This window comes from Chromobacterium vaccinii (assembly GCF_000971335.1).
GTDB classification, from domain to species: Bacteria; Pseudomonadota; Gammaproteobacteria; order Burkholderiales; family Chromobacteriaceae; genus Chromobacterium; species Chromobacterium vaccinii.
On the sequence record NZ_JZJL01000005.1, the window covers coordinates 1 to 54,918 of the forward strand.

The 54,918-nt window shown below is 63.8% G+C and carries 54 protein-coding genes and 1 pseudogene (1 of these 55 only partly in view); 26 read left to right on the forward strand and 29 right to left on the reverse strand.

The annotated features are described in order from the left end of the window. Positions 1-545 precede the first annotated feature (545 nt). Together VL52_RS23705 and VL52_RS24370 are read left to right on the forward strand one after the other, a co-directional pair. Entirely contained in the window at positions 546-1,199 is a 654-nt protein-coding gene (locus tag VL52_RS23705) for a class I SAM-dependent methyltransferase (protein ID WP_082113602.1), read from the forward strand. A 43-nt stretch (positions 1,200-1,242) separates the two neighbouring features. Then, positions 1,243-2,344: pseudogene (locus VL52_RS24370) on the forward strand (IS3 family transposase). Positions 2,345-2,713: 369 nt separating this feature from the next. Here the strand turns inward: VL52_RS24370 and VL52_RS03605 are convergent. The 6 genes from VL52_RS03605 to glnE all read right to left on the reverse strand — a co-directional run bounded on the left by VL52_RS03605 (position 2,714) and on the right by glnE (position 9,208). Beyond that, positions 2,714-3,364 (reverse strand): hypothetical protein, encoded by a 651-nt coding sequence (locus VL52_RS03605; RefSeq protein WP_046155759.1) that lies wholly within the window; start codon positions 3,362-3,364, stop codon positions 2,714-2,716. Positions 3,365-3,436: 72 nt separating this feature from the next. Further along, positions 3,437-4,027, reverse strand: a complete 591-nt coding sequence (locus VL52_RS03610) for a TetR/AcrR family transcriptional regulator (protein ID WP_046155760.1) — start codon at positions 4,025-4,027, stop codon at positions 3,437-3,439. Between the two features lies 1 nt (position 4,028). Beyond that, positions 4,029-5,066: a lipopolysaccharide heptosyltransferase II gene (waaF, locus tag VL52_RS03615; RefSeq protein WP_046155761.1), complete on the reverse strand. Its 1,038-nt coding sequence runs from the start codon at positions 5,064-5,066 to the stop codon at positions 4,029-4,031. Between the two features lie 122 nt (positions 5,067-5,188). After that, complete coding sequence (locus VL52_RS03620; RefSeq protein WP_021475366.1) at positions 5,189-5,389, reverse strand: zinc-finger domain-containing protein; 201 nt, start codon at positions 5,387-5,389, stop codon at positions 5,189-5,191. Between the two features lie 99 nt (positions 5,390-5,488). Continuing rightward, positions 5,489-6,412: a branched-chain amino acid transaminase gene (locus VL52_RS03625; RefSeq protein WP_046155762.1), complete on the reverse strand. Its 924-nt coding sequence runs from the start codon at positions 6,410-6,412 to the stop codon at positions 5,489-5,491. 111 nt (positions 6,413-6,523) lie between these two features. Further along, positions 6,524-9,208 carry a bifunctional [glutamate--ammonia ligase]-adenylyl-L-tyrosine phosphorylase/[glutamate--ammonia-ligase] adenylyltransferase gene (glnE, locus tag VL52_RS03630; RefSeq protein WP_046155763.1) on the reverse strand — a complete coding sequence of 895 codons (2,685 nt, stop codon included), beginning with the start codon at positions 9,206-9,208 and terminating at the stop codon, positions 6,524-6,526. Positions 9,209-9,308: 100 nt separating this feature from the next. Between glnE and VL52_RS03635 the strand changes: the two genes are divergently transcribed. Genes VL52_RS03635 through tldD form a run of 3 tightly spaced genes read left to right on the forward strand, consistent with a single transcriptional unit; the run spans position 9,309 to position 15,409 of the window. Beyond that, a complete protein-coding gene (locus VL52_RS03635; protein ID WP_160298907.1) occupies positions 9,309-13,151 on the forward strand; it encodes a YhdP family protein in 3,843 nt (1,280 codons plus the stop codon). Beyond that, positions 13,148-13,957, forward strand: a complete 810-nt coding sequence (locus VL52_RS03640) for a carbon-nitrogen hydrolase family protein (protein WP_046155764.1) — start codon at positions 13,148-13,150, stop codon at positions 13,955-13,957. The genes VL52_RS03635 and VL52_RS03640 overlap by 4 nt, the downstream gene beginning before the upstream one ends. A gap of 9 nt (positions 13,958-13,966) precedes the next feature. Next, on the forward strand, positions 13,967-15,409 hold the full coding sequence (tldD, locus tag VL52_RS03645; protein WP_021475371.1) for a metalloprotease TldD: 1,443 nt from the start codon (positions 13,967-13,969) through the stop codon (positions 15,407-15,409). 45 nt (positions 15,410-15,454) lie between these two features. On the opposite strand, the gene VL52_RS03650 is transcribed toward tldD, so the two are convergent. After that, complete coding sequence (locus VL52_RS03650; protein WP_046155765.1) at positions 15,455-16,012, reverse strand: ATP phosphoribosyltransferase regulatory subunit; 558 nt, start codon at positions 16,010-16,012, stop codon at positions 15,455-15,457. Positions 16,013-16,477: 465 nt separating this feature from the next. Between VL52_RS03650 and VL52_RS03655 the strand changes: the two genes are divergently transcribed. Further along, complete coding sequence (locus tag VL52_RS03655) at positions 16,478-16,993, forward strand: PraA/PraB family alkane oxidation protein activator (protein ID WP_052729098.1); 516 nt, start codon at positions 16,478-16,480, stop codon at positions 16,991-16,993. Positions 16,994-17,039: 46 nt separating this feature from the next. Here the strand turns inward: VL52_RS03655 and VL52_RS03660 are convergent, their stop codons facing one another. Further along, the gene (locus VL52_RS03660) at positions 17,040-18,098 is read right to left on the reverse strand and encodes a GlxA family transcriptional regulator (protein ID WP_046155766.1); all 1,059 of its coding nucleotides are present in this window, start codon (positions 18,096-18,098) and stop codon (positions 17,040-17,042) included. A gap of 286 nt (positions 18,099-18,384) precedes the next feature. Here VL52_RS03660 and VL52_RS03665 point away from each other — a divergent pair, with 286 nt between their 5' ends. The 10 genes from VL52_RS03665 to VL52_RS03710 all read left to right on the forward strand — a co-directional run bounded on the left by VL52_RS03665 (position 18,385) and on the right by VL52_RS03710 (position 27,153). Further along, complete coding sequence (locus tag VL52_RS03665) at positions 18,385-19,563, forward strand: M20 aminoacylase family protein (protein WP_046155767.1); 1,179 nt, start codon at positions 18,385-18,387, stop codon at positions 19,561-19,563. Between the two features lie 61 nt (positions 19,564-19,624). Further along, a complete protein-coding gene (locus VL52_RS03670; RefSeq protein ID WP_082113606.1) occupies positions 19,625-21,442 on the forward strand; it encodes a DUF1302 domain-containing protein in 1,818 nt (605 codons plus the stop codon). 335 nt (positions 21,443-21,777) lie between these two features. After that, a complete protein-coding gene (gene cysC, locus VL52_RS03675; RefSeq protein ID WP_046155768.1) occupies positions 21,778-22,434 on the forward strand; it encodes an adenylyl-sulfate kinase in 657 nt (218 codons plus the stop codon). Then, a complete protein-coding gene (locus VL52_RS03680) occupies positions 22,418-23,494 on the forward strand; it encodes a sulfotransferase family protein (protein ID WP_046155769.1) in 1,077 nt (358 codons plus the stop codon). The genes cysC and VL52_RS03680 overlap by 17 nt, the downstream gene beginning before the upstream one ends. A gap of 88 nt (positions 23,495-23,582) precedes the next feature. Next, positions 23,583-24,125 (forward strand): GbsR/MarR family transcriptional regulator, encoded by a 543-nt coding sequence (locus VL52_RS03685; RefSeq protein ID WP_046155770.1) that lies wholly within the window; start codon positions 23,583-23,585, stop codon positions 24,123-24,125. Between the two features lie 137 nt (positions 24,126-24,262). Then, positions 24,263-24,514 (forward strand): hypothetical protein, encoded by a 252-nt coding sequence (locus VL52_RS03690; RefSeq protein WP_046155771.1) that lies wholly within the window; start codon positions 24,263-24,265, stop codon positions 24,512-24,514. Between the two features lie 106 nt (positions 24,515-24,620). After that, positions 24,621-25,454 (forward strand): NAD-dependent epimerase/dehydratase family protein, encoded by an 834-nt coding sequence (locus VL52_RS03695; protein ID WP_046155772.1) that lies wholly within the window; start codon positions 24,621-24,623, stop codon positions 25,452-25,454. Further along, positions 25,451-25,819 (forward strand): DoxX-like family protein, encoded by a 369-nt coding sequence (locus VL52_RS03700; protein WP_046155773.1) that lies wholly within the window; start codon positions 25,451-25,453, stop codon positions 25,817-25,819. Before VL52_RS03695 ends, VL52_RS03700 begins: the two co-directional genes overlap by 4 nt. After that, positions 25,816-26,289, forward strand: coding sequence for a DUF2269 family protein (locus tag VL52_RS03705; protein ID WP_046155774.1), 474 nt, complete (start codon positions 25,816-25,818; stop codon positions 26,287-26,289). The genes VL52_RS03700 and VL52_RS03705 overlap by 4 nt, the downstream gene beginning before the upstream one ends. Positions 26,290-26,502: 213 nt before the next feature. After that, a complete protein-coding gene (locus VL52_RS03710) occupies positions 26,503-27,153 on the forward strand; it encodes a hypothetical protein (protein ID WP_046155775.1) in 651 nt (216 codons plus the stop codon). A 78-nt stretch (positions 27,154-27,231) separates the two neighbouring features. On the opposite strand, the gene leuD is transcribed toward VL52_RS03710, so the two are convergent. Both leuD and leuC read right to left on the reverse strand, forming a co-directional pair. Beyond that, entirely contained in the window at positions 27,232-27,870 is a 639-nt protein-coding gene (gene leuD, locus VL52_RS03715; protein WP_046155776.1) for a 3-isopropylmalate dehydratase small subunit, read from the reverse strand. Continuing rightward, on the reverse strand, positions 27,867-29,297 hold the full coding sequence (gene leuC, locus VL52_RS03720) for a 3-isopropylmalate dehydratase large subunit (protein ID WP_046155777.1): 1,431 nt from the start codon (positions 29,295-29,297) through the stop codon (positions 27,867-27,869). The genes leuD and leuC overlap by 4 nt, the downstream gene beginning before the upstream one ends. A 115-nt stretch (positions 29,298-29,412) precedes the next feature. Between leuC and VL52_RS03725 the strand changes: the two genes are divergently transcribed. Continuing rightward, complete coding sequence (locus tag VL52_RS03725) at positions 29,413-30,333, forward strand: LysR family transcriptional regulator (RefSeq protein ID WP_046155778.1); 921 nt, start codon at positions 29,413-29,415, stop codon at positions 30,331-30,333. A gap of 69 nt (positions 30,334-30,402) precedes the next feature. Here the strand turns inward: VL52_RS03725 and prmB are convergent, their stop codons facing one another. The 6 genes from prmB to VL52_RS03755 form a co-directional block, all read right to left on the reverse strand. After that, positions 30,403-31,305, reverse strand: a complete 903-nt coding sequence (prmB, locus tag VL52_RS03730) for a 50S ribosomal protein L3 N(5)-glutamine methyltransferase (protein ID WP_046155779.1) — start codon at positions 31,303-31,305, stop codon at positions 30,403-30,405. A gap of 89 nt (positions 31,306-31,394) precedes the next feature. Continuing rightward, positions 31,395-32,771 carry a phosphomannomutase/phosphoglucomutase gene (locus tag VL52_RS03735; RefSeq protein WP_046155780.1) on the reverse strand — a complete coding sequence of 459 codons (1,377 nt, stop codon included), beginning with the start codon at positions 32,769-32,771 and terminating at the stop codon, positions 31,395-31,397. Positions 32,772-32,828: 57 nt separating this feature from the next. Then, a complete protein-coding gene (gene trpD, locus VL52_RS03740; RefSeq protein WP_046155781.1) occupies positions 32,829-33,857 on the reverse strand; it encodes an anthranilate phosphoribosyltransferase in 1,029 nt (342 codons plus the stop codon). 12 nt (positions 33,858-33,869) lie between these two features. Further along, entirely contained in the window at positions 33,870-34,256 is a 387-nt protein-coding gene (locus VL52_RS03745) for a lysozyme inhibitor LprI family protein (RefSeq protein ID WP_046155782.1), read from the reverse strand. Continuing rightward, on the reverse strand, positions 34,256-34,825 hold the full coding sequence (locus tag VL52_RS03750) for an aminodeoxychorismate/anthranilate synthase component II (RefSeq protein ID WP_046155783.1): 570 nt from the start codon (positions 34,823-34,825) through the stop codon (positions 34,256-34,258). Before VL52_RS03750 ends, VL52_RS03745 begins: the two co-directional genes overlap by 1 nt. A 196-nt stretch (positions 34,826-35,021) precedes the next feature. Beyond that, positions 35,022-35,381, reverse strand: coding sequence for a winged helix-turn-helix transcriptional regulator (locus tag VL52_RS03755; protein WP_046155784.1), 360 nt, complete (start codon positions 35,379-35,381; stop codon positions 35,022-35,024). A gap of 71 nt (positions 35,382-35,452) precedes the next feature. Here VL52_RS03755 and VL52_RS03760 point away from each other — a divergent pair, with 71 nt between their 5' ends. Next, positions 35,453-36,910: an MFS transporter gene (locus VL52_RS03760; RefSeq protein ID WP_235429192.1), complete on the forward strand. Its 1,458-nt coding sequence runs from the start codon at positions 35,453-35,455 to the stop codon at positions 36,908-36,910. A 39-nt stretch (positions 36,911-36,949) separates the two neighbouring features. On the opposite strand, the gene trpE is transcribed toward VL52_RS03760, so the two are convergent. The 4 genes from trpE to rpe all read right to left on the reverse strand — a co-directional run bounded on the left by trpE (position 36,950) and on the right by rpe (position 40,747). After that, positions 36,950-38,416 (reverse strand): anthranilate synthase component I, encoded by a 1,467-nt coding sequence (gene trpE / locus VL52_RS03765; RefSeq protein WP_046155785.1) that lies wholly within the window; start codon positions 38,414-38,416, stop codon positions 36,950-36,952. 129 nt (positions 38,417-38,545) lie between these two features. Beyond that, a complete protein-coding gene (locus VL52_RS03770) occupies positions 38,546-39,214 on the reverse strand; it encodes a phosphoglycolate phosphatase (protein WP_046155786.1) in 669 nt (222 codons plus the stop codon). Between the two features lie 57 nt (positions 39,215-39,271). Further along, positions 39,272-40,024, reverse strand: coding sequence for an SDR family oxidoreductase (locus tag VL52_RS03775; protein WP_046155787.1), 753 nt, complete (start codon positions 40,022-40,024; stop codon positions 39,272-39,274). 39 nt (positions 40,025-40,063) lie between these two features. Continuing rightward, positions 40,064-40,747 (reverse strand): ribulose-phosphate 3-epimerase, encoded by a 684-nt coding sequence (gene rpe, locus VL52_RS03780; protein ID WP_046155788.1) that lies wholly within the window; start codon positions 40,745-40,747, stop codon positions 40,064-40,066. Between the two features lie 106 nt (positions 40,748-40,853). Here rpe and apaG point away from each other — a divergent pair, with 106 nt between their 5' ends. The 3 genes from apaG (at position 40,854) to VL52_RS03795 (ending at position 44,344) form a co-directional block, all read left to right on the forward strand. Next, positions 40,854-41,234: a Co2+/Mg2+ efflux facilitator ApaG/CorD gene (gene apaG, locus VL52_RS03785; protein WP_021475402.1), complete on the forward strand. Its 381-nt coding sequence runs from the start codon at positions 40,854-40,856 to the stop codon at positions 41,232-41,234. 177 nt (positions 41,235-41,411) lie between these two features. Continuing rightward, positions 41,412-43,199 (forward strand): ABCB family ABC transporter ATP-binding protein/permease, encoded by a 1,788-nt coding sequence (locus VL52_RS03790; protein WP_046155789.1) that lies wholly within the window; start codon positions 41,412-41,414, stop codon positions 43,197-43,199. 389 nt (positions 43,200-43,588) lie between these two features. After that, positions 43,589-44,344, forward strand: a complete 756-nt coding sequence (locus tag VL52_RS03795) for a substrate-binding periplasmic protein (protein ID WP_160298908.1) — start codon at positions 43,589-43,591, stop codon at positions 44,342-44,344. Between the two features lie 53 nt (positions 44,345-44,397). Here VL52_RS03795 and VL52_RS03800 read toward each other — a convergent pair whose 3' ends face one another. The 8 genes from VL52_RS03800 to rluD all read right to left on the reverse strand — a co-directional run bounded on the left by VL52_RS03800 (position 44,398) and on the right by rluD (position 50,243). Next, positions 44,398-44,796: a VOC family protein gene (locus tag VL52_RS03800; RefSeq protein ID WP_046155791.1), complete on the reverse strand. Its 399-nt coding sequence runs from the start codon at positions 44,794-44,796 to the stop codon at positions 44,398-44,400. Between the two features lie 55 nt (positions 44,797-44,851). Further along, on the reverse strand, positions 44,852-45,256 hold the full coding sequence (locus VL52_RS03805) for a hypothetical protein (RefSeq protein WP_046155855.1): 405 nt from the start codon (positions 45,254-45,256) through the stop codon (positions 44,852-44,854). A 31-nt stretch (positions 45,257-45,287) separates the two neighbouring features. Beyond that, positions 45,288-46,037 carry a metallophosphoesterase gene (locus VL52_RS03810; RefSeq protein WP_052729104.1) on the reverse strand — a complete coding sequence of 250 codons (750 nt, stop codon included), beginning with the start codon at positions 46,035-46,037 and terminating at the stop codon, positions 45,288-45,290. A 24-nt stretch (positions 46,038-46,061) separates the two neighbouring features. Beyond that, a complete protein-coding gene (locus VL52_RS03815) occupies positions 46,062-46,715 on the reverse strand; it encodes an HD domain-containing protein (protein WP_046155792.1) in 654 nt (217 codons plus the stop codon). Between the two features lie 141 nt (positions 46,716-46,856). After that, positions 46,857-47,705, reverse strand: a complete 849-nt coding sequence (locus tag VL52_RS03820; RefSeq protein WP_046155793.1) for a GNAT family N-acetyltransferase — start codon at positions 47,703-47,705, stop codon at positions 46,857-46,859. Then, on the reverse strand, positions 47,702-48,313 hold the full coding sequence (locus VL52_RS03825; protein ID WP_046155794.1) for a type 1 glutamine amidotransferase family protein: 612 nt from the start codon (positions 48,311-48,313) through the stop codon (positions 47,702-47,704). The genes VL52_RS03820 and VL52_RS03825 overlap by 4 nt, the downstream gene beginning before the upstream one ends. Positions 48,314-48,418: 105 nt before the next feature. Beyond that, positions 48,419-49,156: a peptidoglycan editing factor PgeF gene (gene pgeF / locus VL52_RS03830; RefSeq protein WP_046155795.1), complete on the reverse strand. Its 738-nt coding sequence runs from the start codon at positions 49,154-49,156 to the stop codon at positions 48,419-48,421. Then, positions 49,146-50,243, reverse strand: coding sequence for a 23S rRNA pseudouridine(1911/1915/1917) synthase RluD (rluD, locus tag VL52_RS03835; RefSeq protein ID WP_046155796.1), 1,098 nt, complete (start codon positions 50,241-50,243; stop codon positions 49,146-49,148). The genes pgeF and rluD overlap by 11 nt, the downstream gene beginning before the upstream one ends. Here rluD and VL52_RS03840 point away from each other — a divergent pair. After that, entirely contained in the window at positions 50,242-51,036 is a 795-nt protein-coding gene (locus VL52_RS03840; protein ID WP_046155797.1) for an outer membrane protein assembly factor BamD, read from the forward strand. The two genes, rluD and VL52_RS03840, sit on opposite strands and share 2 nt — an antisense overlap. 66 nt (positions 51,037-51,102) lie before the next feature. On the opposite strand, the gene VL52_RS03845 is transcribed toward VL52_RS03840, so the two are convergent. Beyond that, positions 51,103-52,170, reverse strand: a complete 1,068-nt coding sequence (locus VL52_RS03845) for an NAD(P)H-dependent flavin oxidoreductase (protein WP_268753677.1) — start codon at positions 52,168-52,170, stop codon at positions 51,103-51,105. A 43-nt stretch (positions 52,171-52,213) separates the two neighbouring features. On the opposite strand from VL52_RS03845, the gene VL52_RS03850 reads away from it, so the two are divergent. The 4 genes from VL52_RS03850 to pyrH all read left to right on the forward strand — a co-directional run. Next, positions 52,214-52,405 carry a hypothetical protein gene (locus VL52_RS03850; protein ID WP_052717308.1) on the forward strand — a complete coding sequence of 64 codons (192 nt, stop codon included), beginning with the start codon at positions 52,214-52,216 and terminating at the stop codon, positions 52,403-52,405. Between the two features lie 161 nt (positions 52,406-52,566). Further along, on the forward strand, positions 52,567-53,295 hold the full coding sequence (gene rpsB / locus VL52_RS03855) for a 30S ribosomal protein S2 (protein WP_021477860.1): 729 nt from the start codon (positions 52,567-52,569) through the stop codon (positions 53,293-53,295). Positions 53,296-53,368: 73 nt separating this feature from the next. After that, entirely contained in the window at positions 53,369-54,235 is an 867-nt protein-coding gene (gene tsf, locus VL52_RS03860) for a translation elongation factor Ts (protein ID WP_046155799.1), read from the forward strand. A 90-nt stretch (positions 54,236-54,325) separates the two neighbouring features. Beyond that, positions 54,326-54,918: the 5' portion of a UMP kinase gene (gene pyrH / locus VL52_RS03865; RefSeq protein ID WP_046155800.1), read on the forward strand. It continues 127 nt past the right edge of the window; only the first 593 of its 720 coding nucleotides appear in the window; the start codon lies at positions 54,326-54,328; its stop codon lies off the right edge, out of view.

The window sequence follows — 54,918 nt, forward strand, 5'->3', positions numbered from 1 at the left end:
GCCCGCACAGTGCATTGAATTACCTGACCCCGGCCGAATACCGGGAGAAACACTTACCCCAACCACGCCTGATTGCTACCTAATCAGTGGTATACCAACTGGGGAAAGGTCACAGGGTGCCTTGGTTTGTTGACCGGGAAGGTACTTTTTTCTTAAATGCTAGACGGGAGATGTGGTGTGCCCACGATGGCACGTTATGCTAATATCATTAATGGCGAACTGTCTATCCGTGCTCGGCGAACTCGCTAGGTTAGTTAGATTTTGTAAGCTGTTGGAATGTTTCGGGAGAGAGGTCAAGCCATTATGCTGAATGAGGGTGAATTTTAAGGGACTTGTAGAATAGTATCGCCCAAAGCTGTCTGATCGATTATTTTGGCCACATTGTGGATGTTCTGCATCTGCCAGAATTCTCGGCAAATAAATGGTTTTCCAGCAGCTTGGTTGAGAAGTAGAATCCATGATCATTAAGGAGATGGTTTTTCGATTTGTAGGCTCGGCGATGAGTTTTTTTCAACTGACTAAAAAGCAGAAGGAATCTAATTTCAATGGAAATAAAAGCTAACGAAATTATTGCGGTTCGAAAAAAACTATCTGAAGACAGTCTTGTTGCTGATCAAGCATTGCAGCACCATAAATGGGTAGCTGAATGGATTAATTCCCTTGCAAAAGATTCCGATTCAATACTGGAGATTGGGTGTGGGAATTGTAAGCTGAGAAATTATTTAAAGGCTCGATACGTTGGTATTGATCCAATTAAACACAGTGACTTAAGTGATGAGGAGTACTTTAGAGTTGGTCACGGAGAGGCTGTGCCGTATCCTGCGGAAAGCTTTGATTTTATATTGGTTAAGGATGCGATTAACTATTTTTCGGATATAGCTCCTGTGCTTAGAGAGGCATCGCGGGTTTTAAATAGCAATGGCTCATTGTTGCTTACTGAAAGTGTTGGAAAGAAATTTCATCCTGCAACGCAAGTAATAAAGAATTTGCTAAAGAAGTACATCGGCGTGGGTAGGAATATTTGGGATTCAACGTACTTGAATTGGTATGGTGTTTACTTTCTAATCAGATCGGCAAAGAGGTTTGGATTTGATTCGGAATTCAAGTATGTGAAGGGGGAGTCTCGGTATTACTTGGTTCTAAAAAAGATTTCGAAACGCCATGACCTCCTCCCGCAAAAACGTAGCGGCGAAAAGTAGAGATTTCTGGCAGATTTAAGCCCTTCCGGGCAGGAGATTTGTCATGAAAAAATCGAAGTTCACCGAAGAGCAGATTGCCTTCGCGTTGCGCCAGGCGGAGTCCGGCACCACCGTCGCCGAGGTCTGCTGCAAGATGGACGTCTCCGAAGCCACCTTCTACAACTGGAAGAAGAAATACGGCGGCCTGGGCGTCAGCGAATTGCGCCGCCTGAAACAACTGGAAGAAGAGAACGCCCGCCTCAAGCGCATGGTCGCCGACCTGAGCCTGGACAAGCAGATGCTGCAGGAAGTCATCCAAAAAAAGGTGTGAGGCCGGCTCGCAAACGCGAGTTGGCCAATTTCCTGATCGACGCGTACCGCGTCAGCATCCGTCGCGCCACCACGGTCATTCAACTGCGGCAAGCTACCTATTTTTATCGCCCTCACCCTCGAGACGATCGTGCGGAGCGGCAGCGAATCCGCGAGATCGCCGCCACCCGCATTCGTTATGGCGCGCGCCGCATCCACGTCCTGCTGCGGCGTGAAGGCTGGCGGATCAATCACAAGAAGACCTACCGGATCTACTGCGAAGAAGGTCTGAACCTGCGGCGCAAACGGCCCAAGCGGCGAGTGGCGGCCGCGCACCGGCAAGCTCGGCCGGCGGTCTCCAGTTTGAATGCCTGCTGGAGCATGGATTTCGTCGCCGATCAGTTGTTCAACGGCCAGAAAATCCGGGCCTTAACTGTGGTGGATAATTTTAGTCGGGAGAGCTTGGCGATCACGGTGTGGATTTCGCGCTGAAAGCCGCAGACGTGGTTGCTATGATGCAGCATGTGCAAGCCTTGCGCGGGACGCCGCAACGAATTCAGGTCGACAACGGCAGCGAGTTTATTTCCCTGGCGCTGGACCAGTGGGCCTATGAGCAAGGCGTCGCGCTGGACTTCTCACGACCAGGGAAACCCACGGATAATGCCTTTATCGAGTCATTTAACGGCAGTCTGCGGGATGAGTGCCTGAATGTGCATTGGTTTTTATTGCTGGATGACGCACGTGAAAAGATCGAGCGTTGGCGGCAGGATTAAAATGAATTCAGGCCGCACAGTTCGCTGGGCGACCAGACCCCGAGCGAGTTCCGACTTGCTCACCTTGAAGCCGGAAATCTCTAGGCTAGACCGTTCGGTTAGCCGGGAGGAGGTCACGGTCGGAAATTTGATTGATTATGCAAAGTGGTGGAGTTTTAGAATGCGTGAGTGGCTTTTTATGGTGTGAATTCTACGTTTTTTTTCAGTTTAATTGATTAAATAAATCAATGTTGGCTAAAGTGCGTTGGGCTAGTTTTTTTGCGCTGAGTTCTTCTAAAAGAAAGCACATAAAAACTGAGATTTCGGGAGGAGTCCAGTTCATCACGGGCTGGTGGGAAGCGGCTGCGTTATGGTGAGTGCAGGCATGCCTAGACATGGTGGCTGTGTTATGTTGGAAAGTACAGGCCTCGCTGTTGCGAGGCCTTATTGTGTACGTTGCCGGTGCTCCGTTTATCAGGCCGTTGTGGAGATATTGGTGCTGGATACGCTGGGTTGCAGCAAGGATTGGTTGGTCTGGTATTGCGATACCGCCAACTGGCCGCTGCCGTTGCGCCGCTGAGCCTGCTCTACCGGGCGGGTGGCCTGGGCCGCGGGTTCGGTCGCGGTTTGGGCGGGCGTCGATGCCGGGGGTGTTGGTTGCTGCTTCGTGGCTGATGCCTGGGCCGTGTTTTGCGTTGCGGCCGGAGCCTGGGTTGTCACGTTGTTATTGGCGGCGGCGTTGTTGCCGGCGCCTGCCGCAGCGGCGGAAGGCGGATTGCCGTTTACGGCCGGAGCAGCCGCGGCCGCGGCCGCGGCCGCAGGTTGCGGCGCGGTGGCCAGCGTGGCCTTGCTCGCAGGCGCGGCGGCGGTTTGCGCGGTCGTTTGCTGAGCGGAAACCTGTTGAGCGGCCTGCTGCGCCCGGCTATTGGTCAGTTGCTGCTGCAGTTGTTGCTCAACCCGGGCGGAGTCTGGATTCTGCCGGACCGCGGTCTGGGTTTGAGGTTCGCTGGTGGCTTTCTGAACGGCGGCCTGGCCGTTTTCCACCGATGTCTGCGCCTGCCGGGTGTTTTGCCCGGCATAGAGCGTTTGCGCGGCGGGGTAGCCTACGCTCGCGATATTTGCCATGGCTAGGGTCCCAATGTTCCTATATCGCTGATATTAGAACATTTTTCTTATTTTGATAAGGTTTTTTCCTGTCTAGTCGAACAGTACCAGTTGCAACATCCGCTGGGCCAGGGCATCCACGTCGAGCTCGCCGTCGCGCCGATACCATTGAACGGTCCAGTGCAGGCTGCCGAGCAGCGTGCGGCGCAGCAGCCGGGTGTCTTGCTTGACCAGGCCGGCGCCGGCAGCTTCGTCCAGCACCTGTTGCCATAGCATTTCGTAGCGGTCGCGCAACACCACCAGGCCGGGCTTGGCCGACTCCGATACGCTGCGCCATTCGTACAGCATGACCTCCAGCGCCGCTTGGTTGTCGCCCAGCAGCGAATGGAGGTGCACGCGGAACAGCGCGGCCAACTTGTCGCGGGTGTCGGTCGCGGCGGCGAGAGCGGCGGCCAGTTGTTCGGTGGTGCTGGCGATGCCCAGCGCCATCACCGCCACCAGGATCTCCTCCTTGGTGCGGAAATGGTAGAACAGGCTGCCGGACTGCATGCCGACGGCGCTGCCCAGATCGCGCACTGTCGTGCGCTCGTAGCCCTGGTCGCGGAACAGGATGGCTGCGGCGCGGATCAGCTCCATGCGCCGGCTGTTTTCCTCGGGAGGGCGGGTGGATTCCACGGCGCTCATGTCAGTCCTGTGCGAGGGGGACGAGGGAAGGGAGCAGTCTCTGCGCAGCCTGCCACACCAGTTCCGGCTGCATTTTTTCCAGGCAGTCGGTATGGCCGTACGGGCAGCTGCGCTCGAAACAGGGGCTGCAGTCCAGATTCAGCGACACGATCTCCGCCCGCTGCGACAGCGGCGGGGTGAAGTCTGGGCTGGAGGAGCCGTACAGCGCCACCAGCGGCTTGTCCAGCGCGGCGGCCACATGCATCAGGCCGGAGTCGTTGCATACGGCCAGCTTGGCCAGTCCCATCAGGTCTATCGCTTCGTCCAGGCCGGTGGCGCCGCACAGGTTGACGGCGGCGTCGCCGGCCAGCCGCGCGATGTCGTCACCGATCTGTTTGTCTTTGGCGGAGCCGAACAGCCACACCGCGTAGCCTGCGGCCTGGAAGCGCTTGGCCAGCTCGGCGAAGTGGCGGGCGGGCCAGCGCTTGGCCGGGCCGTATTCCGCGCCGGGGCAGAAGGCGGCGATGGGACGCGAAATGTCCAGGCCCAGCTTGGCCGCGGCCTGGCGTTGGACGGATGGGGTGGCTATCAGCTGCGGATCGGGAATGGGGCGCGGCAGCGGCTGATTGCGATCTTCCGCCAGCGCGCAGAAGCGCTCCACCATCATCGGCAGTTCTTGCTCGTCCAGTTCGCGGGCGTCGTTGAGCAGGCCGTAGCGCGATTCGCCGAGAAAGCCGGTGCGCAGCGGGATGCCGGCGAACAGCGGAATCAACGCCGATTTCAGCGAATTGGGCAGCACGATGACCTGATCGAAGCGCTCGCGCGCCAGGTGGCGGGCAACCTTCCAGCGTTCGACCAGTCGCAGCGCGCCATGGCCGAAGGGGTTGAGGTGGGACTGGGCCACTTCCGGCATCCGCGCCAAGAGCGGCAAGGTCCAGGCCGGAGCGAACACGTGCAGCTCCAGCCCGGGATGGCGCTGATGCAGGCGGCGGTACAGCGGCTGGGCCATTACGCTGTCACCGACCCAGGAAGGGCCGATGACCAGGATTTTCTTCTTCATGCGGTATTTCCGGTTCCAAACCCAAGCCGGCTGTCCGGTTCAGCGCGGCTTGGGTTTGGCGGCGGCAAGCAAAAAAGGTGTGGCCCTGGCCACACCCTTTGCCATCGAGGCCGGCTGCGGGCTCAGTGATGGTGGCCGACGGGGCCGACCAGCTTGTACTTGGTGCCGCAGTACGGACAGAGGGCTTCGCCGGTCTTGTGCACCGGCAGGTAGACGCGCGGATGCGAGTTCCATGCCTTCATGTCCGGCATCGGGCAGTGCAGCGGCAGGTCGTGCTGGGTGACTTCGATATAGCGTTCGGTATTTTCTTTCTGTTCTGCCATGGTCATTCCTTGTTGCGGCAAGCGGGTGTCCGAAATGCATGTGCCAGCAGGCCGGCTGTGACCGGTCGCTGCTGGCGCGCAGTGCGGATATTACCCGTTTTATTTCACGTATGTGAGCCAGTGTTCGTGTTCGGCGTCCAGGCCCTTGACGATGTTGAAGTAGCGCTTCTGGATTTCGGCGGTGATCGGGCCGCGGCTGCCGGCGCCGATCGGGCGGCGGTCCAGTTCGCGGATCGGGGTCACTTCGGCCGCGGTGCCGGTGAAGAAGGCTTCGTCGGCGCTGTAGACTTCGTCGCGGGTGATGCGCTTCTCGATCAGCTCCAGGCCCATTTCCTTGGCGATCTGCACCACGGTGTCGCGGGTGATGCCTTCCAGCGCGCTGGTCAGGTCCGGAGTATAAAGCTTGCCCTTGCGGACGATGAAGATGTTTTCGCCGGAGCCTTCGGCGACGAAGCCGTCAACGTCCAGCAGCAGCGCCTCGTCGTAGCCGTCGGCGGTGGCTTCGTTGTTGGCCAGGATGGAGTTCATGTAGTTGCCGTTGGCCTTGGCCTTGCACATGGTGATGTTGACGTGGTGGCGGGTGAAGGAGCTGGTCTTCACGCGGATGCCTTTTTCCAGGCCTTCCTCGCCCAAGTAGGCGCCCCACGGCCAGGCGGCGACGATGACCTGCACGTCGTTCTTCATCGGCGCCACGCCCAGCTTGCCGGAGCCATAGAAGGCCATCGGACGGAAATAGCAGGACTTCAGGTCGTTGGCCTTGACCACGTCCAGATGGGCCTGGCTGATCTGTTCCGGGCTGAACGGCAGGGCCATGCCCAGGATCTTGGCGGAGCGGAACAGGCGTTCGGTATGGTCCTGCAGACGGAAGATCGCCGGGCCTTTCGGGGTTTCATAGGCGCGCACGCCTTCGAACACGCCCATGCCGTAGTGCAGGGTGTGGGTCAGCACGTGAGTGGTGGCGTCGCGCCAGTCCACCAGTTTGCCGTCATACCAGATATATCCGTCGCGATCAGCCATCGACATCTCAGTCTTCTCCTGTGTTGTGCTTGGTGTGGCGGCGGGTCGCGCCGGGGCGCCCGCAGCCGTGTTGATGGACCAGTGTATACCGCGGCCCGAGGACTTGTGAACCCGGGATCAGGAAAAATCGAGCGCTTGCTCGAAAACCTGTCTCCAGAGCTCCCGGCCCTGCGCATAAGCCACCCGCAGCGGTTCGTCGACATCCACCGCTTTCTTGTCGTTGAGGCGCGCGGCGTGCTGCAGCCGGCGATACAGCCGGTAGGCGGCGCGCGCGTCTTCGGCCAACTGCCGGTCTATCAGCCCGGCGTCGGCTGCCACCGCCAGCAGCGCGATGTTGCCGGTGTTGCCGGTGAGGGCGGGCAAGGTCTTGGCGTGGGCCAGGATCAGGTACTGGACGATGAACTCGATGTCGATGATGCCGCCGCGGGCGTTTTTCACGTCGCCGTCGTGGGCCGGGTGCGAATCCAGCATGCGCTGGCGCATTGCCAGCACCTCGCCGCGCAGCTTGGCCGGATCGCGCTCCAGGGTGAGGATGGCGTGGCGCTCGGCTTCGAACTGCGCGCCGATGCCGGCGTCGCCGGCGACGAAGCGAGCGCGGGTCAGCGCCTGGTGCTCCCACGCCCAGGCCTGGTTTTCCTGGTATTGGCGGAAGGCGGAGATCGAGCTGACCAGCAGGCCGCTGGCGCCGTTGGGGCGCAGCCGGAGATCAATGTCGTACAGCACGCCGGCGGCGGTGGCGCTGGTCAGCCAGGTGGACAGCTTGCGCGCCAGCCGGGAATACAGGTCGGGGGCGTCGGGGTGTTCGTCGTCGTAGAGGAAAATGATGTCGAGATCCGACGCGTAGCCCAGTTCCTTGCCGCCCAGTTTGCCGTAGCCTATCACCGCGAAGCGCGGCGCTTCGCAGTGGCGCGAGGGGATGTCGCGCCAGGCGTGGCGCAGGGCGGCGTCCAGCACCAGGTCGGCCAGCCGCGACAACTCGTCCGACAGCGCCTCCAGCGTCCACATGCCGGCCAGATCCTGCGCCACCAGCCGGAAGGTCTGCGCATGCTGGAAGTGGCGCAGCGCGTCCATCTTGGCTTCGACATCGCCGTCGGCATGGGCCAACTGCGCCTCCAGCTGGGCGGAGAGCTGCGGCCACTCCGGCGCGGCGTAGAGCACGCGCGCGTCCAGCAGCTCGTCCAGCAGGATGGGGTGGCGGCTGAGGTAGGCGGACACCCAGGCGCTGGACGAGTACAGCGAGGCCAGCCGCTGCAGCGTCTGCGGGTATTCGGTCAGCAGCGCCAAATAGGAGGCGCGGCGGCTGATCGCCTCCATCAGGCCGATGATGCGCGACAACGTGTCGTCGGCGTTGGAAAAGCGCGCGGCCACCTCGATCAGCGCCGGCATCAGCGCGTCCAGCTTCTTGCGGCCGGCCAGCGGCATCTGCAGGTAGCGCTGGCTCTGGGCCAGTCCGGTGAGCTGGCGGGCGGCGGATGCGGGATCGGCGTAGCCGAGGCCGGCCAGCCGGGCTTCGGGATTCTGTTCGGCCACGTCCAGCCACAGTTCGGACAGCGGATGATCTGCGCTGTCCTCGCTCGGCAGGATGAATACCTGCTCGAAGTGGCGGCTGACCTTGCGTCTGATCTCGTCCAGCGCGGCCATGAAGGCGGGCCAGTCGGCGTGGCCCATGCTGGCGGCGATCTTTTGGCGCGTTTCCGGCGCCTCCGGCAGGGTCTGGGTCTGCTGGTCGTCGAGGTACTGCAGCCGGTGCTCCAGATTGCGCAGGAAGGCATAGGCTTCCTGCAGCTCTTCCACCGCGGCCGGCTCCAGCAGCCGCAGCGCCGCCAGCCTGTCCAGCGTGGCGCGGGTGCCGCGCAGCTGGAGCGTGCGGTCGCGGCCGCCGCGTATCAGCTGGAACACCTGGGCGATGAACTCGGCTTCGCGGATGCCGCCGGGCCCCAGCTTGATGTTGTCCGCCATGTCGCGCCGCGCCACCTCGCGGCGGATCTGCGCGTGCAGTTCGCGCATCGCGCCGTAAGCGTTGTAGTCCAGATATTTTCGGTAGACGAAGGGACGGACCAGTTGCGCCAGTCCGTCGGCGTCGCCAGTGATGGCCTTGGCCTTGATCCAGGCGTAGCGCTCCCATTCCCGGCCCTGGGAGAGCAGGTAATTTTCCAGCGCGGCGAAACTCATCACCAGCGGACCGGAGTCGCCGTAGGGGCGCAGCCGCATGTCGACGCGGAATACCTGCCCGTCGGCGGTGGCGTCGTTGAGCAGCGCGATCAGCCGCTTGCCCACCTGGGTGAAGTACTCGTGGTTGCTGATCTTGCGGACGCCGTCGGTTTCGCCGCCTTCCGGATAGATGAAGATCAGGTCGATGTCTGAGCTGGCGTTGAGCTCGCCGCCGCCCAGCTTGCCCATGCCGACCACGATCAGCTGCTGCGGCTCGCCGCTGTCCTCGCCGATGGGCCGGCCGTATTGCGGCAGCGACGCGGCGGCGCAGGCCAGCGCCTGGCGGACGGCGAATTCGGCCAGCAGGCTGACGGTGGACACCACTTCGTCCAGCGTGGCCAGGCCTTCCAGGTCGCGGCAGATCAGCCGCGCCATCACCGCTTGCCGCAGACGGCGCAGGGCCGGCGCCAGCGCCTCGGGCGCATCCAGCGCTGGCCAGTCGGCGAATGCCTGCATATCCTCAATGGAAAAGGGATGGCGAAGGCATTGCTCCAGTCGGCTCCGCTCCTCCGGCCGCGCGGCCAGAAGACGGTGCAAATATTGGGAAAACTCGCAACTGCGGGCAATGGCAGCGCTCGTGTTTGCTGGCATAATAGCTCCGGACGGCTTGGCGCGGCTCACCGCGCCGGGGGCGGCTGCGGCCGGTTTCGCGCCGTGTTTTTCCTAACGCCATTGTAACGGTTTGCCATTGTTGAAAAAGCCCTCGTCGCCGTTGTCCCATATCCACGTCCTGCGCGTCGTCAAGCGCAGCCTGCTGGTGCTGGCCGTGTCGCTGTTCACGGCCTGCGCGCTGGTGTCCGCCGCGTTCGCGGCTTTCACGTACTGGCTGTTGCCCAATCTGGACCAATACCGGCCCCGGCTGGAGCAAACCCTGTCCGGCGCGCTTGGACACCATGTCAGCATCGGCCGCTTGAGCGGCCATTGGCAGGACGTGGCTCCCCAGTTCGAATTGTCCGGCGTGTCCATCGCCAATCCGGTATCCGGGCAGGCGCTGACGCTGAGCCGCGTGACGGTGCAGCCGTCCTGGACCTCGCTGTGGACCTGGGAGCCGAGGCTGGCGATGCGCGTGGACGGCCCGTCGGTGGAGTTGCGGCGAGGCGCCGACGGCGTCATCTATCTGAATGGCTTCGATCTCACCAGCGGCCCGTCCAGCGACAACGCGCTGGGCAACTGGCTGCTGCGCCAGCCATCGCTGGAAATCCAGAACGCCCGGCTGAGCTGGCAGGATGAAAGGCTGGGCCTCCCGCGGCTGGACCTGCAGCGCGGCCAACTGACGCTGGACCGGCATCTGCTGGGGCACCGGCTGCAATTGTCCGGCGTGCCGGCGGCCACGCTGGGCAAGGGCTTCCAGCTGAGCGCCAGCTGGCGCGGCGACGACATCAACGGCTGGGAGAGGTGGTCGGGTTCGGTCAAGGTGGCGCTCAACGGCGCCCGCGCCGATGTCTGGTCGCGCTATATGCGGGAGCTGGGCGTGCTGCACCGGGGCGAAGGCGACGGCACGCTGGAGATGTCGTTCTCCGATGGCAGCGTCAGCAGCCTGCTGGCCGACGTCAGCGTGCGCAATGCCGCCTACACGCCGCCCAGCGCGCGCGAGCTGGTGTTGCCTCAATTGCAGGGCAAGCTGCAGCTGGACCGGCAGTCCGGCGGCAGCTACAAGATCGTCGCCAGCGACCTGACCCTTGCCAGCGCCACCGGGCTCGCTTTCGACAAGTCCTCGATCAAGGGACAGTGGCAGCCTGGCGCGAAAGGCGGCGGCGAACTGACGCTGGACAATGTCGATGTCGGCCATCTGACGCCCCTCATCCACGCCTTGGGCGTGGACGCCAATCCGCTGTTCGCGCGCTTCTCGCCGCGCGGCGCGCTGCATGATGTGACGCTGGCCTGGCAAGGCGCGGCGGAGGCGCCTTCCAGCTTCAAGGTGAAGACCCGTTTCGAGGCGCTGGGCTGGCAACCGTTCGCCGATCTGCCGGGCGTGTCCGGCGTGTCCGGGCGCATCGAGTTCAGCGAAGCCGGCGGCCGGCTGGCGCTAGATACCGGCAAGGCCGAAGTCAATTATCCGGCGGTATTCGCCCAGGTTTTGCCTTTCGATCGTCTGTCTGCCGATGTGGAGTGGAAGCAGAAGCAAGGACGGCTGGACATCGATTTACATAAGGTGGCCTTCGCCAACGCGGATCTGAGCGGCGAGCTGAGCGGCAGCTACCGCCACGCGGGCGAAGGTTCGGGCAGCGTGGACCTGAGCGCCGGCATCGAGCAGGTCAAGGCGGTCCGGATCGCAGCCTATCTGCCCCATCACGTCGGAGAGCATACGACCCGCTGGCTGCGCCAAGGCTTGCAGGATGGCGTGGCGCGCAATCTGAAGATGAAGCTGTCTGGCGATCTGGACAAGTTTCCCTTCGCCGGCGGCAAGGGCGGAGAGTTCCTGGTCGAAGCGGATATCGAGAAGGCCAAGCTGCTGTACCAGCAAGGCTGGCCGGCGATCGACGATATCGACGCCAGGCTGCGTTTCCACAATGAAGGCATGCAGGTGCTGGCGCAGCGGGCGACCACGGTGGGCGTGCCTCTGCGCGAGGTGACGGCGGAGATAGGCCAGCTGGGCGCGGATGTGCCGTGGCTGAAGATAGACGGCAAGGTGGAGGATCGGCTGGACCGCATGCTGGCCTTCACCACCAAGAGCCCGGTGGACGGCTGGCTGGGCGGCTTTACCGGCCGCATCCGCGCCAGCGGTCAGGCGGCGCTGAGACTGAAACTGGACGTGCCCTTGGCCGGCAGCGACTCCACCCGCGTGCGCGGCGATCTGGATTTCCAGCGCAACTCTCTGAAGCTGGGCGGCTTGCCGCTGCCGGAGCTTGACGCGGCACAGGGGCGGCTGACTTTCACCGAGCGCGGCGTGGACAGCAAGGGATTGCAGCTGAAGGCTTTCGGCGGCCCGTTCCGGCTGGCGGCCCATACCGGCGCCGACAAGCGCATGCGTTTCGAGATTGCCGGCGACGCCGACAATCGAGCGGTGCTGCAGCAGTATCTGCCGTCTCTCGCGCCGCTGGCCGGCGGCCGCTCCCGTTTCGACGGGCAGTTCGTGGTCCGCGATGGATTGGAGAGCCTGCAATTGACGTCCAGCCTGCAGGGGTTGTCGCTGGACGCGCCCAAGCCGTTCGGCAAGACGGCGGCGGCGGCGCTGCCATTGCAGCTGCAACTGAAGCCTGCGCCGGCGCGCTTCGCCGGCGCCATGCGGCTGGAGTTCCAGCTGGCTGATTTGCTGGCCGGGCGCTTGCGCTTGGGCGGGGACGGCGAGTTGCAGGCCGGCGCGTTGGGCATAGGGCGCCAGCCCGGAGAGTTTCCCGCCAGTGGACTGGCGCTGAGGCTGCAACAGCCGCGCATCGATCTGGACGACTGGCTGCCGTGGGCCGCCAAGCTGGACGCGGGCGGCAAGGGCGGCGCGCAGTCCGGCGCGCCGTTGACGGTGGATGTGGACACGCCGGCGCTGTCCGCCGCCGGTTTCACCTTGCACCAGGTCAGCGCCCGGGTGTCCCATCGCGGACAGGGCGGGCAATGGAGCGCGCAATTGCGCTCGCGCGAAGCGGTGGGCGAGGTGGATTACCTGGCCGACGGCGGCGGCCAGCTGCATGCCGACCTGAGCAGGCTGGCGTTGAATTGGCCGCTGCGCGCCGAAAGCGGGGCCGCGCCGTCGTCGCTGAAGCAGCAGTTGCCGGCGATGAAGGTGCACATAGGGGAGCTGCTGCTGCAGAACCGCAGCATCGGCCAGTTGGACATGATGGCGCGCCGCGACGGCAGCGTGTGGCGGATGGACCCGTTGAAGCTGGTCGCGCCGGAGGGCACGCTGACCGGCAGCATGCAGGTGGACGAGCAGGGCGCGGGGCGCGTCGACAGCCGTTTTGCTCTGGATGTGGGCAATGCCGGCAAATTGCTGGCCCGCTTTGGCCAGGGCGATGTGTTCCGCAACGGCCAGGGCCGGCTGGCGGGGCAGCTGAGCTGGCCGGGCGGCTTGAGCGATCTGGACGCCGCCCACCTGTCCGGACAGATGGAGCTGGACTTCAAGAACGGCCGCTTCGCCAAGGTGGACCCCGGCGCGGCGCGGCTCTTGGGCGCGCTGAGCCTGCAATCGCTGCCGCGGCGGATACGGCTGGATTTCACCGACGTCTTCAGCGACGGCTTCGCCTTTGATACTCTGCAGGGGAAGGCCAGCGTGCGCGACGGCGTGTTCCGTTCAGACAAGGTGGAGATGAAGAGTCCGTCCGCCGAAGTCAATATCGCCGGCAGCGTGGACCTGGCCAGCGAAACGCAGTCGCTGAAGGTGAAGGTGGTGCCGCACGTGGCTGAGAGCGTGGCGCTGGCGGCCGGCGCTGCCCTGCTCAATCCAGTGGTAGGCATCGCCACCCTGGCTGCGCAGAAGGTTTTGCAGGACCCGGTGGGCAAGATACTGTCGCTTGAATACGAGGTGAGCGGTTCGTTGAAAGATCCCCAGGTGAAGCGGGTGAATGTCGGCGATCCGGTCCAGATCAAGGGGAAAAAACCATGAAACAAAAGTTTGTCGCCGCCGCCGTGCAGATGGTGTCCGGTTGCGGTCTGGAAGCCAATCTGGCCCGCGCTGATCAATTGCTGGCCGAGGCCGCCGCGCGCGGCGCCAGCCTGGCGGTGCTGCCGGAGTATTTTTGCCTGATGGGGGAAAGGGAGACCGACAAGGTGGCCCTGCGCGAACCATTCGGCAACGGCCCCATCCAGCAGGCGCTGTCGGAAATGGCGCGCCGCCACGGTTTGTGGCTGCTGGGCGGAACGGTGCCGCTGCTTTGCGAGGAGGAGGGCAAGGTGCTCAACAGCAGCCTGCTCTACAATCCGCAGGGAGAGGTAGCGGCGCGTTACGACAAGATCCACCTGTTCGGCTTCACCGGACAGGGCGAGAGCTACTGCGAGTCCAACACCATACGTCCGGGCGCGACGCCGACCAAGGCGGAGACGCCGCTGGCGGACATCGCCTTCGGCATCTGCTACGACCTGCGCTTCCCGGAGCTGTTCCGGATGCTGGCGCCGTTCGACCTGCTGATCCTGCCGGCGGCGTTCACCGCCACCACCGGCGAAGCGCACTGGGAGCCGCTGCTGCGGGCCCGGGCGATAGAAAACCAGTGTTACCTGATCGCCTCCGCCCAGGGCGGAACGCATGAAAACGGCCGCAAGACGCATGGCCACTCGATGATCATCGACCCGTGGGGACGCATCCTCGCCGAGCTGCCGGACGGCGAGGGCGTGGTCACCGCCGAGATCGATCCCGAATTGATACACTCGGTGCGGGGCCGCCTGCCGGCTCTGGCGCACCGGGCCATACGCTGAAAGAACGATATGCAAGACGCCTTCACCGCCGCAGACGAACTGCTGCTCAAACCCTACGGCCTGGACGAGGCCGCGCTCGAGCGCACGCTGGCGCACATGCGCCACCATGCCATCGACTACGCCGATCTTTACTTCCAGTACACCCGCAACGAGGGCTGGCACCTGGAGGAGGGCATCGTCAAGTCCGGCAGCTTCAGCATCGACCAGGGCGTCGGCGTGCGCGCCGTCGCCGGGGACAAGACCGCCTTCGCCTATTCCGACGCCATCAACCAGGACGCGCTCACCCGCGCGGCCGAGGCCGTGCGCGCGATCGGCAACGCCGGCGGCGACGGCAGCGCCGGCGCGGTGGAAAAGCGCAAGCCGAAGTCGTTGTATCCGTCCATCGATCCCTGTCACAGCCTGGAGGCCGCCGCCAAGGTGGCGTTGCTGGAAAAGGTGGAAAAGCTGGCCAAGGCGATCGATCCGCGCGTGATCCAGGTGATGGCCGGCCTGGCGATGGAGTACGACGTGGTCTACGTCGCGCGCCATGACGGCGTGAGGGCGGCCGACGTGCGCCCGCTGGTGCGGATGTCGGTGTCGGTGATCGCCGAACAGAACGGCCGGCGCGAGCAGGGCGCCGCTGGCGGCGGCGGCCGTTTCGACCTTGCCTATTTCGACGACGCCGTGGTGGAGCGCTACGTGCGCGAGGCGGTCAAGCAGGCGCTGGTGAACCTGGATTCCCGCCCGGCGCCGGCCGGCCAGATGACCGTGGTGTTGGGGCCGGGCTGGCCGGGCGTGCTGTTGCACGAGGCGATCGGCCACGGTTTGGAGGGCGATTTCAATCGCAAGGGCACTTCGGCGTTCTCCGGCAAGATGGGCGAACGCGTGGCCGCGCCGGGCGTGACGGTGGTGGACGACGGCGTGATGGGCGGCCGCCGCGGCGCGCTGGCCATCGACGACGAGGGCAATGCCACCCAGCGCACCGTGCTGATCGAGGACGGCATTCTCAAAGGCTATATGCAGGACGCGATGAACTCGCGGCTGATGCAGGTGGCGCCCACCGGCAATGGCCGCCGCGAGTCGTACGCCAGCATCCCGATGCCGCGGATGACCAACACCTATATGCTGGCCGGCGAGCGCGATCCGCAGGAAATCATCGCTTCGGTCAAGGATGGCCTGTACGCGGTGAATTTCGGCGGCGGCCAGGTGGACATCACCAGCGGCAAGTTCGTGTTCTCGGCATCGGAGGCCTGGCGCATCGAGAATGGCAAGCTGACCTACCCGGTCAAGGGCGCCACGCTGATCGGCAGCGGCCCCGAGGTGTTGAACTACGTGTCGATGATAGGCAACGACCTGGCGCTGGACCAGGGCGTGGGCGTGTGCGGCAAGGAGGGCCAGAGCGTGCCGGTAGGCGTTGGCCAGCCCACGCTGCGCATAGACGGCGGCCTGACCGTGGGCGGCACCGGCGGCTGATCGTCCTTGCCAAGGCCGGGCATGCGCCCGGCCTTTTTCACGCCGTCATGGCTGCATGCCTTGCGCTTCCAGCGCGAGCGCCAGCCTCTCCAGTCCAATGCCGAAACCGGCGCCCTCCCGATAGGCGCCGCCGCCTGCGAGCTGTTTCTGCGCGCCCAGCTCCGGCGCGCGCATCTCGAATCCTTCCCCGTTCAGATAGTAGCTCAGCCCGCGCTTGGCCATGCCGTCCAGCTCGTAGCGCAGACCCAGGCTGTCCAAAAAGCCGCGGCACAGCGTCAGGCTGCGCTCAAACGCGGCGGCGGGATCAGGCCCCAGATACTCATAGCCCAGCTGGGTGAATTCCCGATAGCGGCCAGCTTGCGGCCGCTCGTAGCGATAGCAGCGCGCGGCATAGAAAAATCCGGCCTCGCGTCTGCCGTTCAAAAACGCCCGGCTTCTTTCCTGAAACAGCGCGGTGGCTTCCGGTATCAGGCAGCAGGCACGGCCTTTGCGGTCCGGGAAAGCCCACATCTGCTCGAGTATTTCGCTGCCGCCGGCCTTGGCGACGAAAGTGTCTTGCCCCCATAAAGCGGGAAGAATGGCTTCTTCCGCGCCAGCGTCAATGAAGCCAGCTCCGGAAACGGTTTTCCAGTTGGCGAAGAATGGCGGCCTCGCGGCCGCTGACGATGCGGGTGCCTCGGATCATGGTCATGATGCTTTCCTTTCAGGATTCGCGCGGAGCGCGCGGGAAATAAAAAAGGCGCCTTGCGGCGCCGGTCTGTGCGGTGGCTGATGGGTTGAACGGATCAGCCCCCGTTTCCCTCCCAGCCTGCGCGCACCGACGCGGCGCCCTTGGACAGGGCGTGATGGTGGCGATGGCATTGGAAGGTTTTCATGTTTGCAGCATGACTATTGTCCAGCCCGGATGTCAAGCTATCCGCCGCTTCCATCCTTAGAACCAGGCCCGCGCGCGAAGGCGAGGCGCGGCTGATCTTGATCAAAAACGATGATGCTTTCGTCATTTTAAGCTGCGGCGACGGCTCGCAGAGGCGGGCCGCGTCATAAACCAAAACAAGATTGGATTACGCGATGAGCAAGATGCATAACAGGATTCTGGCGGCTGGCGCGTGCGCGCTGGCATTGGGCGCGTCTGTCACCGCCGGCGCGGCGACCATTACGCCGCCGGGGGCGGGAGGGGCGGCGATCCCGTTCTCCGCGGTGGGGCCGGCGGTGGTCAGCAAGTCGGGCGTGGATGTCGACTGCAGCGCGGTGTTCAGCGGCACGGTGGACGGCGCCGGCAACATCCTGATCACCAGCGCCGCCTTCAAGGGCATTCCAGTGTGCAGGATGATCAAGGCCAGCGCCACGGCGGCCGCGCCATGGGTGGGCAAGGTGGCCTCGTTCAACCAGCTGACGATCGACCAGGTGATGGTGAACGTCAACACGCCCATCCTGGGAGGGCAGTGCGGTCCGAGCCTGGTCGGCGGGCAGATAGGCGACAGCGGCAGCGAGACCACGATTTCGCTGTCGGCAGCGCCTTTGGCTGGCGGCTGCGCGATCTCTGCCACGCTGGCCACCACGCCCTATATGCACGTGACGCCTTGATCCTGGGCTGGCATGGGAAGCCCTAGGCGCAGGGCTTCCCGATGGATCAGACGCGGGCCTGGCCGGCCTGGCCGATCTCGGGCTGCGGCATCGCGTCGTCGGCGCGCCACCTGCGCCGCGAGGCCCGCAGCGCATAGGCGCGGCGATAGGCGGCGGGAGTCAGCCCGGTCTGGCGGCGGAACAGGCGGCGAAAAGCGCAGGGGTCGTCGTAGCCGCATTGCTCGACGATGCCGGGCAGATCCAGCATGGTGACTTCCAGCAGCAGCTTGGCGCGCTCCACCCGCAGTTGTTGCAGGTAGTCCAGCGGCGTCATGTCGGCCACCTCGCGGAAATGGCGCAACAAGGTGCGGCTGCTGACCGCGGCGGCGGCCGCCACCCTGCCCAGGCTGTAGGGTTCGGCCACGTGTTGCTCCAGCCAGCGCCGCGCCTTGAACACCACGCTGTCCCGAGTGGGCGTGCTCAACGCGGACAGCGTCTGCGCCGATTGCTCGAACCTCGCCGGCAGGTACAACAGTCCGTTGGTACAGCGCTGCGCCAGTTCGTCTCCGGCAAAATGGCGGACCAGCTCCAGCACCAGCTCGGTAGCCGCCGCCGGCGCGCCGCTGCAGAACACACTGCCGTCCTGCGTGACTGGCCTGTCCATCAGCAGCTTCACCCTTGGGTGGCTGCTGGAGAACCAGCCGGCGATCAGCCAGGTGATGGTGGCGTTGCGGCCGTCCAGGATGCCGGCGCGGGCCAGCAGCGCGGCGCCGTTGTAATTGGTGGCGATGACATCGCCGGCGGCATGGCGCAGGGCGATCAGCCGCAGCGCCTTGTCGGCCCGATCCAGCTGCTGCTTCAGTTGCGGCACGCTGTCCATGTCCAGTCCGGGCACCAGCAGCGCGCAGCGCGCGGCGGCCGGACGGGCGGGAGAGGCGGGCAGCCACGCGGGCAGCGGCTGTTCCGCGCCATCGCTGTCGAGCAGCCGCCAGCTGAACGGCGGCGTTTTCCGCCTGGGGTGGTGAAGATGCCACAGTTTATTGGCCGCATGCAGCACGTCGATGGCGGAAAACAGCGTCCCGCTGAGGCAATTCGGCAGGCAAAACAGGTCTATGCAGGCGTTCATATCGGTCAGCCTTGGCGATATCCGCTTTAACCTTGGCGAAACCGGCTCGTAAAATCAAGTTCAAATGCATGTCATGTTTGTCGTGTCTATGCTGTTTGCTTTCCTGGCGCCTTGATATTCGTCAAGGCGGCTCTTTTCAAGGGCTGGCGATATCCGCCTGTTTATTGGCCGTTCTAGCTCCTTATCCCTTGGCGCGTCCTTCATAGACTGAGGTCAAAGCGGCGCCCCGCCTGGATTGTCCTCGCTCGACGCCGTTTTCCCCACCTCACGGAAACGGAGTCGACACATGTCTAATCTGCCAGGGATCATCCCCGCGATCAAACAGCGCGAAGAGCAGTTCATCGCCGTCCGGCGCAGCATCCACGCGCATCCGGAATTGGGTTTCGAAGAGGTAGCCACCAGCAAGTTGGTTGCGGAGTCACTGCGCGCCTGGGGTTACAAGGTGACCGCGGGGCTCGGCGGCACCGGCGTGGTTGGCCAGCTGCGCTGCGGTGCGGGCGCGCGCCGGCTGGGCATACGCGCCGACATGGACGCGCTGCCGATACACGAGGACACCGGCCTGCCGTACGCCAGCAAGCTGCCCGGCAAGATGCACGCCTGCGGCCACGATGGCCATACCGCCATCCTGCTGGCGGCGGCGCGCCATCTGGCCGAGACCCGCCAGTTCGACGGCACGCTGAACCTCATTTTCCAGCCGGCGGAGGAGGGGCAGGGCGGTGCCGCGCGGATGATGGCCGAAGGGCTGTTCGAGCGCTTTCCCTGCGACGCGGTGTTCGCGCTGCACAACGGGCCCACGCTGCCGGTGGGCAGCTTCATCGTCCAACCTGGCGTGCTGGCGGCGTCGGCCGACATCGTCACCATCAAGCTGACCGGCAAGGGCGGCCACGGCGGCATGCCGCACACCTGCGTCGATCCCATCGTGGCGATGGCCTCCATCATCCTGTCGCTGCAGACCATCGTGTCCCGCAACCTGCCGCCGGACCAGCCCGCTGTGGTGTCCATCGGCTCGGCGCAGGCCGGCAGCGCCAGCAATGTGATTCCCGATTGCGCCCGGCTGGAGCTGACGGTGCGCACTTACAACCCGGCCATCCAGCAGCAGATAGAAAGCCGGCTGCGGGAGCTGGTCGGCCTGCAGGCGCAAAGCTTCGGCGTGGCGGCCGAGATCGAGTGGACACCGGTGACCCGAGTGCTGGTCAACACGCCGGAGGAAACGCGCATCGCGCGCGAAGTGGCGGAGGCGATGGTTGGTCCGCAGGCCATCGTGCCGCTGCCGGCCGGCGCGATGGGGGGCGACGACTTCTCCTGGATGCTGGAGAAAGTGCCCGGCTGCTATGTGGTGCTGGGCAACGGCGTCGGCAGCAAGGGCGGCTGCATGATCCACAACCCCGGCTATGACTTCAACGACGAGATTCTCAGCCTTGGCGCCAGCTACTGGGCGCGGCTTGCCGAAGCGTATCTGCGTTAGCGGGACCGCGCGGCGCCGGGGGGCGGCGCCGCGGCGACAATAAGCGCGAGGAGACAATAAGATGAAGCGGATGCATGGATGCGAGTCGCTGTTGTTGATGCTGCTGGCCGGCGCCGGCCATGCTGGCGAGATCACGGTCAGCACGCTGCCTTCCGGCCTGGGAGACGGATACCGTTTCGATCTGGGCGGCTGGACGCTGGAGACCAAGGGCGCGATGGCGATAGGAAGCGTCTACCGGACGGAGAATCCCAACGATGTCTTCACCAACCACGCCAACGCGATGGATACGTTGAACGACGGCGATCTCAATTACCGGCGCGGCGATCTGATATCCGAGTCATGGCAGGGGTACGCGCAAGGCGATCTGCGCAAGGACAATGGCGGAGCGTTCGTCAGCGCCAAAGCCTGGTACGACTACGGCCTGATCCACAACGGGGTGCCGCATGGGCACTCGCCCAACGGCTATGCGCCCGGCGCGGCGCTGAACGACGACAAGTTCACCCAGTTGGGCCGCTTCAGCGGCGCGGCGCTGGATGACGCCTACGTGTATGGCGATTACAACCTGGGCGACGCTTCCCTGCTGTTGAGGCTGGGGCAGCAGGTGATTCCGTGGATCACGCCCACCACCATTCTGGGCGGCATCCAGCAGGTGAATGCGATGGATTTCAACGCGCTGGGCCGCTCCGGCACCATCCCGGAAATGGTCAACATCCCCGCGCCGGCGTTTTACGCCAAGCTGAAGGCCACGTCCAAACTGACTGTGGACGGCTATTACCAGTTCAAGTTCGAGCCCAACGCTTATCCCGCTTGCGGCACTTTCTACTCCGGCAGCGATTACGCCCAGCCGGGCTGCAATGCGCTGACCTTGAACGGCACGCTGCTGAGCAGGCTGCTCCGGCGCAATGTCGTCACTACCGACCAGCAGTCGCTGGCCAACCCGCTGGACTATATCCAGCGGGCGCCGGACGACAAACCATACGGCGGGCAGTTCGGTTTCAGCCTTGGCTACCTGTTCGACAATATCGGCTTGCTGGGTCTGTTCTATTCCAACCAGGCCAGCATGATGAGCTTCAACCAGATGATACGCACCGGCCCCGGCGTCTTTCTGCCGGCGGCGGCGAATCAGGGGCGGGCGGTTCCCGCCGGGATCGCCGGCCAGTTCCTGCGCGCCTATCCGGACAATATCCACATGTACGGCGTCAATTTCCGCACCCGCTTGCCGGACGGCACCGGGGTGTACAGCGAGCTTACCTATCGCCCCAACCAGCCGGTGGCGTGGAACGGCTCCGATTTTCTGTATGGGGTGCTGGCAGGGAGCGGGCCGCTGGGCTATCTGGCGGCCACCCCGGCCGGCTACCTGGCGCGCGGTTACGATACCTTCGGCAGCAGCCAGCTCACGCTGGGCGCGTCCAAAGCGCTGGGACGATTGCTGGGCGGAGACGCCAAACTGTCGGCCGAAGCCGGCATCAAGCATCTATCCGGTTTGCCGGACGCCTACGTGATGCGTTACGGCCGCGTGGGCTTCGGCCAGGCGCCCAGCGCGGCCACGCCCTCCTGTAACGGCACGGGGCCCAGTTGCGCGCTGGATGGTTTCGTCACCGCCAATGCCTGGGGGTGGCGCGCCAAGCTGGAGGAGCGCTATTACGGTGCGTTGCCCGGCCTGGATCTGATGCCGTCGCTGGCGCTGGCCTATGACGTCAAAGGCTATTCGCACGATGGCCAGTTCATGGAAGGCAGGCGCAGCGCGCTGTGGCGGCTGCAGGCGGAATACCGGGAGCGTTATCAGTTCGAGTTGCTGTATCTGAAGACGGCGGGCGGCGACTACAACACGCTGCAGGACCGCAGCCTGGCGATGATCAGCGCGGGCATCAAATTCTAATCGTCGCTGAGGGGAGGCGATGAAAACAGCTTCAGAATGTTTGGGTGCCTCATGCGCATTCCGCTTCTGGAGCTGTTTCCAGTTTTTGCCTCGCCTTGGTGCGCGAGAGGACGAGCCGGCTATTGAGCAGAGTGGCTGCAGGAATCTGCAAGTTAATTAAATGGAATGTCTGGCGGATCTTAAATATGCATTGAATTGTCCGTGCAAATACTAGGCCAGTGCTTTGTACTGGATTCCCACCTCGGTTAGGCGCTATGACCACAATATCCGATATGTGGTTATCGTGGGATCGAGTCTTCTCGTGGAGCGCACGCGATCACCGAGGGAGGCGGCAGATGGGAGAGGTTTCCATTCAGGCGGGCGTGCCCGCCAATGTTTTTCGCACCGGGGGACGGATCCGCCTGGTGGACCGGCAGCGTTTGTTCGGCCATGCGTCGATGACTATCTGGCTGACCGGGCTGAGCGGCGCGGGCAAATCCACCATCGCCTACGATCTGGAGGCGAGGCTGGTGGGCGGCGGCTTTTCCGCAGTGGTGCTGGACGGGGACAATCTGCGCCATGGCATCAACCGCAACCTGGGTTTTACCGAGGAGGACCGCCGGGAAAACCTGCGCCGGGCGGCCGAGGTGGCGCGGCTGATGAACGACGCCGGCCTGATCGTGATCTGTTCCTGCATCTCTCCGTTGCGCAGCGACCGCGAAATGGCGCGGGACATCGTCGGCGAGCGCCGTTTCGCCGAGGTTTACATCAGCACGCCGCTGGCGGTGTGCGAGGAGCGCGATTGCAAGGGCCTGTATGCCAAGGCGCGCTCCGGGCAGATCGCGCATTTCACCGGCGTCTCCGCGCCTTATGAAGCGCCGGAGCAGGCAGCGCTGGCGTTGGACACCAGCGCGCTGAGCGTCGACGAGTGCGTGAGCCAGTTGTTCGGGATGGCGCTGCGCTGTTGTAGCCCGGCGGCGATGGAGGAGCTCGGCCATGAATATCATATCTGACGAGAACCGGCCGCTGCCGGTGCTGATGATCCCGTTGAGGCGTTGCGGCAGCCATGCGTTGCGGCTGCGGCTCAATTTCAACTCGGATTTCTATTCGCCCTATCCGCTGCACATCGTCGATTTCATGCCGCTGCTGCCCTTGTACGGCGATTTGTCCGACGACCGCAATTACTTCCAGCTGGTGGTGGACGTGGTGGGTCTGCAAGCGGTCAGCATGGTGAAGTGGCCGGACGTGGTGTTTGATCCGGTGGAGATCTTCGAAGTGCTGTCTGGACAGACGCGCAGCGTGCACAAGGTGGCCTGGGAGCTGCTGCTGCGGGTGGGAGAACGCCATCAAGCCCGCGTGGTGATGGACAAGTCGCTGGACAGCGTACATTACGCCGCCGAGTTGCTGGAACTGCTGCCGCAAATGCGTTTTCTCAACGTCGTGCGCGATCCGCGCGCCCAGGTGGCGTCGATCAACCGCGCCATCATCCATGACTTCGACACCATCCTCAATGTGCGGACCTGGCTCGCGGCCTACCAGGCGGCCGACAGGCTGCTGGCCGAACATCCGGACAAGGTATTGACCATACGCTACGAGGATTTCCTGACCGACCAGCAGATGGCGCTGCGCCAGGTGTGCGATTTCTTCGGCATCGCCTTCATGCCGCAGATGCTGGACATCCGCGGCTCGGCCGAAGCGGCGCAGATCGCGCAGCGCTCGGCGCTGTGGTCGTCCAATCACTTCCCGCCCATCATCGCCCACGCTGACAAATTCAAGCAGCAGCTGTCGATGCGCGAAATCGAGATCATCGAAACCGCCTGCCGTCCCTATATGGAGCGCTACGGCTACACATTGTTGACGGACGCCAACTTGCCGGTGGACGAGAACATGGCGCTTGAAGCGGAGGAGCGTTCGCGGCAAGGACGCCAGCAAGCCTGGGAGGATCTGAAGCAGAAAAACTACCGCGATTACATCTTGCGGCAATGCAGGGCGGACTACCTGGCCAACCTGAAACTGCGCTTGTTGAGAGAGCCGCTTGCCGCGCTGTCGAAACCAGCGGCGCTGGCCAGCTAGCGGACAGGGCATGGCGGTAGCCATGCCTTTTTATTTCCAATAAATTTCTCTATTGACAGAAATTTCAGAAATTAATATCTTATCAAGCATGGAACTGACACCTGTAAGCCAAAGATTCGTGCTCCACTGGGGCGAGATGGGCACCCGCTGGGGCGTCAATCGCACTGTCGCCCAGATTCACGCGCTGCTGTTCATCAGCGGCCGCGCGATGTGCGCGGAGGAACTGGCGGAGACGCTGAACGTCGCCCGCTCCAATGTCAGCAACAGCCTGAAGGAACTGCAAGGCTGGAAGCTGATCCGCAACGCCCATGTGTTGGGCGATAGGCGCGACCACTTCGAAACATCCGGCGACGTGTGGGAGTTGTTCCGCATCATCGTCGCAGAACGCCAGCGGCGCGAGATAGAGCCGACCCTGCAGGTGCTGCGCGAATGCATGGATAGCCCGGACTTCTCCCTGGAAAGCCCGCTGGCTCAGCAGAGAATCAAGAGTACCTGGCAGTTCATGGATACCTTGACCGCCTGGACGCGCGAGATGTTGAGGCTGTCCACTTCCACGCTGAGCAAGGTGCTCAAGATGGGGGCCGGCATCCAGAAGCTGCTGGGCCGGGGCAAACCGGAGGTAGACGAATGAGATGCCGGGCGGCGGCAGGCTGGCGAGGCGGCAAGCAATAAAGGTTTTTGCCGATGCTTGATAGGGGTAAAAGCGGGGAATTTTTTGACCATTAATTTCTGTTTTGACAGAAATTTCAGAAATAGTGGGAGATTTCCATGAGCGGATTCGTCATCGTCACGATTCTGGCGCCGGCGCTGTGCAGCTTGCGGTGCCGGTTTTTGCTGGCCGATCCTTTACGGCAGGTCACGCTGGCCCTGTGCGAGAGCGGCGAGGGCGCGTCGTTCTGGCGCCGGACTTTTCTGTTGCTGGTGTTGGCCGCGCCATTGTTGACGGTGTTGCTGCTGGCGCCTGAGCAGGCGTCGGCGTCTCTGTGGCTGGATATTCGCGAAATCTTGAAATGGCGCTGATAGGCGTGGTGGCGCAGCTATTGGTGCTGGCGCGGCTGGTGTGGCGCCAGGTGGCGCTCAGCCGGCCTGAAGAGGGAAAGCCTGCGCCGATCGCCGGAGTTCCGCAATGAGAATACTGCTGTTGGGCGCCAGAGGATTCATAGGCCGGAAACTGGCGGCAAGACTGACCGGGGCTGGTCATCAGTTGCTGACGCCATCCCATGCCGAATTGGACCTGGCGCGCCCGGATCGGGTTTGGGCTGCCTGGCTCGACGGGACAGAGGCGGTCGCCAATCTGGCCGGGGCATTTCGTCAAGGGCGGTCCGGCGGATTGGAGGCTGTTCACCATCACGGTCCGTTGCGTCTGGCCGGGTTGGCGAAAAAATACGGCGTCCGGCGTTGGGTGCAATTGTCGGCCTTGGGCGCCGCGCCGGATGCCGCCACGCTGTTCCTGGCCAGCAAGGGCAGGGGCGATGCGGCGCTGCTGGATGGCGGGCTGGATGCCGCTGTCGCGCGGCCTTCGCTGGTGTATGGCGCGGACGGCGCCAGCAGCCGCCTGCTCATGCGCTTGGCGCGGCTGCCGCGCTGGTTTTTGCCCGATGGCGGCCGGCAACCGATCCAACCGGTGGCGGCGGCTGACGTGGCCGAAGGCTTGCATCGGCTGATCGAAGGCAGGATGCGCGGCGCGGTGGATTTTGTCGGCGCGGAGGAGACGACGCTGGCCGATTATCTGCGACGGCTGCGCAGCTTGCAGGGCATGGGGCCGATAGCGCGGGTCCATGCCTTGCCCGTCTGGCTGGCGGATGGCCTGGCTTCTTGCAGCGGCCGCATGCCGGGCAGTCTGCTGGACCGAGATAGCCTGCGTATGCTGCGCCAAGGCTCGACCGCCGACGTGGCCGCCTTCGCCGCGCTGCTCGGCCGCTCGCCGTTGTCGTTCAGACAGTTCGGGGAGGCGATATGAAAGTCACGCGACGGATGGTGGAGCTGTCGTTGGCCGCTTTGTGGCTGTGGAGCGGCGTGCAGCCGCCGCTGACGGCCTGGGATGCGTCGATCGCCATGCTGGCGCGGCTGGGACTGCCGCAGGCTGGGCTGGGGCCGCTGTTTCTTGCGTCCTGCGCGCTGGATGTGTCGTTCGCGGCATGGATAGCCTGGCGGCCCCGCGCCTGGGCATGGAGGCTGCAGGCCTTGGTCGTGCTGTTTTACAGCGCGGTGGTGGCTGTGGCTTTGCCGGAAAATTGGCTGCACCCTTTCGCGCCGCTGGTGAAAAATCTGCCCATCCTGGCGATGCTGCTGTGGCTGGGCGCAAATCGGGAAGAAACGCAATGAATGCTTATCTGATCGTCAAGACCCTGCATATCCTGTCCGCCACGCTGATGGTGGGCGCCGGTTTCGGTTCGGCTTTCTACATGTTCTTCGCCAATCGCGGCGACAAGGTGGCGGCGCAGGCCGAAGTGGCGAGGCTGGTGGTGCGGGCCGATTGGTGGTTCACCACGCCGGCGGTGGTTTTCCAGCCATTGTCAGGGCTATGGCTGTCGCATCAGGCCGGCTGGCCGCTGTCCATGTCCTGGCTGGCGTGGGCGATCGGCTTGTTTCTGTTCGCCGGCGCGTGCTGGCTGCCGGTGGTGTGGCTGCAGATCCGGATGGCGGGCATGGCCCGCGACGCGGCGGAGGCCGGCCAGGCGTTGCCGGCGCGCTACTGGCGTTTCGCCCGGATCTGGGAGTGTCTGGGCTATCCGGCCTTCTGCGCGATGCTGGTGGTGTATTTCCTGATGGTGTTGAAGCCGGACTGGTCGTGAGTGCGGGGTGCGGCTGTTCCGCTGTCGACGTGTATGAGGCTGAAGGCAGAACCTTCAAGAAAAATCGATGAAGGTATGGATGACAGAAGTTAGGGCTATAGTTCAACGTCTCATCCGAGGGGCGCAAGGTTTGGGCCTGTTTGAAAGGTCATGTAGTCCGGTGTATTCAACCTCTGGCAGCCGCAGGTCCCAATTCGCGTAAGTGAAGCCGTGGTGCAATCTGAGAACGATTTTGACAAACAGCTATTTGAGCTACTTGCTTCGCGTGGGCAGGCAGCCGCTTGGCTGGTCGACTCGCCTCGAGCGGCCCTTGAGATAGAGTGCCGCCAGCTCATCTCTGATCTGACTTTTCAGTCCGACTTGGCCGACTATCTCTCCGCCACCCCTGTGATCAGTGAGTCCATCGAAACGGTTCTTGCGCAATTGGCCTTCTCAGCTGGCGTTCATTGTCGTCAAGCCGAAAAGGTACTTAAATCGTTGGCATATCGAGGCTGGCACCTGGCGCGCTGGCTTCCTACTTTCCTACTTGTGGATGGCCCGCTTGGTCGCCTGCTGAGGCAGAGTCCATCACCACTCGCGAAGAAGATGAAGTCCCATCACGCAAATTTTCCGCTTTTAGCTAGCGCGCGAGATGCTTTCAACAACGACCTGTTCCGCAAGGTGAGAAACGGCTTTGCGCACTGGTCATTTACTTGGAATGGTACGAGCAGTCCGGTTCAAATTGAGGTCTTTCATTTTGAATCTGGTTGCAAGGAGGCGGCGTTGTCTTTGCTGGAAGCCGAAGCACTTCACTACCTAGTCGTGTCTGTAATCCGCACGATCGATGAGGAACTGCTACGTAAGGCAAGCACAAGTGGCGCATAACTCCGATTACACAAAATTTGGATCGGTGCCTATGTATATGTTTTTCTGATCTTATTGGCGCCCTGACGGGCGCCCCGCTTACGCCAAACGGTTTTTTGTCATCGAGGCGATGTCTTTCAGCCAGGGCCGCTGTCGCCAATGTCCGGCGGCGAAGGCATGGATCTGGTCTTGCATGGCCAAAGTCGCGCCTATCATGTCCAGGCCTTCGAGGAACATCCGGCGATGGCGCTCGGACAGCGAGAAGGATGCCGTCAGGCTCTTGCTTCGCACGCTCATCGATGCGACATCGATCGCCAGCTGGCTGTTTTCCGGCCTGGAGACATCGGCCAGAATGGCTTCGACATCGGCCTCATCAAGCGCGGCCAGCATCAGGCCGTTGTTCATCGCGTTCGAATAGAAAATTTCGCCGAAGTTCGGCGCGATCACAGCCTGGATGCCGTACTGCCGCAAGCCCCAGACCGCGTGTTCGCGACTGGATCCGCAGCCGAAATTGGGGCCGGCGACCAGGATCCTGGCCGCCGCGTATTCCGGCCGGTTGAGAACGAACTCGGGCCGGGGTTTCCCATCCGGGCCGAAGCGCATGTCGTATAACAGGCCGTCGGCCAGGCCCGCCTTGTCGATGCGTCGCAAGAATTGCTTGGGCATGATTTGATCGGTATCCAGATTGGCAATCGGCAACGGCGCGGCCATGCCTTCGATGCGGCTTTGAATGGTCATGCTTGCGCTCCCAATTTGCGGACGTCGGTGATGCGTCCGGTCACGGCGGCCGCCGCGGCCATCGCAGGGCTCATCAGGTGGGTGATCGCGTCCCGGCCTTGGCGGCCTTCGAAATTGCGATTGGTGGTGGACGCGCAGCGCTCGCCCGGACTGAGGATGTCGTCGTTCATCGCCAGACACATGGAGCAGCCGGGCTGGCGCCATTCGAAGCCGGCTTCGATGAACAGCCGCGCCAGCCCTTCCTGTTCGGCCTGGCGGCGCACTTCGCCGGAGCCCGGCACGATCATGGCGCGCACCGAAGGGGCCACGCTTCGTCCACGCACTATCTCCGCGACGGCGCGCAAATCTTCGATGCGGGCGTTGGTGCAGGAGCCGATGAAGACGCGCTGGATGGGCAAGCCTTCCAGCCGGTCGCCTTCGGCCAGGCCAACATAGCGCAGCGCCCGCTGCATGGTGAGCCGGCCAGCGCCCTCCGGCGCGGACGCAATAATGGGGACGCGGCCGGTGATCGGAATGGATTGATCGGGGCTGGTGCCCCATGTCACATAGGGTTCAACCTCGCTGGCCTGGAATTCAAGCTCAAGGTCGAAGCGAGCGCCGACATCGCTGCGCAGGGCGCTCCAGTCCGCCTTTGCGGCCTCCAGCATCGCGCCGGCCAGATCCGGGCAATGGCTCGCGACGTATTCAAGCGTCAGCGCATCCGGCGCGATCAGCGCGCCGCGCGCGCCGGCCTCGACAGCCATATTGCACAGCGTCATCCGCGCTTCGACCGTCAGCGATTCAATGGCCTCGCCGCAGAACTCGACCACATAGCCGCGAGCGCCGTGCGCGCCTATCCGGTTGATGATCAGCAGGATCAGGTCTTTCGCGGTGTTGCCGGGCGGCAAGCGCCCGGCAACATCGATGCGCATGGTTTGCGCGAGGCGATACGCCAGGGTCTGGGTCGCCAGCACGTGTTCGACCTCGGAGGTGCCGATCCCGAAGCCCAAGGTTCCGAGAGCGCCATAGGTGGTGGTGTGGCTATCGCCGCAGAGGACGACCATGCCCGGGCGAATCATGCCCAGCTCCGGCGCGATCACATGTTCAATGCCTTGAAAGCGGTTGTTGGCATCGAATAGCGGGATGTCGTGGCGCTCGCAATTTTTTTTCAGATTCGAGGCCTGCAACGCAGAGTCCGGCTCTTCAATGACGCGAATCGCCACCGGGTGGGTGGGAATGATGTGGTCGACCACCGCCACGTTCTGGCTGGGCCGCAAGACGCCGCGGCCGGCCTCGGCCAAACCAGCGAACGCTTGCGGGCTGGTGTATTCGTTCATGATGTGCAGATCGGCGTAGAGCAGCACGTTCTGACTATCCAGACGCGCTACCGTATGGGTCTCGACCAATTTCCGGTAGAGCGTTTGGGGTGCTTCTTGCAATGCGGCCATGCTTGTCTCCCGGTGGGCCTGAAAGCGAGGAGGCTTCCTTGGAAGGCAAGTTAGTTGAGTGCAAATTTATGTACAATAATTGAAATATCAAACTGTTTTTAACTTGTACGCAAATATGAACTCCGTATCCGACGTCGCTTTTTTCTTGGAAGTAGTGAAGGCGGGCACCTTGTCCGGGGCGGCGCAAGAGCTTGGCGTGTCCACCGCCGCTGTCAGCCGGCGCTTGGCCAATCTTGAGGCGAGGCTTGGCATCCGGCTGCTGAACCGCACGACGAGACGGATGGCCGTCACGTATGAAGGCGAGTTGTATCTGGCGGAGGGGAAAAAGATTCTGGGGGATCTGGAGGAGTTGGAGCAAAGGCTTGCCAGCGCCCAATCCGTCCCGAAGGGGCTGCTGCGCGTCAATGCGACTTTCGGTTTCGGCCGGCAATTCATCGCCCCGGCCATCGCGGATTTCGCCGAGCTTTATCCCGATGTCGAAGTCCAGTTATCCCTGTCCGACCGTCCGGCCAATCTGATCGAAGAAGGGTTCGATGTCTGCATCCGCTTCGGCGATCTGCCCGACGCTCGCGCCACGTCCAGGAAAATTGCCAGCAATCGCCGTCTGCTATGCGCATCTCCCGCTTATCTGGAGCGTTTCGGCACCCCGGCTTCTCCGATGGATCTGCAGCGCCATCGCTGCATCGTGATCCGGGAAAGCGACGAGACCTATGGCGCCTGGCACCTTCATTCAGGGACAACGCAAACCAATGTGAAGGTTCGCGGGACGGTATCGACCAATGATGGAGAGGCTGCGGTCAGCTGGGCGTTGCGAGGGTTGGGGATATTGCTGCGTTCCGAATGGAATGTCGCGCCTTACCTGCGCTCGGGGCGATTGCGCGAGGTGCTTGGCGACTGGCGGTTTCCGGCAGCCGACATTCACGCGGTCTATCCGATGAAGAACAACCTGTCAGCGAAAGTGCGGGCCTTTGTCAGCCATCTGGATAAGCAGTTTGAGCAATATCGACCAAAAGCGGGAGGAAAGAGCGGTTGGTAGTGTGCGTATGGCCGGAGAGGAAATGATAAAAGCCGCCAAACCCTTGGTTTTGGCGGCTTTGCGAATGGATTAGATTCCGGCGTTGACGATGTCTTCACGCGTGAGCAGGAAGACGAATCCATCGCCGCTTTGGGTTTCCATCCACATGAAGGGCAGGGTAGGGAAGCATTCTTCCAGCATGTCGCGATTGTGGCCGATCTCCACCAGCAGCACGCCGCGCTCGTTCAGGAACTCGGGCGCGCGGCGCAGGATTTCGCGGGTGGCGTCCAGGCCGTCCTCGCCGGAGCCGAGCGCGATTTCCGGCTCGTGCAGATATTCTTCCGGCAGCTCCTCCACCGATTCGGCGTCGACGTAGGGCGGATTGGAGATGATCAGATCGTACTTTTCCTCGATCCCCTCGAACATGTCGGTGTGGATCAGGTTGACGCGGTCCTGCAGGCCATAGTGCTCGACGTTGACCGCCGCCACTTCCAGCGCGTCCAGCGAGATGTCGACGGCATCGATCTCGGCGTCCGGGTAGTGGCTGGCCAGCTGGATGGCCAGGCAGCCGGAGCCGGTGCACAGGTCCAGCGCGCGGTGGACCAGTTCCGGGTGTTCGATCCACGGCTCCAGCGGCGCGCCCAGCAGTTCGTAAATGAAGGAGCGCGGCACCAGTACGCGCTCGTCGACATAGAAGTTGAACTCGCCCTGCCAGGCTTCGTTGGTCAGGTAGGCGACCGGCACCTTGTCCTCGGCGCGGCGGCGGATCAGCTCCACCACGCGCTCCACTTCCTCGGGCAGCAGCCGGGCGTCCAGATAGGGCTCCAGCGTATCGATCGGCAGTTGCAGCGACGACAGGATCAGGTAGGCCGCTTCGTCGTGCGCGTTGTGGGTGCCGTGGCCGTAGGTGAGCTCGGCCTCGTTGAAGCGCGATACGGCGAAGCGCAGCAGGTCGCGCGCGGTGGTGAAGTGGCTGGCGGCCAGTTGGTACATGGATTTCCTTTCAATGCAACAGGGACATGGATGCACCATGTCCCCTGACAGCTATTTCCAGACGACCGCCAGGAGCGATCGCGGCAGGCTTAGAACGGCAGCTTGGCGTCGGTGGCGGTGGCCAGCACGCGGCGGAAGTCGCCCTTGATGCGCTCCAGCGCCTCCTCGGTGTCGGCTTCGAAGCGCAGCACGATCACCGGCGTGGTGTTGGATGCGCGGGCCAGGCCGAAGCCATCCTTGTATTCGACGCGCAGGCCGTCCAGCGTGTTCACCTCTTCGGCGCCGTCGAACTTGGCGGACTCTTGCAGCTTGGAGATCAGCGCGTGGTTCTCGCCTTCCTTGGCCATCTTCAGGTTCAACTCGGGCGTGGAGACGGCGTTGGGCAGCGAGTTCAAGAGTTCGCTCGGGTCTTCGACGCGGGACAGCACTTCCAACAGGCGGGCGCCGGTGTAGATGCCGTCGTCGAAGCCGTACCAGCGCTCCTTGAAGAACACGTGGCCGCTCATTTCGCCGGCCAGGAGCGCGCCGGTTTCCTTGATCTTGGCCTTGATGAAGCTGTGGCCGGTGCGGGCCATCACCGGCACGCCGCCGTTCTTCTTGATCCAGGGTTTGAGCAGGCGGGTGGACTTGACGTCGAAAATCACCTTGGCCTTGGGGTTGCGGTCCAGCACGTCGGCCGCGTACAGCATCAGCTGGCGGTCCGGCCAGATGATGTTGCCGTCCTTGGTGACCACGCCCAGGCGATCGCCGTCGCCGTCGAAGGCCAGGCCGATCTCTGCGTCGGTCTTCTGCAGCGCATCGATCAGGTCCTTCAGGTTTTCCGGCTTGGCCGGATCAGGGTGGTGGTTCGGGAAATTGCCGTCCACGTCGCAGAACAGCTCGCGCACCTTGCAGCCCAGGCGGCGGTAAAGCAGCGGGCCGAAAGCGCCGGCGACGCCGTTGCCGCTGTCCACCACGATGTTCAGCGGGCGTTCCAGCTTGATGTCGGAGGTGATGCGTTCCAGATAGGCTTCCGCGATGTCTTCGGTGCCATAGCCGCCTTCGCCTTCGGCGAGGTCGCCGTCGACGATGCGCTGATAGAGTTTCTGGATGTCCTCGCCGGCCAGGGTGTCGCCGGCCAGCATCATCTTGAAGCCGTTGTAGTCGGGAGGGTTGTGGCTGCCGGTCACCATCACGCCGGACAGGGTGCCCAGCTGATGGGCGGCGAAGTACAGCATGGGCGTGGCGACGCGGCCGACGTCGATCACGTCCACGCCGGCGGCGCGGATGCCGTCGGCCAGGGCCTCGCTCAGCTCGGGGCCGGACAGGCGGCCGTCGCGGCCGATCACGATGGCCTTGACCTTGCGGGCGATGGCTTCCGAGGCCACGGCCTGGCCGATTTGCCGCGCGACGGCGGCGGTCAGGGTTTTGCCGACGATGCCGCGGATGTCATACGCTTTGAAGATATCTTTGGATATTTTGTTCATGATGGCTTTGACGCGATATGAGGTTGGAGGGCGGAGGTGCGCCGCCCCGCTGGGGAGTCAGCCGCCGAGCTGCCGGCTCAAGGCGGCCAACTGCTGTAATTTCTGCTTGGCTTTGCCGCTGTCCAAGGCTTCGCGCGCCATGGTAACACCGTCGGCCAGGCTTGGGGCGATATCAGCGGTGTAAATCGCCGCGCCGGCGTTGAACAGCACGATGTCGCGGGCGGGTCCCGGCTGGCCGTCCAATACCGATAGCAGGCGGTCGCGGGATTGTTCGGCGGTATTGGCGCGCAGGTCTTTCAGCTCGCAGGCGGCGAGGCCGAATTCGCCTGGCTCCAGCTGGTATTCCAGTATCTCGCCATTCTTGAGTTCCGCCACCATGCTGGGGCCGGACAGTGTCAATTCGTCCAGGCCGTCGCTGCCGTGGACGACCATCACGTGCTTGCTGCCCAGTTGCTTGAGCACGCGGGACTGGATGCCCACCAGATCGGGGTGGAACACGCCCATCAACTGGTTGTCGGCGCCGGCCGGATTGGTCAGCGGCCCCAGGATGTTGAAGATGGTGCGCGCGCCAAGCTCCTTGCGGATCGGCGCCACGTGGTTCATCGCGCTGTTGTGGTTGGGCGCGAACATGAAGCCCAGGCCGATCTCGTCCAGGCACTGTCCCACTTGCTCAGCCGTCAGTTGCAGGTTGACGCCTAGCAGCTCCAGCACGTCGGCGCTGCCGGAGCTGGACGATACCGAACGGCCGCCATGCTTGGCCACGCGCGCGCCGGCGGCCGAGGCGACGAAGGCCGCGGTGGTGGAGATGTTGAAAGTGTGGGACTTGTCGCCGCCGGTGCCGCAGGTGTCCACCAGATGATTGCGGTTGGACACTGGCACGTGGGTGGAGAATTCGCGCATCACGGTGGCGGCCGCGGCGATTTCCGACACGGATTCCACCTTGACCCTGAGGCCGATCAGGATGGCGGAGGTTTGCGCCGGCGTCAGTTCGCCGCGCATGATCTGGCGCATCAGCGCCAGCATTTCTTCATAGAACAGTTCGTTGCCGTCGATCAGGCGGTTCAGCGCCGCTTGAGGAGTGATCATGTGGATTTCCTATCAGCTGTGGCGGGCGAGGTCGGCCAGCCTTTGCGTGTCGAGATCGATTTCGCAGGCCAGCCGGGCGCGGGCCGCGCCGTTGCCGCTGGCGTAGCTGGCTTCCACCCAGTCGCAGTGCTGGCGGCGGTAGTCGCGGTAGGACTGGCGGGCGCGGCGCAGTTCGCGCGCGGCGTGGAAGCGGCCGTCGGTGGCGGCGTCCAGCTTGCGCATCGCGTCCAGCGCCTTGTCTTCCTGGGCGGCCAGCCGGCGGCTCGTTTCGCCGTGCCGCTGCTGCAGGCAGGCGGCGACGGCGGGGCTGTCGGCCTTGCTTTGCTCGCAATCGTCCAGCGCGCCGGACCAGGCGGGGGAGGCCAGCAGGACGCCGAGCAGCAGCGGCGTCAATCGCATCAGGCGAATTCCTTCAGGAAGTTGTCCAGCATGCGGTGGCCATGCTCGGTGAGAATGGATTCCGGGTGGAACTGCACGCCCTCGATGGGCAGCGTCTTGTGGCGCACGCCCATGATTTCGCCGTCGTCGGTCCAGGCGGTGACTTCCAGGCAGTCCGGCAGCGTTTCGCGTTCTATCACCAGCGAGTGGTAGCGGGTGCAGGTGACCGGATTGGGCAGGCCGTGAAACATGCCCTTGTCCAGATGGCTGACCGGCGACACCTTGCCGTGCATCAGTTGCTTGGCGTGGACGACCTTGCCGCCGAAAGCCTGGCCTATGCCCTGGTGGCCCAGGCACACGCCCATGATGGGCAGCTTGCCGGCGAAGTGCAGGATGGCCGGCACCGACACGCCGGCTTCGTTGGGCGTGCAGGGGCCGGGAGAGACCACCAGGTATTTTGGCTCCAGCTCTTCGATCTGCTGCAGGGTGATTTCATCGTTGCGGAACACCTTCACGTCCTGGCCCAGCTCGCCGAAGTATTGCACCAGGTTGTAGGTGAAGGAATCGTAATTGTCGATCATCAATAGCATTGAATGATTAACCTTTTGAATTCATTGTTTAATTTTAAATTTTTGTTGCAGTGCCGGATATCTTGCCCGGTTTCGTACCCGGTTTTTCCGCGCTGGACAGACGGCATGCATGATTACGGGTTGCCAACACTATACCCCATAGTCGGCGGTCGCCGTCACCCCCGGAATTCGGCTTTGCCTGCCGTGTCGCGCCTGTTCATGAGGCGCTGCGGTTCAGCTGGTCGCCATAGCGCTCCATCCAGCCCGCCAGTTGCTGCAGAGGTTGCTGCAGCGTGCTGCCCAGCGCGGTGATCTGGTATTCGACGCGGGGCGGAACCTCGGCGTAAACCGTGCGCCGCAACAGGCCGCGCTGTTCGAAAGCGCGCAGTTGGCGGGTGAGTTCCTTCTGGGTGATGGTGCCGACCGCGCGCTGCAGTTCGCCGAAGCGTACAGGACGGTCCATCACGATCAGGCGATAGAGGATGGGAATCGCCCATTTGCCGGCGATCAGATCGATGAATTGCAGCATCGGACAGGTGCTGGCTGAGGCGGTTTCCTGCTGATTTTTCAAAGTCATGATGGATCATGGGTATCAATTCAATACCTACTATACATTGCATACTAATGGCCATAAAGAGGCTGTGTCGGTTGCGTCAATGGCTTGTCGCCGGGGCCGGCGCTGCAGGAGCAGATACGCAAGCTGGCGTCGCTGGCCTGGTGCGGCCGGAGGAGCTGGCCAAGGCGGTGGTGTTCCTGGCTTACGACGAGCCCAGCTACATGCTTGGCTGCGAGCTGCGGGTGGATGGCGGCGTCGGCAATCTGCAGGCGGCGCTCTTTCTGAGTATGACGTTTGTGTTTCGAGGCGCTAGAATGGTCTGCATCGAAATCGAAGCGTCATCTCGAATGAATGATCCCAAATCCGCCGTTCTGGGCGCCGCGGCGGCAAGCGAAGACATGCGTTCGCGCCGTCGCGCGCTGCTGGCCGCAAGCGGCGCCCACGCGGTCCACGACGGCCTAACCGACCTGGTCTACGTGCTATTGCCCATCTGGCAGGCGCAATTCGGCATCGGGTACGCGATGGTGGGCTTGCTGCGCGGCGCGTATTCCGGCGCGATGGCCGGCTTCCAGCTGATGGCCAGCCGGTTGGCCAGGCGCTGGGGGCGCAAGCGCATGCTGGTTGGCGGCACCGCGCTGGCGGGCATGGCCTATCTGTTGGCCGGCCAGGCGGGCGGCCTGGCGGTCCTGCTGCTGGCCTTGGCGCTGGGGGGCCTGGGCGCCAGCGTCCAGCATCCGCTGGCGTCTTCGCTGGTGGCGGACAGCCATGAGGCGGGCGGCGGCTCGCGGCAGGCGTTGGCGCAATACAATTTCGCCGGGGACATCGGCAAGACGCTGATTCCGGCGTTGACAGGCTTGCTGCTGACAGTGGCGAGCTGGGGGCTCAGCGTCAGCCTGATGGGTTTGCTGGGCTTGGCGGCGGCCGGGCTGCTGTGGCGGCTGGTTCCGGACCGTTTGCCAAGCGCCGCGGCAAAGTCGGCGGCGCGCGTGGCGGGCAAGGGCTCGAGGGGCGGCTTGCGCGCCTTGCTGGCCACCGGCGCGATAGACAGCGCGGCGCGGATGGGATTTTTGACTTTTCTGCCCTTTCTCTTGAAGAGCAAGGGAGCGGGTACGGCGGGCATCGGTTTGGCGCTGTCGCTGTTGTTCGTCGGCGGGGCGTTCGGCAAGCTGTTCTGCGGCTATCTGGGCGCGCGCGTCGGCATGGTCAAAACGGTATGGCTGACCGAGGGGATGACCGCATTGCTGATCGCGATGAGCCTGGCGTTGCCGCTGTTTGGAACCATGGCGATGCTGCCTTTGCTGGGACTGGCGCTGAACGGCACTTCGTCGGTGTTGTACGGCACGGTGCCGGAGCTGGCCGATGCCAGCGGGCGGGAGCATGCGTTCGCCTTGTTCTACACCGGCACGATAGGCGGCGGCGCATTGTCGCCGGTGCTGTTCGGCCGTTTGGGCGATCTCGCCGGCGTGCCGGCGGCGATGCTGGCGCTAGCGGCCTTCCTGCTGCTGACGCTGCCTCTGTCCTGGCGAGTGGGCAGGGATCTGGATGCATAAAAAAACGCCGGCATGAGCCGGCGTTTTGGATTGGAAAGGTCAGGCGTCCAGCCCGTCGCGCACCATCTGCGCGGCGCGCAGCACCGCGCGCGCCTTGTTCTGCGTTTCCTGCCATTCCGACTGCGGCACCGAGTCGGCGACGATGCCGGCGCCGGACTGCACGTAGAGCATGCCGTTCTTCAGCACCGCGGTGCGGATGGCGATGGCGAGGTCCATGTCGCCGTTGAAGCCCAGGTAGCCCACCGCGCCGCCGTAGACGCCGCGCTTGGTCGGCTCGAACTCGTCGATGATCTGCATCGCCCGCACCTTGGGCGCGCCGGACAGCGTGCCGGCCGGGAAGGTGGCCTTGATCACGTCGATATTACTGATCTTGCGGTCCACCTGGCCTTCCACATTGGACACGATGTGCATCACGTGGGAATAGCGCTCGATTGCCATATTGTCGGTGATCTTCACCGTGCCGATGTCGGCGACGCGGCCGACGTCGTTGCGGCCCAGGTCCATCAGCATCACGTGTTCGGCGATTTCCTTGGGATCGGCCAGCAGTTCCGCGGCCAGCGCTTCGTCATGCTCGCGGCTATGGCCGCGCGGGCGGGTGCCGGCGATCGGGCGCACGGTCACGGTTTCGCCTTCGCGCCGCACCAGGATTTCCGGCGACGCGCCCACCACGTGGAAGTCGTCGAAATGGTAGAAGAACATGTACGGCGACGGGTTGAGGTTGCGCAGCGCGCGGTACAGCGCGATGGGCGAGCCGTGGTAGGGCTGCTGCATGCGCTGGGCCAGCACCACCTGCATGATGTCGCCGTCGTGGATGTAGCGCTGACAGGACGCCACGGCTTCCTTGAACGCATCCTCGCCGTATTCCGACACCGCTTCGCCTTCATGGGGCTGCGGCAGCGACAGCGGGATGGTCAGCGGCTCGCGCAGCTTGGCGCGCAGCTGGGCCAGCCGCGCCTTGGCCTTCTGCAGCGCGTTCGGCACTTCGGGATCGGCGTAGACCACCAGGTAGAGCTTGCCGGACAGATTGTCCACCACGGCGATCTCTTCCGACAGCATCAGAAGGATGTCCGGGGTGCCCACCGGGTCCGGTTTCTGGACGTCGGCTAGGCGGCGTTCGACATAGCGTATGGTGTCGTAGCCGAAGTAGCCGACGAGGCCGCCGGAATAGCGGGGCAGGCCGGGCAGCTCCGGGATGCGGAAGCGGTGCTGGAAGGCTTCGATGAAGGCCAGCGGGTCGCCGTCGTGGCGCTCTATCACCTTGTCGCCGCATTCCACCTGCACCCGCTGGCCATTGACGCGCAAGCGAGTGTCGGCCGGCAGGCCGATGATGGAATAGCGGCCGTGGCGCTCGCCGCCCACCACCGATTCCAGCAGGTAGCTGTACGGCTGGTTGGCGAGCTTCAGGTAGATGGACAGCGGGCTGTCCAGATCGGCCAGCAGTTCCTGGGTGACGGGGATGCGGTTGTAGCCGGCGGCGGCCAGCTGGTCAAACTCTTGCGCTTGCATGCGGTTCTTCCTGTGTCTTGTCAGTTTGGGCGGGGTCGTGCGGGGCGTGGGCCGGGCGACGCCATCGCCAGCTGGCGGGGCAGAGAAGAAAGGCCATGGGCGTTTGAGTTCCTTCAGGGTTGACGGGATTCAGTCATTCTTCATCAAATCGTAGAGCTCGGCAACACTGTTTACCGTCAGGTCCGCTCCCAGCGTGGACGCGTCGGCGTAGCCGTAGCCGACGGCGATGGCCGCGCTGCCGGCTGCTCGGGCGGCGGCCACGTCGTTGGCGGAGTCGCCCACCATCGCCAGTTCCTGCGGCTGAATCCCCAGCACTTGGCAGCAATGCAAGAGCGGCAGCGCCGATGGTTTCTTCTCGGGCAGCGTGTCGCCGCCGAGGATCATGCTGAACAGGTCGCGCAGGCCCAGTTGCTCGGTCAGCGGCACGGCCAGGCGTTCGGATTTGTTGGTGATCATGACCAGCGGCAGCTTGAGGGCGCGCAGCAGGGCGAGGCCGTCGAGCACGCCGGGATAGACCGTGGTGCGGACCGCCAGGCGCTCGCTGTAGCGCTGGACGAAGAAGCGGTAGCCGCGCTCCCACAGCGGGCCGTCGGCCTCGGCGTGGCGCTCGTCGGTGATGGCGCGGTGCACCAGGCTGGCGATGCCGTCGCCGACGTGGCTCTTGATCCGCTCAGGGTCGAGCGGAGGCAGGCCCAGGTGCCCGCGCATCGCGTTGGCGGCGTCGGCCAGATCGGGAATGGAGTCGACCAGTGTGCCGTCCAGATCGAAGGCGACGGCTTTGATGTGCTTGAGATTCATGTGTCTGCTTTGCTGCCGCGGCCGGCGGGCCGCGGCGGAATGGGTGATGCGGAGTGTCTAGAGCTCGCGGATGTCGACGACCTGATGCTGGCCGAAAGCCGGCGACACCAGGTAGTCGACGATCTTGCGCGCGGCGTCGCCCGGGCTGCTCAGCGCGCCGTCGGCCTTCAGCGCGTCGAAGCGGGCCTTCTGCGGAAATTGGCCTTCGTCGCTGGCGCGGATATTGCCCTGCATGTCGGTGTCCACCACGCCCGGATACAGCGCGACGATGCGCGCCGGATTGGCCTTGCCTTCCTGCTCCACGGCCACGCTGCGGCTGAAGTGGTCCAGGCTGGCCTTGGTGGCGCAGTACACGCTCCAGCCCGGATAAGCTTTGGCAGCGGCGCCGGACGAGATGTTCAGGATGCGGCGGCGCGCCAGCAGGCGATCGGTGGCGGACAGTAGAGCGTCTGTCGCCAGCAGCGGCGCGGTGATGTTGACGGCGACAGCCTTCACCACCTCGTCGGCAGGATAATGGCCAGCCTGGGCGATGGGCGTCACCACGCCGGCGTTGTTGATCAGCGTGATAGTCGCGCATTCCGGCAGCGGCAGCTGCTGTAAAGCGGTGTGGACCGAGGCGGCAGCCTGCGCGGCGTCGGCCAGGTCGGCGTTGACGGCCAGCAGCCGATCCGGATGGCGGGCGGCCAGCCCTTCCAGCGCCGGGCCGGCGTTGCGGGCGATGCCGACGACGAAATAACCGTCGCTCAGCAGCGTTTCGCAGATGGCGTAACCCAGGCCGCGCGAGGCGCCGGTGACGATGAATGCATGCATTGCTTTACCCCTTGATGGTGGAGGAGGCCAGCCGCGCTCTTATGCCTGGACGCGGGCCAGCTCGGCGCGCATCGCGTCGATGACGGCCTTGTAGTCTTTCTGGCCGTAGATGGCGGAGCCGGCCACGAAGGTGTCGGCGCCGGCGGCGGCCACCTGGGCGATATTGTCCACTTTGACGCCGCCGTCCACTTCCAGCCAGATTTCGCCGCCGCGCTTGGCGGTGTATTCGTCGATGCGCTGGCGGACCTGCCGGATCTTTTCCAGCGCGTGCGGAATGAACGATTGTCCGCCGAAGCCCGGGTTCACCGACATGATCAGTATCATGTCCAGCTTGTCCATCACGTGGTCCAGGTAGGAGAGCGGCGTGGCCGGGTTGAACACCAGGCCGGCCTTGCAGCCGGCGTCCTTGATCAGGCCCAGGGTGCGGTCGATGTGTTCCGAGCCTTCCGGATGGAAGGTGATGATGTCGGCGCCGGCCTTGGCGAAGGCGGCGGCCAGCGCGTCGACCGGCTTGACCATCAGGTGGACGTCGATCGGGGCGCTGCTGTGGGGGCGGATGGCCTCGCAGAACATCGGGCCCATGGTTAGATTGGGGACGTAGTGGTTGTCCATCACATCGAAGTGGATGATGTCGGCGCCGGCGGCGATGACATCGCAGACTTCCTGGCCCAGGCGGGCGAAATCGGCGGACAGAATGCTGGGGGCGATACGGAAAGTGCGCATGGCGATTGCTCTGACATCGATAAACGAGGAATGCCCGGCATTCTACCGCGCCAAAAGCGGTTTGGCCGGATAAAATGAAAACCAAGATCAATCAGGAGAAGCCGAAATGGCCGACAAACTTTACCAGATGGAGGTGCGGGCGGAGCCGCAATACGTGGCGGACCAGTCCAGCGTCGCCAATGATGTCTACGTGTTCGCCTACCGCGTCCGCATCACCAATACCGGCAGCGAGCCGGCGCAACTGATCAGCCGCCACTGGATCATCACCGACGCCAACCAGCAGGTGCAGGAGGTGCGCGGCATGGGCGTGGTGGGCGAGCAGCCGCATCTCGATCCCGGCCAGGTATTCGAGTATTCCAGCGCCGCGCATATCACCACGCCGTACGGCAGCATGAAGGGCGTCTACCAGATGATGGCCGACGACGGCCAGCGTTTCGAGGCATCCATTCCCGAAATGACGCTGGTGGCGCCGCGGGTGCTGCACTAATCGCTTTTACAGGAAGGGTCCTTGTCGTCGCGCGGCCAGGTCCACCAGACGATGAAAGTGGCGAGCCCGCCGGCTCCCAGCGCTTCCAGCAACAGAATCCACATGATGTCCGCCCCTTTATGAAGTGAAGTGCTATTTCACTTTGGGATAGGTCTTAGTCACAGGCAAACCTTATTTATGCGTATCACCCATAGCGGCCCGGCGCCGTCCGGCCGCAACGATTGGCAAACCATCCAGACCCTGCTGCCCTATCTGTGGGCGTTCAAGTGGCGAGTTTCCCTGGCCTTGGCCTGCATGGTGCTGGCCAAGGTGGCGGCGGTGACGGTGCCCTTGTACTTGAAGGACATCGTCGACCAGCTGTCGATGCCGGCCACGCTGCTGGCCATCCCGGTGCTGGCGTTGACCGGCTATGGCGTGGCGCGGCTGCTGTCCGGCGTGCTGGGCGAGCTGCGCGACGCCGTGTTCGCCCGCGTGATCCAGGGGGCGGTGCGCAGCGTGGCGCGCAATGTGTTCGGCCATCTGTTCAAGCTGTCGCTGCGCTTCCACCTGGAGCGACACACCGGCGGCATGAGCCGCGACATCGAGCGCGGCACCAAGGGCATAGGTTTCCTGCTGAATTTCACCGTGTTCAACATTCTGCCCACGCTGCTGGAAATCGGCATGGTGTCTGCCATTCTGTTGCACCGCTACTCGTGGGAGTTCGCGGTGGTGACGCTGGGCACCATCGGCCTTTACATCGCATTCACGCTGCTGGTGACCGAGTGGCGCACCGTTTACCGCCGCACGATGAACGACCTGGACTCCAAGGCCAATTCCAAGGCGATAGACGCGCTGCTGAATTACGAAACGGTCAAATACTTCAATAACGAGGAATACGAGTCCAGGCGTTATGACCGCAACCTGGAGGCCTGGGAGGCGTCGGCGATCAAGAACCAGGTATCGCTGTCGCTGCTGAACGCAGGCCAGGCCGCCATCATCGCCATCGGCGTCACGTTGGTGATGGTGCTGGCGGCGCGCGACGTGGTGGCGCACCGGATGACGGTGGGCGACGTGGTGCTGGTGGCCACCTTCATCACACAGCTTTACGCGCCGCTGAACTTCCTGGGTTTCGTCTATCGCGAGATCAAGCATTCGCTGGCCGACATCGAGCGCATGTTCAAGCTGCTGGGCGTCAATCTGGAAGTGGCGGACGCGCCGGACGCCAAGACGCTGGAAGCCCGCAACGCGACGATACGCTTCGAGCGCGTCGGCTTCGCCTACGAATCCAAGCGGCAGATCCTGCATGATGTGGACTTCGCCATCCCCGCCGGCCAGACGCTGGCGGTGGTCGGCGCCAGCGGCGCCGGCAAGTCCACGCTGTCGCGGCTGATGTTCCGCTTCTACGACGCCACTTCCGGCGCGGTGAGGATCAACGGCGAGGACATCCGCGCGCTGACGCAGGATTCGCTGCGCGCCCATATCGGCATCGTGCCGCAGGATACGGTGCTGTTCAACGACACCGTCTATTACAACATCGCCTATGGCAAGCCCGGCGCGACGCGTGATGAGGTGATCGAGGCGGCGCGTTCCGCCCACATCCACGATTTCGTCAGCAGTTTGCCGGACGGCTACGACACCATGGTCGGCGAACGCGGGCTGAAATTGTCCGGTGGCGAGAAGCAGCGCGTCGCCATCGCGCGCACCATTCTGAAGAATCCGCCGATCCTGATCTTCGACGAGGCCACCAGCGCGTTGGATTCGCGCACAGAGAAGGCGATCCAGCGCGAGCTGACCGCCATCTCCGCCGACCGCACCACGCTGATCATCGCCCACCGGCTGTCCACCATCGTCGACGCCGACCGCATCCTGGTGCTCGACGCCGGCCGGGTGGTGGAGCAGGGCAGCCATCGCGAGCTGCTGGAGCTGGGCGGCCGCTACGCCGAAATGTGGCGGTTGCAGCAGGAGAGCGAGGCGGTGGCGGAGTAGGGGCTCGCGGCGAGCCTGCGCCTGGCGTATCGCTGCGGCATCGGTTCGGGCATGGCCCGATCCCGCTGGGGGTCAGCAAGGCGGAGCCGAATGGAATGGCCAATGCGCGTCTGCAGCAAGACTATGCTGAATAGGCCGCGGCCGAGCGGTATCCGGTGGGTATCTATCTCGCCTCGGGCGATGGCGCGAATGCCATTGTTTTCAAAGCAGCGGCGGCTAGGTAGAGAATATGGCCAGGCAGGGCACGCCGGCGATCAGGCCGTATTGCCCATGGCCGACGAGAAGTGGCGGCGGGCGGCTGTTTTCGCTCCAGCCCGGGCTAGTGATGGATGCGCGTCCATCTTGTTTGCAAAGGGCTGCAGCAGGTTAGTGGAATCGGCGGGAGGTGTATGGCGTACAGATGCGTACTGCTATCGGTTTTTATGCTGATTGCCGGGTTTTCGCACGCGGAAAGCCGCAAGCTGACGCTGTGCTACGACAAATATCCGCCGTATGCGATAGGCGAGTTCGGCGAGGCGGCCAGCGGCGGCATCAAGGTGAAATTGCTGCAGGATATCGGCAAGCAGCTCGATATTCTGGTCGCGGTCAAGATACTGCCTTGGAAACGTTGTCTGAGCGCGGCCAAGGATGGCCTGGTGGATGGCATTCTTCCTCTATACAAGACGCCTGAACGGGAGCAGTTCATGGCGTTTTCCCTGCCCGTCATGCGGCAGTACAACTGTTTTCTTTATAAAAAAAGCGCATTCCGCGGCCGCGTGGATTGGACCGATTATCAGGCCCTGAAAGATCATCACCTGGGAATGGAAATCGGCTCGGTCGTCGACAAGGAAATGGAAGCGATATTCGAATCCGCTCATCCAATTGAACGGGCGGCGGATTCCATAACCTTGATGAAGATGATGGATTCAGGCCGCATCGATCTCGCCACCATAGACTCCAACGTCGGGAAGTATCTGGTCAATCAGCAGGGCGTCGCTGACACGATAGGCGTTTCCGATGTGCCGATAGGCAAGCTGTCTTACGCCGCGTTTGGATTTTCCAAGGCGTCGGGAGCGGACAAGTGGGTCGCCGAATTCAACAAGGTCATTGAGAAAATGCGCAAGGCGGGGCTATTGGAGAAGATAGAGGCCCAGACGTCGAAGTAGGACGCGGAGAGGGCCTCGTTTTCGCGGGCCGGTCGGCGGCGCTTGGCCGCCTCCTAGACGGGGCTGGCGGTATTTTGCAGCACGGTGCGGTAGCCGTCGTGATCGACGAATGTGGCGCCGTGGACGTTCCAGTAAGGATTGGCCGAGGGCTGCTGGGCAAAGCCGGCTGCGCGCATGCAGGCGCAGGCGGCCTCCCATTCGGCGTGGTCGGGGAGGTAGAGCACCAGCAGGTCTTCAACTGTAGGGCTGGGGTGCGCCGGGTGGCGATGGCTGACGACGAATTCCAGATGGTAGCCGGCGCCGGGCAGACCCAGCATCACGCCGTCGAAACCCGCGTGATCCTTGAAGCTGCCCAGTTGCTGCAGATTCAAGCCTTCGCAATACATCGCTTTGCTGAGGTTGAGATTGCCGACCGGGCGGGCGATGCGCAACTGGGGCGTGTGCTTGTACATGGCGATGGAGGCTAGTGGTTTGGAGATGCCTTCATCATGGCATGAGGGCGGACGCTCAGCCAGCTTTCCCCGCTTTGATGCGCTTCATTTCTTCGATCACCAGCGCGCCCTGGCGCAGCGCTTCGCGCAGCGCGTCGGCTTGTGGCAGGCCTGCAAACTCCAGCGACGGGTCCAGCGCGGCCAGCGCGCGGCGGACGCTGGCGCAGACGTCGGCGGCGGTGGCGAAGTCGGCGGGCCCCATCACCTTGCCGTTGCGGATGCGGCGGTAGTAGGCGCGGGTGGAGTTCAGATACTGGGCGGCGGTTTCCTGGCCATCCAGCCGGCCTTCTTCCGCCATGCTCTCCAGCAGTCCGACCAGTTGGCGGCAGGCGGCCTCGGCCTGGGCGTTGCGCTGCTCTTGCGCGCGGCGTTGTTGTTGGCCCGGTTTGGGGGCGGCGGTTTTCTTGTTGCGCTCGGCCATTGTCGTGTCCTTGGTCTGCTGAGCGCGCATTCTAGCGGCGGGGGAGGCTGGCGTCTAATTCATGCAGTTCGAAGCGGGCCAGATGGTCGAAGCCGGAGGGCAGCGATACCTCGACGAAATCCTGAAGGCAGAACAGGGTGAGTTTGCCGCCGTAGACGGCGCCGGTGTCCAGATGCATCACGTTGTCGTAGAGAACGGCGTCAGGCTGGGGAGTATGGCCCGCCAGGACCAGATCGATGCCGGCCACCGCGCCAGCGCCGCCGTTCTGCACGCGTTCCCGCGACCATAGCAGCACGTCGTAGTCCTGCTCGCTGGGATTTTCCGCCTCCAGGCGGGCGGCCAGCGCGGTCCAGTCGTTGCCGGGGCAGTCGGCGTGGATTACGCCTATCTTGCCGGCCTCGACGTCCACCTCCAGCGCCAAGGGCAGCCGGGATAGGGCGGCGGCGCAGGCGCTGCGCTCCGCTGACGTCAGCTCGGTCAGCCAGCGGCCGCCATTGCACAGATGGCGCTCCTGGTCCTCCTGCGGGTTGCGCACCGCGTCCAGCGCCATCTGTTCATGGTTGCCGCGCACCGCGTGAAACCAGGGCTGGGCCAGCCATTCCGTCACCATCGGGCTGTCCGGCCCTCTATCCACCAGGTCGCCCACCGACAGCAGCCGGTCGCGAGCGGGATCGAACGCGACGATCTTGAGCAAGCGGGACAGCTGGGCGAAGCAGCCGTGCACGTCGCCGACTGCCCAGTCCCGGCCTTGAGTGTTGCGAGGCAGCTTTTCGATCAGCATGGCGGAGCGCTCCGGGCGGTTTTCTCAGCGGGCCATCCAGTCCCGGCAGAACTCGTCGCGGAAGTGGATCAGCCACTCCAGCTTCCGCTCGGCCATGTTGCGTCCGGCCTCGGTCTGCATCATGCCGGGCAGTCTGGCCAGCTTGACGTCGATATGGTCGATCGCCCAAGCCTGGTCGTCCAGGCCGCGCTGCTCGGCCATTGGGTCGATGGGGTGGGCCAGCGCGCGCCCCATGCGGCCGGATACGTAGAACATGCGGGCCAGGCCAACCGGTCCCAGCGCGTCCATGCGGTCGGCGTCCTGCACGATCTTGGCCTCCAGCGTGCGCGGCGGGATGGCGGCCGAGTAGCTGTGGGCCTCGATGGCGTGGGCCAGGTTGTCCAGCTGGGCGCCGGACAGGCCGCTGTCGGCCAGCAACTGCCGCGCGCGCTCGGCCGACCAGTGCGAGGCGAGCTGGCGTTGCGGATGGTTTTTGGGCAGGTTGACCAAGTCGTGCAGGTAGCTGCCGGCCATGACGATGATGGGGTCGGCCTCGGGATAGTGGGCCAGCAGCTTGCGCGCGACGGCCCAGACGCGGTGGAGGTGGCTGAGGTCATGGGCGCCGTCGTCATCCGGCGGCTGGCTTTCCAGCAAGGCGATCAGGCGTTGCTGCCATTCGGTCTGTTGCTGCGGAATCATGCGGCAGGTCCTGATGTTTGCGCGCGCCGGCGGTGCGCCGGCGTGGCGGGGTTGCGCGTGCCGTCCGCTGGGGAGCGGCGAAAATGATGGATTGAAAACAATCCGTATTGTCATTTTAACACCCGCAGGCGGAATCGCCGGCTAGCGCGCAGCGGAAAGCGTCATTTCCCATTGGGACAGGCGGTAGGCGGCCTGGTGGCGCAGCAACAGGGAAACCAGAGGCAGGTCGCGGCTGTCGACGTTGTTGAAACCCAGGCGGCCGAAGGCGCTCAAGCCCTGCGCGGCCAGCAGCAACTGGCTGGCGACGCCCTGGCGGCGGAAGGCCGGGCTCACCTGCAGCTCGGCGACCTCGCCGTCTGGCGACATCAGCAGTGAGCCCAGGCGTTGTCCGTCGCGGTCAACGGTCAGCCAGCGCAGCGGCGGGTCGGCCCGCTGCAACGATTCGCGCCGATTGGGCACCGCCTGGGGATAGGAGAGGGTGTCGGGAGCCGGCCATCGCGCTGCATCATGAGTGGTATGAATGGTCACTGGCCATGCGCGGCGGGTCTGAACCTGCGCCGTCAGCTGGTAACAGTCCAGCTTGCGCAGCGGCGCGAAGCCCAGCGAGGCGTAGGCGTCGCGCGCCCGCTGGTTGCTGTCTATCACTTCCAGGCGCTGGCGGCGGATGCCGTGGGCGGCCAGCAGCCGGCTGACCAGCCCCGCCATATCGGTCAGTGCATGGCGCCGCCTCGCGGCGGGCGCGACCCCGGCGGCGATGCAATAGCCTTCTGGTTCCCCGTCTATCTCCGGCGTCGCGCATAGCCAGAAGCCGGCCAGGCGGCCATCCAGCCAGGCGCCGGCGCTCAGCTCGGGCGCCCAGCCTCGTCGGCGCAGCATGGCGGTCAGTTGCGGCAGGCTGGGCTGGGCTGGCACCAGGTAGTCGCTGAAAGCGTCGAGAAAGCAGGGGTGAAGGTCTTCAGGCGCCAGCCCCGCCAGCGATGCGATCTTCATCGGAGGACGGGTTCGGGCGCGGCGGAGACAATGGACAGCGCGCGCTGAACGAAGGCGTCTTCTTCTCCGACCGGCGCGATGTAGGACAGGATCTCGCGGGTTTTCGCCTCGCCGGCCAGGCGCAGCAGCACCCAGGCCGCTAGGTATTGCGAGGACAGGCAGCCGCCGGCGGTGGCGATATTGCCGGCAACCCGGAAGGCCGCGGACGGCACGCGGATGCCAAGCTGTTCCAGCATGGGCCGGGTCATGCCATCGGTACAGGCGACGCCGTCGGCGAGCAGGCCCAGCCGGTGCAGCACCAGCGCGCCTGAGCACTGGGAGCCGATCAGCTGGCGGGACGGGTCCAGCTTCAACTGGCTCATGATCGCGTCGTCGGCCACCCAGTCGCGGGTGCGCCAGCCGCTGCCTATCAGCACCGCGTCGGCGCGATGGGCATAGGACAGGTCTTCCTGGCGCTCCACGCGCGTGCCGCTGCGGGACTGGATGACGGGCACGGGCGAGCAGATGCGTACATTCCAGCCTTGCGGGCTCATCCGGCCCAAGATGCCGGCGGCGATCATGGAGTCCAGCTCGTTGAAACAGTCCAGCGTGATGATGGCGATATCCATGGGGCGGTTCCGTGGGATCAAGGCATCGGACTATGTTGTTCGCATCGGCCGGCCGGGTCAACCGGAGAGGGAGGAAAGCCCCGCCGGGCGGCGGGACGGGCAGGGTCAGTCTTCCAGCCAGATCAGCGAGGCCATGCGGCCGGTTTCGCGGTCGCGGCGGTAGGAGAAAAAGCGGTCGCGGTCGATCACGGTGCAGAAATCGCCGCCATGGATGCGGGATACTCCCAGCTTTTCCAGCCGCTGCCGCGCCAGCGCGTAGATGTCGGCCAGGTATTTGCCGTCGCCGATGTCGACGAAGGCATGGTCCGCCTCGGTGTCTTTCTCGATAAAGGCCTGGCGCACTTCTGCGCCCACTTCGAAGGCGTCGGGGCCGATGGCCGGGCCGAGCCAGGCCATCAATTCCGATGGAGGCAGCGCCATCGCGGCCACGGTCGCCTCGATCACGCCGTCGCACAGTCCGCGCCAGCCGGCGTGGGCCGCGGCCACCGCCCGGCCTTGCTCGTCGCATAGCAGCACCGGCAGGCAGTCGGCGGTCATGACCGCGCAGGCGACGCCCGGCGCGCGGGCGAAGCTGGCGTCGGCGTCAGGGGCGGCGTCGCCGACCGTGCTCGCGTCAGCCACGGCGATGCCGTGCACCTGGTTGAGCCATGCCGGGGCCACGGGCAGTTCGTCGCGCAGCCGCGCGCGGTTGGTCGCTACGGCTGCCGGGTCGTCGCCGACGTGCGCGCCCAGGTTCAGACTGGCGTAAGGCGGCTGGCTGACGCCGCCGTTGCGCGTGGTCGCCAGCGTGCGGACCCGGGCGGGGGCGGGCCAGTCGGCCTCGATCCAGTCTTTATCGGGCATAGATCACCTCGACGTCGCCGTCATCATCGTCGTCATCGTCCCAGTCTTCATCGTCCTCACCATCGCCGTGGGCGAAGGTTTCGTCGTCCGCCACCGCGCCGTCGCCGCGCAACAGGTCCAGCAATGCGCGGAAGTCATCGGGCAACGGCGCTTTCCAGCTGCGCTCTTCGCCGGTGGCCGGATGGATCAGCGCCAGCGCGAAAGCGTGCAGCGCCTGGCGGCCCAGCGCTTTTACCGCGGCGGCGGCGTCCTCGTCCATCTTGTGGCGCGGATTGCCGTACACCGGGTCGCCGGCCAGCGGGTGGCCCGCTTCGCGCATGTGGACGCGGATCTGGTGGGTGCGGCCGGTTTCCAGCTTGCATTCCACATAGGAGTGGCTGGAGAAGCGCTCCAGCACCCGCAGGTGGGTGATGGCCGGTTTGCCGCCGAATTTCAGCACCGCCATTTTCAGCCGGTTGTGCGGGTCGCGGCCGATGTTGGCGTCTATGGTGCCGTCGAAGGGCACCACGCCGTCGGCGATGGCGCGGTAGACGCGTTTGACGGTGCGGGCCTGCATCTGGCGAACCAGCTCGGTTTGGGCCGGCACGGTCTTGGCCACCACCATCAGGCCGGAGGTGTCCTTGTCCAGGCGGTGGACGATGCCGGCGCGCGGCACGTTGGCCAGCGCCGGGCAGTGGTGCAGCAGGCCGTTGAGCAGGGTGCCGCTCCAGTTGCCGGAGGCGGGATGCACGACCAGGCCGGCGGGTTTGTTGATCACCAGGATGTGGTCGTCCTCGAACACGATGGGCAGATCCATCGGCTCCGGCTGGAAGGCCATTTCTTCATTGGTGAGCTGCAGCGTCACTTCCAGCTTCTCGCCGCCCAGCATCTTGGTCTTGGGCGCGACGACCTGGCCGTCCACCTTCACCAGCCCGTCTTTGACCCATTGAGTCAGCCGGCTGCGGGAGTAATCGGGCAGCAATTTGGCGAGCGCGGCGTCAAGCCGTTCGCCGCACAGCGAGAGCGGCACCTCAAGAAGTTGCGTGGCGGATACCTCGTTTTCCGAGATGTCGCTATAATCGTCCGGGTCAATGTAAGGATCAGTCATGAAAAGATACGTTGTTGCAGCTATGTTGGTGATGGTGGGGCTTGCCGGGTGTGCAACCACGGAAACCTACGACGAAACGCGCGGTTGGACCGTGGAGAAGCTCTATTCGGAAGCTCACGATGAGTTGAACAGCGGTAATTATACTCGCGCAGTCAAGCTGTATGAAACGCTGGAAGCGCGCTTTCCCTACGGACGCTACGCGCAGCAGGCTCAGATGGACCTGGCCTACACCCATTACAAGGACGGCGAGCCCGAGTTGGCCATCGCCTCCGCCGATCGCTTCATCAAGCTGCATCCTACACATCCGAACATCGACTACATCTATTATCTGAAGGGCTTGGTGTATTACAACGATGATTCCGGCCTGCTCGCCAAATGGGCTGGCCAGGACATGAGCGAGCGCGATCCGCGCGCCGCCCGCGAGGCCTTCTCCGCTTTCCGCGAGCTGACCACCCGTTTCCCCAACAGCACCTACGCGCCGGACGCCAAGGCGAAGATGATCCGCCTGGTGGACGCGCTGGGAGGCAACGAGATGCACGTGGCGCGCTACTACATGAAACGCGGCGCCTATTTGGCCGCTGCCAACCGCGCCCAGGGCGTGGTCAAGGACTACTCCAACACCAAGTATCCGGAAGAGGCGCTGGCCATCATGGTGTCCGCCTACGACAAGCTGCAGTTGCCGAAGCTGCGGGACGACGCGCGCCGCGTGCTGGCGCTCAACTATCCGCAGAGCCAGTACCTGAACAAGTCGTGGACGGTCGAAGAGATGCCGTGGTGGAAGCTGTGGAAGTAAGCTTCCCTGCATGTTGAAGTCGAACAGCCCGTCGAGAAATCGGCGGGCTGTTTTGCCGCAGGGGGCTCAGAAGCTTGCGATGCGATCCCGGCAGGCCCACGCCTCGGACATGATTCTGGCGAACAGCTCGGCGACGCTGGGCAGGTCGTCGATCAACCCTTGAGCCTGGCCGATCAATTGCACGCCTTTTTCATGGTTTCCCTCCTGTATCGCCAGGCGGATGGACTCGGTGGCGGCGCCGAACAGCGCCAGCTGGCGCAGCGCTTGCGGCTGGCTGAGCATGCCGCCTATCGCCACTTTCATCACCGGCATGCCCATCCGGCGCGCCATCTGGCTGGCGCGGAAGGCGGCGGGGATCAGTCCCAGCGGCTTGCGGCAAGCGCGGCGCGCGGCGGGAGTGTCCATCATCCGGCACCACAGGCCGTCGAAATTCTTCGAGTACAGCGTATCGCCGACGCCGCGCTGCAGCACCATGTCCTTGGTGGCGGCGTGGACCGGGCTTTCCCGGGTCATGGCCAGCCGGGAGCCCATGGCCACGGCGTCGGCTCCCAGAGCCATCGCCGCCATCAGGCCGGCGCCGTCGGCGAAGCCTCCTGCTGCGACGATGGGCAGCGAGCTTGCGCGGCGGATGGCGGGAATCAGCACCAGCGAGGTCACGCTGCCGCCGTGGGCCGCAGCCTCGTGGCCGGTGACCAGGAGGGCGTCCGCGCCGCATTTTTCGGCCGATTTCGCGTGCTTTTCCGTCACCACGGTGGCCAGCACCTTGCCGCCGTAACGATGCGCGGCCTCGGCGATCCAGTCGCCTTTGCCCAGCGAGTAGTTGATCACCGGCACTTGCTCTTCCAGCGCGACTTCAGCGTTTTCGGCGGCGCCGGGCATCATCAGCGTGCAGCCGATGCCGAAGGGTTTGTCGGTGAGCTCGCGTATGCGGCGGATGGCGGCGCGGGTGGCGTCGGCCGACAGCGGGCCGGTGGCGAGTATGCCCAGGCCGCCGGCGTTGCCGACCGCCGCGACCAGTTCCGGGGTGGCGATATAGCTCATGCCGGGGCAGAGCAGGGGGAGCTGGATGCCGAACAGGCGGGTGATGGCGGTTTGCATGGAGACGGGAGCGGGTGGTTTACAATGACGTTTCATTGTTGATGTATTTGTCCTGAATTTCAAACGAATGTTTTAATCCATGGCGCTGATCATAGTTCTGATGGGGTGGTTGTACGCGGTGTTGATGTTGGCCGCGGGGCAGCGCAGCGTGGCTGCCGGCGCGGCGGTGTTTTTCTTTCTGGGCGTGCTGCCGGTCTGGTTTGTCGCGTGGGTGGTACGCAACAGGCTGCGCAAGCGGCGGCGGGCCGCGGAGAACGAGGGAAAGGCTTGAATCCGGCTGTCCTTAAATGCTACAATCTCGTGTTCCCCACCGTTGTTGGCGGGGAATTGTTAATCCAAAACTACGCACATCCGCGCCAAAGGGTGCCCGCAGGCTGAAGCCTTCAGGGTTGTCTGCGCGGATGGAGGCTTAACCCTTTTAGGAGTTTTTGCATGTCCACCAACGTTACCATGCGTCAAATGCTTGAGGCCGGCGTTCACTTCGGCCACCAAACCCGTTTCTGGAACCCGAAGATGGCTCAGTACATCTTTGGCAGCCGCAACAAGATCCACATCATCAACCTGGAAAAGACTCTGCCGCTGTTCATCAGCGCCCAGGAATATGTGCGTCGTCTGGCCGCCAACAAGGGTACCGTAATGTTTGTTGGTACCAAGCGTCAGGCGCGTGAGATCGTCCGTGAAGAAGCTGCCCGCGCTGGCATGCCGTTTGTTGATCACCGCTGGCTCGGCGGCATGCTGACCAACTACAAGACCGTGAAGCAGTCCATCAAGCGTCTTGAAGAGAAGCGTGCCATCCTGGAAGGCGCTGACACCGGTTACAACAAGAAAGAACTGTTGGACCTGCAACGCGAAGTTGACAAGCTGGAACGCTCGCTGGGCGGTATCAAGGATATGAAGGGCCTGCCGGACGCCATCTTCGTTATCGATACTGGCTACCAGAAGGGCACCATTGTCGAAGCCAAGAAACTGGGCATCCCGGTTATCGGCGTTGTTGATACCAACAACTCCCCGGACGGCATCGATTACGTGGTTCCGGGCAACGACGACTCCTCCCGCGCCATCCGCCTGTACGCTCGCGGCATCGCCGACGCGGTACTGGAAGGTCGCGCGAACTCTCTGCAAGAGATCGTCGCAGCTGCTGAAACGGCCCAGGCCGAGTAAGCGGAAAAGGGGCGAAAGCCCCTTTTTTTGGACCCGAACATTCACGTAATCTAAATCATTCAGGAGTAGCAAGATGGCGGAAATCACCGCAAAAATGGTTTCGGATCTGCGCGTGGCCACCGGCCTCGGCATGATGGAGTGCAAGAAGGCTCTGGTTGAAGCTGAAGGCGACGCGGCCAAGGCTGAAGAAATCCTGCGCATCAAGTCCGGCAACAAGGCTTCCAAGATGGCTGGCCGTCTGGCCGCCGAAGGCATCATCGGCTCCCACGTGGAAGCCGGCGTCGGCGCCCTGGTTGAAGTGAACTGCGAAACCGACTTCGTCGCCAAGGATCCGACCTTCCTGGCTCTGGCCGCCGCCGCCGCCAAGGCTGCCGTCATCGCCAATCCGGCCGATGTCGAAGCGCTTTCCGCAGTGGAAGTCGACGGCGTGTCCGTGGAAGACATCCGCAAGGCTGCCATCGCCAAGCTGGGCGAGAACATGACCATCCGTCGTTTCGTTCGCTACCAGACCGAAGGCGCGATCGCCACCTACCTGCACGGTGCCAAGATCGGCGTGATCGTCGACTACGCCGGCGCCGAGCAAGTGGGCAAGGACGTGGCCATGCACATCGCCGCCTCCAAGCCGATCTGCGTGTCCAAGGACCAGGTTTCTTCCGAAACCCTGGATCAAGAGCGCAAGATCTACAGCGCCCAGGCTGCCGAGTCCGGCAAGCCGGCCGATATCGTCGCCAAGATGGTTGAAGGCCGTATCAACAAGTTCCTGGCTGAAGTGACCCTGCTGGGTCAGCCTTTCGTCAAGAACCCGGATGTGACCGTCGAGAAGCTGCTGGCCGAGCAAAAAGCCTCGGTCAAGGCATTCGCCATGTTCGTAGTGGGCGAAGGCATCGAGAAGAAGGTAGTAGACTACGCAGCTGAAGTGGCTGCGGCTGCCAAGCTGTAAGTTTCGACTTACCGCTTTACCAACGGCACCCTGCTTGCAGGGTGCCGTTTTGCAAACTGAACACACCATAACCGCCAATCCGAGGACATCATGAGCCAAGTTCCCGCCTATAAACGCATCCTGTTGAAACTTTCCGGCGAAGCCCTGATGGGGGATGACAGCTATGGCATCAACCGCTCGACCATCGAGCAGATTGTGGGCCAGATCAAAGAAGTGGTGGGCCTGGGCGTTGAAGTGGGCATCGTGATCGGCGGCGGCAATATTTTCCGCGGCGTGGCGCCGGCTGCGGCGGGCATGGATCGCGCGACGGCGGATTACATGGGCATGATGGCCACTGTGATGAACGCGCTGGCGTTGAAGGATGCGATGACCAAGGCCGGCCTGATCGCCCGGGTGCAGTCCGCGCTGACCATGCAGCAGATCGCCGAGCCTTATGTGCGCGGCAAGGCGATGCAGTACCTGGAGGAGGGCAAGGTGGTGATCTTCGCCGCCGGCACCGGCAACCCCTTCTTCACTACCGATACCGCCGCCGCGTTGCGTGGCATGGAAATGAATGTCGACATCATGCTGAAGGCCACCAAGGTGGACGGCGTGTATACCGATGATCCGAAAAAGAATCCCGACGCGGTCCGCTACCAGAGCCTGACTTTCGACGAGGCGATCTCGCGCAATCTGAAGGTGAT

What these genes read in the sequence shown, in the direction of transcription:
- VL52_RS23705 (WP_082113602.1), top strand. Translation starts at nt 546, where the DNA reads ATGGAAATAAAAGCTAACGAAATTATTGCGGTTCGAAAAAAACTATCT.
- VL52_RS03605 (WP_046155759.1), bottom strand. Translation starts at nt 3,364, where the DNA reads ATGGCAAATATCGCGAGCGTAGGCTACCCCGCCGCGCAAACGCTCTAT.
- VL52_RS03610 (WP_046155760.1), bottom strand. Translation starts at nt 4,027, where the DNA reads ATGAGCGCCGTGGAATCCACCCGCCCTCCCGAGGAAAACAGCCGGCGC.
- waaF (WP_046155761.1), bottom strand. Translation starts at nt 5,066, where the DNA reads ATGAAGAAGAAAATCCTGGTCATCGGCCCTTCCTGGGTCGGTGACAGC.
- VL52_RS03620 (WP_021475366.1), bottom strand. Translation starts at nt 5,389, where the DNA reads ATGGCAGAACAGAAAGAAAATACCGAACGCTATATCGAAGTCACCCAG.
- VL52_RS03625 (WP_046155762.1), bottom strand. Translation starts at nt 6,412, where the DNA reads ATGTCGATGGCTGATCGCGACGGATATATCTGGTATGACGGCAAACTG.
- glnE (WP_046155763.1), bottom strand. Translation starts at nt 9,208, where the DNA reads ATGCCAGCAAACACGAGCGCTGCCATTGCCCGCAGTTGCGAGTTTTCC.
- VL52_RS03640 (WP_046155764.1), top strand. Translation starts at nt 13,148, where the DNA reads ATGAAACAAAAGTTTGTCGCCGCCGCCGTGCAGATGGTGTCCGGTTGC.
- tldD (WP_021475371.1), top strand. Translation starts at nt 13,967, where the DNA reads ATGCAAGACGCCTTCACCGCCGCAGACGAACTGCTGCTCAAACCCTAC.
- VL52_RS03655 (WP_052729098.1), top strand. Translation starts at nt 16,478, where the DNA reads ATGAGCAAGATGCATAACAGGATTCTGGCGGCTGGCGCGTGCGCGCTG.
- VL52_RS03660 (WP_046155766.1), bottom strand. Translation starts at nt 18,098, where the DNA reads ATGAACGCCTGCATAGACCTGTTTTGCCTGCCGAATTGCCTCAGCGGG.
- VL52_RS03665 (WP_046155767.1), top strand. Translation starts at nt 18,385, where the DNA reads ATGTCTAATCTGCCAGGGATCATCCCCGCGATCAAACAGCGCGAAGAG.
- VL52_RS03670 (WP_082113606.1), top strand. Translation starts at nt 19,625, where the DNA reads ATGAAGCGGATGCATGGATGCGAGTCGCTGTTGTTGATGCTGCTGGCC.
- cysC (WP_046155768.1), top strand. Translation starts at nt 21,778, where the DNA reads ATGGGAGAGGTTTCCATTCAGGCGGGCGTGCCCGCCAATGTTTTTCGC.
- VL52_RS03680 (WP_046155769.1), top strand. Translation starts at nt 22,418, where the DNA reads ATGAATATCATATCTGACGAGAACCGGCCGCTGCCGGTGCTGATGATC.
- VL52_RS03685 (WP_046155770.1), top strand. Translation starts at nt 23,583, where the DNA reads ATGGAACTGACACCTGTAAGCCAAAGATTCGTGCTCCACTGGGGCGAG.
- VL52_RS03690 (WP_046155771.1), top strand. Translation starts at nt 24,263, where the DNA reads ATGAGCGGATTCGTCATCGTCACGATTCTGGCGCCGGCGCTGTGCAGC.
- VL52_RS03695 (WP_046155772.1), top strand. Translation starts at nt 24,621, where the DNA reads ATGAGAATACTGCTGTTGGGCGCCAGAGGATTCATAGGCCGGAAACTG.
- VL52_RS03700 (WP_046155773.1), top strand. Translation starts at nt 25,451, where the DNA reads ATGAAAGTCACGCGACGGATGGTGGAGCTGTCGTTGGCCGCTTTGTGG.
- VL52_RS03705 (WP_046155774.1), top strand. Translation starts at nt 25,816, where the DNA reads ATGAATGCTTATCTGATCGTCAAGACCCTGCATATCCTGTCCGCCACG.
- leuD (WP_046155776.1), bottom strand. Translation starts at nt 27,870, where the DNA reads ATGACCATTCAAAGCCGCATCGAAGGCATGGCCGCGCCGTTGCCGATT.
- leuC (WP_046155777.1), bottom strand. Translation starts at nt 29,297, where the DNA reads ATGGCCGCATTGCAAGAAGCACCCCAAACGCTCTACCGGAAATTGGTC.
- VL52_RS03725 (WP_046155778.1), top strand. Translation starts at nt 29,413, where the DNA reads ATGAACTCCGTATCCGACGTCGCTTTTTTCTTGGAAGTAGTGAAGGCG.
- prmB (WP_046155779.1), bottom strand. Translation starts at nt 31,305, where the DNA reads ATGTACCAACTGGCCGCCAGCCACTTCACCACCGCGCGCGACCTGCTG.
- VL52_RS03735 (WP_046155780.1), bottom strand. Translation starts at nt 32,771, where the DNA reads ATGAACAAAATATCCAAAGATATCTTCAAAGCGTATGACATCCGCGGC.
- trpD (WP_046155781.1), bottom strand. Translation starts at nt 33,857, where the DNA reads ATGATCACTCCTCAAGCGGCGCTGAACCGCCTGATCGACGGCAACGAA.
- VL52_RS03745 (WP_046155782.1), bottom strand. Translation starts at nt 34,256, where the DNA reads ATGCGATTGACGCCGCTGCTGCTCGGCGTCCTGCTGGCCTCCCCCGCC.
- VL52_RS03750 (WP_046155783.1), bottom strand. Translation starts at nt 34,825, where the DNA reads ATGCTATTGATGATCGACAATTACGATTCCTTCACCTACAACCTGGTG.
- VL52_RS03755 (WP_046155784.1), bottom strand. Translation starts at nt 35,381, where the DNA reads ATGACTTTGAAAAATCAGCAGGAAACCGCCTCAGCCAGCACCTGTCCG.
- trpE (WP_046155785.1), bottom strand. Translation starts at nt 38,416, where the DNA reads ATGCAAGCGCAAGAGTTTGACCAGCTGGCCGCCGCCGGCTACAACCGC.
- VL52_RS03770 (WP_046155786.1), bottom strand. Translation starts at nt 39,214, where the DNA reads ATGAATCTCAAGCACATCAAAGCCGTCGCCTTCGATCTGGACGGCACA.
- VL52_RS03775 (WP_046155787.1), bottom strand. Translation starts at nt 40,024, where the DNA reads ATGCATGCATTCATCGTCACCGGCGCCTCGCGCGGCCTGGGTTACGCC.
- rpe (WP_046155788.1), bottom strand. Translation starts at nt 40,747, where the DNA reads ATGCGCACTTTCCGTATCGCCCCCAGCATTCTGTCCGCCGATTTCGCC.
- apaG (WP_021475402.1), top strand. Translation starts at nt 40,854, where the DNA reads ATGGCCGACAAACTTTACCAGATGGAGGTGCGGGCGGAGCCGCAATAC.
- VL52_RS03790 (WP_046155789.1), top strand. Translation starts at nt 41,412, where the DNA reads ATGCGTATCACCCATAGCGGCCCGGCGCCGTCCGGCCGCAACGATTGG.
- VL52_RS03795 (WP_160298908.1), top strand. Translation starts at nt 43,589, where the DNA reads ATGGCGTACAGATGCGTACTGCTATCGGTTTTTATGCTGATTGCCGGG.
- VL52_RS03800 (WP_046155791.1), bottom strand. Translation starts at nt 44,796, where the DNA reads ATGTACAAGCACACGCCCCAGTTGCGCATCGCCCGCCCGGTCGGCAAT.
- VL52_RS03805 (WP_046155855.1), bottom strand. Translation starts at nt 45,256, where the DNA reads ATGGCCGAGCGCAACAAGAAAACCGCCGCCCCCAAACCGGGCCAACAA.
- VL52_RS03810 (WP_052729104.1), bottom strand. Translation starts at nt 46,037, where the DNA reads ATGCTGATCGAAAAGCTGCCTCGCAACACTCAAGGCCGGGACTGGGCA.
- VL52_RS03815 (WP_046155792.1), bottom strand. Translation starts at nt 46,715, where the DNA reads ATGATTCCGCAGCAACAGACCGAATGGCAGCAACGCCTGATCGCCTTG.
- VL52_RS03820 (WP_046155793.1), bottom strand. Translation starts at nt 47,705, where the DNA reads ATGAAGATCGCATCGCTGGCGGGGCTGGCGCCTGAAGACCTTCACCCC.
- VL52_RS03825 (WP_046155794.1), bottom strand. Translation starts at nt 48,313, where the DNA reads ATGGATATCGCCATCATCACGCTGGACTGTTTCAACGAGCTGGACTCC.
- pgeF (WP_046155795.1), bottom strand. Translation starts at nt 49,156, where the DNA reads ATGCCCGATAAAGACTGGATCGAGGCCGACTGGCCCGCCCCCGCCCGG.
- VL52_RS03840 (WP_046155797.1), top strand. Translation starts at nt 50,242, where the DNA reads ATGAAAAGATACGTTGTTGCAGCTATGTTGGTGATGGTGGGGCTTGCC.
- rluD (WP_046155796.1), bottom strand. Translation starts at nt 50,243, where the DNA reads ATGACTGATCCTTACATTGACCCGGACGATTATAGCGACATCTCGGAA.
- VL52_RS03845 (WP_268753677.1), bottom strand. Translation starts at nt 52,170, where the DNA reads ATGAAACGTCATTGTAAACCACCCGCTCCCGTCTCCATGCAAACCGCC.
- VL52_RS03850 (WP_052717308.1), top strand. Translation starts at nt 52,214, where the DNA reads ATGGCGCTGATCATAGTTCTGATGGGGTGGTTGTACGCGGTGTTGATG.
- rpsB (WP_021477860.1), top strand. Translation starts at nt 52,567, where the DNA reads ATGTCCACCAACGTTACCATGCGTCAAATGCTTGAGGCCGGCGTTCAC.
- tsf (WP_046155799.1), top strand. Translation starts at nt 53,369, where the DNA reads ATGGCGGAAATCACCGCAAAAATGGTTTCGGATCTGCGCGTGGCCACC.